The organism is Shewanella sp. KT0246 (genome assembly GCF_019654955.1).
GTDB lineage: Bacteria > Pseudomonadota > Gammaproteobacteria > Enterobacterales > Shewanellaceae > Shewanella > Shewanella goraebulensis.
This window is the reverse complement of record NZ_BPEV01000027.1, coordinates 1-57671: the sequence shown is the minus strand read 5'-3', so window position 1 is coordinate 57671 and position 57671 is coordinate 1. Positions and strand designations below refer to the sequence as shown.

At 39.4% G+C, this 57671-nt stretch carries 49 protein-coding genes (1 of these 49 running past the window's edge); 22 read left to right on the top strand and 27 right to left on the bottom strand.

Annotated features, from left to right (window positions below):
- Positions 1 to 470, top strand: the 3' end of a protein-coding gene (locus K5Q58_RS14265) for an MATE family efflux transporter (protein ID WP_220754590.1). The gene continues 1039 nt to the left of window position 1, outside the view; the window shows 470 of its 1509 coding nt (coding positions 1040-1509); its start codon lies off the left edge, out of view; its stop codon occupies positions 468 to 470.
- Between the two features lie 179 nt (positions 471 to 649).
- Here the strand turns inward: K5Q58_RS14265 and K5Q58_RS14260 are convergent, their stop codons facing one another.
- The 4 genes from K5Q58_RS14260 to K5Q58_RS14245 form a co-directional block, all read right to left on the bottom strand.
- Positions 650 to 862, bottom strand: coding sequence for a DUF2986 domain-containing protein (locus tag K5Q58_RS14260; protein WP_220754589.1), 213 nt, complete (start codon positions 860 to 862; stop codon positions 650 to 652).
- A gap of 220 nt (positions 863 to 1082) precedes the next feature.
- Complete coding sequence (locus K5Q58_RS14255; protein ID WP_259651346.1) at positions 1083 to 1580, bottom strand: hypothetical protein; 498 nt, start codon at positions 1578 to 1580, stop codon at positions 1083 to 1085.
- A gap of 209 nt (positions 1581 to 1789) precedes the next feature.
- Positions 1790 to 2146: a glutathione S-transferase N-terminal domain-containing protein gene (locus K5Q58_RS14250; RefSeq protein WP_220754588.1), complete on the bottom strand. Its 357-nt coding sequence runs from the start codon at positions 2144 to 2146 to the stop codon at positions 1790 to 1792.
- A 218-nt stretch (positions 2147 to 2364) separates the two neighbouring features.
- Positions 2365 to 5607: a DUF748 domain-containing protein gene (locus K5Q58_RS14245; RefSeq protein WP_220754587.1), complete on the bottom strand. Its 3243-nt coding sequence runs from the start codon at positions 5605 to 5607 to the stop codon at positions 2365 to 2367.
- A gap of 338 nt (positions 5608 to 5945) precedes the next feature.
- Here K5Q58_RS14245 and K5Q58_RS14240 point away from each other — a divergent pair, with 338 nt between their 5' ends.
- From K5Q58_RS14240 to K5Q58_RS14225, 4 genes are all read left to right on the top strand, one after another.
- Positions 5946 to 6377 (top strand): GNAT family N-acetyltransferase, encoded by a 432-nt coding sequence (locus K5Q58_RS14240; RefSeq protein ID WP_220754586.1) that lies wholly within the window; start codon positions 5946 to 5948, stop codon positions 6375 to 6377.
- A gap of 84 nt (positions 6378 to 6461) precedes the next feature.
- On the top strand, positions 6462 to 7163 hold the full coding sequence (locus tag K5Q58_RS14235; protein WP_220754602.1) for a DUF445 domain-containing protein: 702 nt from the start codon (positions 6462 to 6464) through the stop codon (positions 7161 to 7163).
- 371 nt (positions 7164 to 7534) lie between these two features.
- Positions 7535 to 7885 (top strand): VOC family protein, encoded by a 351-nt coding sequence (locus K5Q58_RS14230; RefSeq protein ID WP_220754585.1) that lies wholly within the window; start codon positions 7535 to 7537, stop codon positions 7883 to 7885.
- On the top strand, positions 7860 to 8069 hold the full coding sequence (locus K5Q58_RS14225; protein ID WP_220754601.1) for a DUF1289 domain-containing protein: 210 nt from the start codon (positions 7860 to 7862) through the stop codon (positions 8067 to 8069). The genes K5Q58_RS14230 and K5Q58_RS14225 overlap by 26 nt, the downstream gene beginning before the upstream one ends.
- A 68-nt stretch (positions 8070 to 8137) precedes the next feature.
- On the opposite strand, the gene K5Q58_RS14220 is transcribed toward K5Q58_RS14225, so the two are convergent.
- The 12 genes from K5Q58_RS14220 to K5Q58_RS14165 form a co-directional block, all read right to left on the bottom strand.
- Complete coding sequence (locus tag K5Q58_RS14220; protein WP_220754584.1) at positions 8138 to 8632, bottom strand: GNAT family N-acetyltransferase; 495 nt, start codon at positions 8630 to 8632, stop codon at positions 8138 to 8140.
- Positions 8633 to 8794: 162 nt separating this feature from the next.
- Positions 8795 to 10459, bottom strand: coding sequence for an asparagine synthase B (gene asnB / locus K5Q58_RS14215; protein ID WP_220754583.1), 1665 nt, complete (start codon positions 10457 to 10459; stop codon positions 8795 to 8797).
- 359 nt (positions 10460 to 10818) lie between these two features.
- Complete coding sequence (locus K5Q58_RS14210) at positions 10819 to 12492, bottom strand: M28 family metallopeptidase (RefSeq protein ID WP_220754582.1); 1674 nt, start codon at positions 12490 to 12492, stop codon at positions 10819 to 10821.
- 326 nt (positions 12493 to 12818) lie between these two features.
- On the bottom strand, positions 12819 to 13565 hold the full coding sequence (locus K5Q58_RS14205) for an HAD-IIA family hydrolase (RefSeq protein ID WP_220754581.1): 747 nt from the start codon (positions 13563 to 13565) through the stop codon (positions 12819 to 12821).
- A 274-nt stretch (positions 13566 to 13839) separates the two neighbouring features.
- Positions 13840 to 14634 (bottom strand): OmpG porin family protein, encoded by a 795-nt coding sequence (locus K5Q58_RS14200; RefSeq protein ID WP_220754580.1) that lies wholly within the window; start codon positions 14632 to 14634, stop codon positions 13840 to 13842.
- Between the two features lie 196 nt (positions 14635 to 14830).
- Positions 14831 to 16147: a serine hydrolase gene (locus K5Q58_RS14195; protein ID WP_220754579.1), complete on the bottom strand. Its 1317-nt coding sequence runs from the start codon at positions 16145 to 16147 to the stop codon at positions 14831 to 14833.
- Between the two features lie 400 nt (positions 16148 to 16547).
- Positions 16548 to 17186: a hypothetical protein gene (locus K5Q58_RS14190; protein WP_220754578.1), complete on the bottom strand. Its 639-nt coding sequence runs from the start codon at positions 17184 to 17186 to the stop codon at positions 16548 to 16550.
- 220 nt (positions 17187 to 17406) lie between these two features.
- Entirely contained in the window at positions 17407 to 17943 is a 537-nt protein-coding gene (locus K5Q58_RS14185; protein ID WP_220754577.1) for a phosphatase PAP2 family protein, read from the bottom strand.
- Positions 17944 to 17985: 42 nt separating this feature from the next.
- A complete protein-coding gene (locus K5Q58_RS14180) occupies positions 17986 to 18810 on the bottom strand; it encodes a hypothetical protein (RefSeq protein ID WP_220754576.1) in 825 nt (274 codons plus the stop codon).
- 50 nt (positions 18811 to 18860) lie between these two features.
- Positions 18861 to 19250 (bottom strand): hypothetical protein, encoded by a 390-nt coding sequence (locus K5Q58_RS14175; protein ID WP_220754575.1) that lies wholly within the window; start codon positions 19248 to 19250, stop codon positions 18861 to 18863.
- Positions 19251 to 19582: 332 nt separating this feature from the next.
- Positions 19583 to 19831, bottom strand: coding sequence for a hypothetical protein (locus K5Q58_RS14170; RefSeq protein WP_220754574.1), 249 nt, complete (start codon positions 19829 to 19831; stop codon positions 19583 to 19585).
- Positions 19832 to 20304: 473 nt separating this feature from the next.
- On the bottom strand, positions 20305 to 21681 hold the full coding sequence (locus K5Q58_RS14165; protein ID WP_220754573.1) for an L-serine ammonia-lyase: 1377 nt from the start codon (positions 21679 to 21681) through the stop codon (positions 20305 to 20307).
- A gap of 360 nt (positions 21682 to 22041) precedes the next feature.
- Between K5Q58_RS14165 and nagZ the strand changes: the two genes are divergently transcribed.
- Positions 22042 to 23055, top strand: coding sequence for a beta-N-acetylhexosaminidase (nagZ, locus tag K5Q58_RS14160; RefSeq protein WP_220754572.1), 1014 nt, complete (start codon positions 22042 to 22044; stop codon positions 23053 to 23055).
- A gap of 293 nt (positions 23056 to 23348) precedes the next feature.
- On the opposite strand, the gene K5Q58_RS14155 is transcribed toward nagZ, so the two are convergent.
- The 3 genes from K5Q58_RS14155 to K5Q58_RS14145 form a co-directional block, all read right to left on the bottom strand.
- Positions 23349 to 24383: a peptidoglycan binding protein CsiV gene (locus tag K5Q58_RS14155; RefSeq protein WP_220754571.1), complete on the bottom strand. Its 1035-nt coding sequence runs from the start codon at positions 24381 to 24383 to the stop codon at positions 23349 to 23351.
- Positions 24383 to 27874 (bottom strand): transcription-repair coupling factor, encoded by a 3492-nt coding sequence (mfd, locus tag K5Q58_RS14150; protein WP_220754570.1) that lies wholly within the window; start codon positions 27872 to 27874, stop codon positions 24383 to 24385. The genes K5Q58_RS14155 and mfd overlap by 1 nt, the downstream gene beginning before the upstream one ends.
- A gap of 169 nt (positions 27875 to 28043) precedes the next feature.
- Positions 28044 to 28661: a hypothetical protein gene (locus K5Q58_RS14145; RefSeq protein ID WP_220754569.1), complete on the bottom strand. Its 618-nt coding sequence runs from the start codon at positions 28659 to 28661 to the stop codon at positions 28044 to 28046.
- 154 nt (positions 28662 to 28815) lie between these two features.
- Between K5Q58_RS14145 and K5Q58_RS14140 the strand changes: the two genes are divergently transcribed.
- The 4 genes from K5Q58_RS14140 to cyaB all read left to right on the top strand — a co-directional run bounded on the left by K5Q58_RS14140 (position 28816) and on the right by cyaB (position 33173).
- Positions 28816 to 30048, top strand: coding sequence for a lipoprotein-releasing ABC transporter permease subunit (locus K5Q58_RS14140; RefSeq protein WP_220754568.1), 1233 nt, complete (start codon positions 28816 to 28818; stop codon positions 30046 to 30048).
- Positions 30048 to 30779 (top strand): lipoprotein-releasing ABC transporter ATP-binding protein LolD, encoded by a 732-nt coding sequence (gene lolD, locus K5Q58_RS14135; protein ID WP_220754567.1) that lies wholly within the window; start codon positions 30048 to 30050, stop codon positions 30777 to 30779. The genes K5Q58_RS14140 and lolD overlap by 1 nt, the downstream gene beginning before the upstream one ends.
- Positions 30779 to 32026, top strand: coding sequence for a lipoprotein-releasing ABC transporter permease subunit LolE (gene lolE / locus K5Q58_RS14130; RefSeq protein WP_220754566.1), 1248 nt, complete (start codon positions 30779 to 30781; stop codon positions 32024 to 32026). Before lolD ends, lolE begins: the two co-directional genes overlap by 1 nt.
- A 595-nt stretch (positions 32027 to 32621) precedes the next feature.
- Positions 32622 to 33173: a class IV adenylate cyclase gene (gene cyaB / locus K5Q58_RS14125; protein WP_220754565.1), complete on the top strand. Its 552-nt coding sequence runs from the start codon at positions 32622 to 32624 to the stop codon at positions 33171 to 33173.
- 144 nt (positions 33174 to 33317) lie between these two features.
- Here cyaB and K5Q58_RS14120 read toward each other — a convergent pair whose 3' ends face one another.
- Positions 33318 to 33746, bottom strand: coding sequence for a hypothetical protein (locus tag K5Q58_RS14120; RefSeq protein WP_220754564.1), 429 nt, complete (start codon positions 33744 to 33746; stop codon positions 33318 to 33320).
- A 94-nt stretch (positions 33747 to 33840) separates the two neighbouring features.
- Between K5Q58_RS14120 and K5Q58_RS14115 the strand changes: the two genes are divergently transcribed.
- Complete coding sequence (locus tag K5Q58_RS14115; RefSeq protein WP_220754563.1) at positions 33841 to 34383, top strand: DUF924 family protein; 543 nt, start codon at positions 33841 to 33843, stop codon at positions 34381 to 34383.
- A gap of 148 nt (positions 34384 to 34531) precedes the next feature.
- Here the strand turns inward: K5Q58_RS14115 and K5Q58_RS14110 are convergent, their stop codons facing one another.
- On the bottom strand, positions 34532 to 35347 hold the full coding sequence (locus tag K5Q58_RS14110) for a helix-turn-helix domain-containing protein (RefSeq protein WP_220754562.1): 816 nt from the start codon (positions 35345 to 35347) through the stop codon (positions 34532 to 34534).
- A 144-nt stretch (positions 35348 to 35491) separates the two neighbouring features.
- On the opposite strand from K5Q58_RS14110, the gene K5Q58_RS14105 reads away from it, so the two are divergent.
- Positions 35492 to 36451 (top strand): LysR family transcriptional regulator, encoded by a 960-nt coding sequence (locus K5Q58_RS14105; RefSeq protein ID WP_259651345.1) that lies wholly within the window; start codon positions 35492 to 35494, stop codon positions 36449 to 36451.
- 125 nt (positions 36452 to 36576) lie between these two features.
- Here K5Q58_RS14105 and K5Q58_RS14100 read toward each other — a convergent pair whose 3' ends face one another.
- Positions 36577 to 37575, bottom strand: coding sequence for an NADP-dependent oxidoreductase (locus tag K5Q58_RS14100; RefSeq protein WP_220754560.1), 999 nt, complete (start codon positions 37573 to 37575; stop codon positions 36577 to 36579).
- A 121-nt stretch (positions 37576 to 37696) separates the two neighbouring features.
- Between K5Q58_RS14100 and K5Q58_RS14095 the strand changes: the two genes are divergently transcribed.
- Genes K5Q58_RS14095 through K5Q58_RS14085 form a run of 3 tightly spaced genes read left to right on the top strand, consistent with a single transcriptional unit; the run spans position 37697 to position 39459 of the window.
- Positions 37697 to 38602, top strand: coding sequence for a LysR family transcriptional regulator (locus K5Q58_RS14095; RefSeq protein WP_220754559.1), 906 nt, complete (start codon positions 37697 to 37699; stop codon positions 38600 to 38602).
- 49 nt (positions 38603 to 38651) lie between these two features.
- A complete protein-coding gene (locus K5Q58_RS14090; RefSeq protein ID WP_220754558.1) occupies positions 38652 to 39200 on the top strand; it encodes a GNAT family N-acetyltransferase in 549 nt (182 codons plus the stop codon).
- Between the two features lie 16 nt (positions 39201 to 39216).
- Positions 39217 to 39459 (top strand): DUF3624 domain-containing protein, encoded by a 243-nt coding sequence (locus K5Q58_RS14085; RefSeq protein ID WP_220754557.1) that lies wholly within the window; start codon positions 39217 to 39219, stop codon positions 39457 to 39459.
- Between the two features lie 89 nt (positions 39460 to 39548).
- On the opposite strand, the gene K5Q58_RS14080 is transcribed toward K5Q58_RS14085, so the two are convergent.
- On the bottom strand, positions 39549 to 40052 hold the full coding sequence (locus K5Q58_RS14080; protein ID WP_220754556.1) for a DUF2062 domain-containing protein: 504 nt from the start codon (positions 40050 to 40052) through the stop codon (positions 39549 to 39551).
- 64 nt (positions 40053 to 40116) lie between these two features.
- Here K5Q58_RS14080 and K5Q58_RS14075 point away from each other — a divergent pair, with 64 nt between their 5' ends.
- The 5 genes from K5Q58_RS14075 to K5Q58_RS14055 all read left to right on the top strand — a co-directional run bounded on the left by K5Q58_RS14075 (position 40117) and on the right by K5Q58_RS14055 (position 46584).
- Positions 40117 to 42570 carry a DNA internalization-related competence protein ComEC/Rec2 gene (locus K5Q58_RS14075; protein WP_220754555.1) on the top strand — a complete coding sequence of 818 codons (2454 nt, stop codon included), beginning with the start codon at positions 40117 to 40119 and terminating at the stop codon, positions 42568 to 42570.
- 39 nt (positions 42571 to 42609) lie between these two features.
- Complete coding sequence (gene msbA, locus K5Q58_RS14070; protein ID WP_220754554.1) at positions 42610 to 44415, top strand: lipid A export permease/ATP-binding protein MsbA; 1806 nt, start codon at positions 42610 to 42612, stop codon at positions 44413 to 44415.
- The gene (lpxK, locus tag K5Q58_RS14065; RefSeq protein WP_220754553.1) at positions 44416 to 45426 is read left to right on the top strand and encodes a tetraacyldisaccharide 4'-kinase; all 1011 of its coding nucleotides are present in this window, start codon (positions 44416 to 44418) and stop codon (positions 45424 to 45426) included.
- Complete coding sequence (locus K5Q58_RS14060) at positions 45413 to 45586, top strand: Trm112 family protein (protein WP_220754552.1); 174 nt, start codon at positions 45413 to 45415, stop codon at positions 45584 to 45586. The genes lpxK and K5Q58_RS14060 overlap by 14 nt, the downstream gene beginning before the upstream one ends.
- Positions 45587 to 45861: 275 nt before the next feature.
- Positions 45862 to 46584: a phosphotransferase gene (locus tag K5Q58_RS14055; protein ID WP_220754551.1), complete on the top strand. Its 723-nt coding sequence runs from the start codon at positions 45862 to 45864 to the stop codon at positions 46582 to 46584.
- Positions 46585 to 46661: 77 nt separating this feature from the next.
- On the opposite strand, the gene K5Q58_RS14050 is transcribed toward K5Q58_RS14055, so the two are convergent.
- The 4 genes from K5Q58_RS14050 to K5Q58_RS14035 all read right to left on the bottom strand — a co-directional run bounded on the left by K5Q58_RS14050 (position 46662) and on the right by K5Q58_RS14035 (position 55148).
- Positions 46662 to 47537, bottom strand: a complete 876-nt coding sequence (locus K5Q58_RS14050; RefSeq protein ID WP_220754550.1) for an MBL fold metallo-hydrolase — start codon at positions 47535 to 47537, stop codon at positions 46662 to 46664.
- Positions 47538 to 47633: 96 nt separating this feature from the next.
- Positions 47634 to 50768 (bottom strand): efflux RND transporter permease subunit, encoded by a 3135-nt coding sequence (locus K5Q58_RS14045; protein WP_220754549.1) that lies wholly within the window; start codon positions 50766 to 50768, stop codon positions 47634 to 47636.
- The gene (locus K5Q58_RS14040; RefSeq protein ID WP_220754548.1) at positions 50765 to 54046 is read right to left on the bottom strand and encodes an efflux RND transporter permease subunit; all 3282 of its coding nucleotides are present in this window, start codon (positions 54044 to 54046) and stop codon (positions 50765 to 50767) included. The genes K5Q58_RS14045 and K5Q58_RS14040 overlap by 4 nt, the downstream gene beginning before the upstream one ends.
- Before the next feature lie 10 nt (positions 54047 to 54056).
- On the bottom strand, positions 54057 to 55148 hold the full coding sequence (locus K5Q58_RS14035) for an efflux RND transporter periplasmic adaptor subunit (protein ID WP_374758508.1): 1092 nt from the start codon (positions 55146 to 55148) through the stop codon (positions 54057 to 54059).
- A gap of 460 nt (positions 55149 to 55608) precedes the next feature.
- On the opposite strand from K5Q58_RS14035, the gene K5Q58_RS14030 reads away from it, so the two are divergent.
- Positions 55609 to 56052 carry an N-acetyltransferase gene (locus K5Q58_RS14030; RefSeq protein WP_220754546.1) on the top strand — a complete coding sequence of 148 codons (444 nt, stop codon included), beginning with the start codon at positions 55609 to 55611 and terminating at the stop codon, positions 56050 to 56052.
- A 137-nt stretch (positions 56053 to 56189) separates the two neighbouring features.
- The gene (locus tag K5Q58_RS14025; protein WP_220754545.1) at positions 56190 to 57089 is read left to right on the top strand and encodes an aspartate/glutamate racemase family protein; all 900 of its coding nucleotides are present in this window, start codon (positions 56190 to 56192) and stop codon (positions 57087 to 57089) included.
- Positions 57090 to 57671: the final 582 nt, after the last annotated feature.

Below are 57671 nucleotides of genomic sequence, written 5' to 3'. Positions count from 1 at the left end.
CGGCTGAGCTCATTGTATTTTTCTGTCAATATATTGCTATATTTTTTATTTTTAACGGTATTTTGTTTGTTGCTAACGCATCGTTTAATAACTTAGGTAAAGCCAAATATTCCACCTTTTTTAATGTAGGTAAAGCTACCATTGGCACAATACCTTTTGTGTATTTTGGGGCTCAAATTGGTGGAGTATATGGGGTGTTGATTGGTCAAGCCCTTGGTTCGATTTTGTTTGGCCTGGGTGGTGTGTGGGTTGGTTATCGATTAATAGATAAAATTACTGCGAAATCGCATCAGCAACCAGCAATTGAGCCGGTATCAGAAGATGATGAAATAGAACTTGAAATGAGCCCAACGTCATCGCCACAGTCTTCTTCATACATTCAGTTAGCTCAGCTTAACGAAGAGCCTTTATGTGAAGAAATCATTAGAGATGGTGACTTAGACAATCCGTTATCTTCAAAAGATAAATGATCTAACACTCATTAAATTTATTGCTAGTATTTTAAACTAAAACTTCAGATTAGCGCTTTAGGCTACAGATTATTTGATTTAAAACTTAATTGTTTATGACAAAAAGCCCCACAATCCTATTCAGGTTTGCGGGGCTTTTTATATTCTGTTTAAGCACAAGAGCTTTATACTTAAGAGCTTTATGCTTCAGAAGCTGGCGCTTCAGTATTTTCAGTGCTTGCTTCTGTTTCAGCAGCTAATTTTTGCTGCTCTTCAAGTTCCATCTGAGCGCGCACGGCTTTAGAGATGTAACCCACCTTTGGATTTTTTTGCGGGTTATCTTTTACTATCTTGTTTTGCTTAGCTTTAGCCCGCTTGGCGGTCTTTTTGATCATCAGCTGTTTTCTGTTCATGGTCTATCTAACTCGCTTAAATGTGCCGCTGGCACTTGTATAACTTAAAACAGGTAGCCAGTACTATCGCTCTGTATGATTGGTAAGTGCTGGTCACATGTTTTTGAAAATGATTTAAGGTAAGTTTAGCTCAAACTGGCAGGAGGTTATAGTTAAACCCTTTATTTATCGTAGTTCACGGGCTTTTTATTCAATTACCACCGTCCTTGTAAACCTTTAGTTAATAATTACGGCTAAACTTTTCAATGTCTTCAGGTGTCGCACCATCATTGCATTCGCCACGAACTTCGCCGCGACCTTCACTGATACTTTTATTGAGAACAATGAACCCCTCTTTGCAGTAACCCGTCATATCAATTGTTTTCTGTAAGCCTAAATCCACTTGTCGGCCCCACAAGTCCAACAGATCCTGACGACGCTCTTGTCCGATGGCATAACTGCGGGCATCTTGTCGACGGCGATCAACACGTTGCTGGTGCGGCAATGGATCTTCAATACCACGATCTGTTGCTGTCGCGACTTTAGCTTGGTAAGTGAAAAGTTTAATACCTTCGCCTTTGATGGAAGTAGTGAATCTATCTTTAAATTTTCCAGCGTAAGCTTCAGGTTCTATAGGTGCAGAAGAGCAAGCAGATAACAGTAGCAAACTAATAAATAACGTAGGGTACTTTGGCACCAGTAATAATCCTTTATAAAACTTAAAATAGAAACGATTCATATTAAAACGAAAGTGGCAGTCATTGATAGTTTTTACAGATATTTACTATGTTAAAGAGGATATTAGTGTCTTTAGAGTGTGGTAGTAAATGATTAAACGTGTGCTTTTGAGTCAACGTCAACTGTGTGAATGTTTGTAGCCATCATTTTTAAACTTAAGTGTACTGGGCTTAACATAAAACTCAGTACACAAAATCTATCTAAAGTAGTTTAAGCGTATTGCTTTGATAAATAAGCAATGATGTCATTTGACTCGTACATCCATTGAGTCTGACCATCTTTTTCAATTTTTAAACAAGGAACTTTTAACTGACCACCTTGTTGAACAAGTTCTTGCTTATTGGTTTCTTGTTTAGCATCGACAGTGACAATATTCAGTCCTTGACGACGAATTGCGCGACGAACTTTTACGCAGAACGGGCAAGCCGCATATTGATATAAGGCTAATGCTTTAGTCTGCTCATCTATTTTTGCTTGCTCTGAAACAGGGCGTTGGAATTTTTTGCCTGGGAATAAAAAGTTTACTAACAGGATAATGCGGCCAAGTAGCCAACGAATTACAAACATACCACTTCCTTTAATAATCGAATTTAACAAAACAGTTAAAAACAGACGTCTAAATATTATCTAAGTTAATTTTCAGCGATAGTTTACGTGATGTTGTTCACAGATAATAGTCATCTGTGAATAGAACCCAAGTTAATGCTGATTAAACCGCCAAAGACGTTTGTTTCAGGGTTGAGCGAGTGAAATCTCAGCCCTATGTTTTATGGTTCTAGCTATGTTTAGTTCGCGTCTAAAGTCAGTAAGGCTTGTGCATCTGTTTGGTCCATATGCACTCGACTTTCTAATATAAACACACGACTAGGGTCAATATTTGCTTGGTCAACTAAGTAGGTTTTGACGACTTTAGCTCTTTGCTGAGCTAATGTGCCTAGTTTGGACTCATTTATATCTTGTTGGTTTAAGCTGAAGTTATACAAAGCAATAAGCCAGCGCGCATTAAGCTCGGTAGCTTCAATATCAGAATTTTTTTCAGTGAGTTCTTGTTTTATCAGTTGCGGGTCTAATTGTGTTTCTGATTGATATACCGATATCAACGCATCAGTTATAGCACCTTGTTGAGGGAACTGGCTGGCAGATAAATCAGCAGGCAATGCTGAAACTTCAACTCCTGCTTGAGTGGCTAATTTTTGATGCAGTTGTTGCTGTTGTAAGGCAAATTGGTCATTGGCTAAATCTACGCCACCTTTAATATTAAGCATTAATAACGGGCGATCGTTAAGAGCCTTAGCTAGTGAGGTTAAAGTAGCTTGTTGGTCTTCACTAATGTCAGCAAGTCCATATTGAAATCCAATTTTGTCCATTTCATCTTCATCACCGCCAACAAGTCCTGCTAACAATGAAAAGGGGGCTGTAATAGCTTTAGTGATGACATTAGTTATCGCGGTCATCACAATGCTACCAAAGCTAAAACTTGGCGAATCTAAGTCGCCGTCTACATTGACCCCTAAATCTATGACGCCATGTCTGTCTTGTAATAGCGCAATGGCTAAGGTGATAGGTAATGATGTTGCAAGAGAGCTATTACTCGGTTTTCCTAGTTCTAACTGGTCTATGACTAGATGGTTACTGCCTACCAGTTGATTATTTTCTAGTTGGTATTTAAGTGCCAAAGATAGTTGGCCTTTATCAATGTAGTAACCTGCATACGTACCTGAGTATGGGTTAATAGAAGTTAGTTCGACTTTGTTGAAGGCAAAATTTAAATCCAAATATGGGTTTTTCAATAGTGGATTTACATCGCCCTTTAAAGTGACTGGAGCATATTTATCGATTTTTCCAGCTAAATTAACCGAGGCTCGAGTTTGCGGATTAGTTGATATATGGGCTATTTCTCCATTTAGTTGCTCAATGCCTGAAGCGAAGTTGGGGGTTAAAGAGTTATCTGCAAAGAATGCAGAACTATCTTTAATACCAATACGTTTTATATCGATAGCAAAGGCTGAGGTTAGATCGTCATGTGGCTTTTCAGTTTCGCCTTGTTTAGCGTTTGTGGTTACCTCGAGTTGAATATCGTCTGAGTTATCAGCTCTTTCGCCATTTACAGTGCTGTTATCTGAATCTGCAGGTTTAGCCACTAAGTCAGCAATATTGGTCGTTCTGTCTTCAGAAATGATCAAGCGGCTAAATAGGCCATCAAATAGTATTTCATCTATCGCTAATGACCGACCTAAGTTATCGAAGGTGAGGGCAGTTATGTCCATTAACTCCCAATTCAGCAAAGGTTGCTTTAACAAGTTATCACTTATCTTAAGCTGATTAACTGAAGCTTGGCCTTGATAAATAAACTTCTGATCTGCATTAGCACTAATGTGACCTTTAGTATTAAAGAGCCCCGACTCTAGTGTCACGTTCATAAATGGCGCAATATAGGGTTGGAATTTGGTTAAATTGACCTTTTGGTAATCAATATCAGCCTCTAAGCTTAAGAGGTTGGCATCAAATTGACCTTGCGAAATGAACTCACTTTGATCGTTTATTGAAAGTGATAATTGATATTCAATGGGTAACGACAAGTCAGACTTGATTGTTTGAGTTGAAAAATTAATATCAGCAATTTTCCAAAAGTTAGCGGTTTTATTGGCCACACTTTCAGTTAATTCAAATTGATAATCTTTAAGCTCTAACGCATGCAAGGTGACAAGCCAAGTTGGTGTATTTTCAGCTTCATTTTCAACAACTTCATTTTCGCCAGCTTTGCTTTCTACTATAGAGCTTGATGCTTCTTCATTTGTAGCCGTATCAACAGGCGTGTCAGAATTTGCATTTTCATCGACAAAAATTGGGGTGAATAAATCAACTAAGTTAACTTTATCTGGGTCTATCGTAATCCAAAAATCGCCATTAGTTGTTTGCAACTCTTGTATATCAACGGTTTGATTTTTCGTAGAAACAGCTATGTCATTTAAGGCAAATAAATCAATGGTCGTTACCTGGCGTTTTGCATCTTTTGCCACGATGCTATCGACTTTGATATCTGTATTTAAAATATTGATATTAAGCGGCGAACTATGTTGTTTCGCTTTTTCTGGTGCGTTGGGTACACTAACTGCTGCATATTGCATATCTTCTGTGATATCAAAAGTCGATGAAACATTGAGGTTGGCAGATTGCAATGACACCTTAAATAACGATTCAACAAAGGACCAATATTGAGTTAAGTCCATGGAATCTATTGATACTTCCCCTTTGGCATCAAGTGGTGCTAATTGGGTTTGAGTTTTGAGTGTTATCTGACCATTTTTATCATCGGCTATCATCAGCTTGAGTTTATTGGCATCTGGAAATTCAGCTAATAAAGCATCGGTTTTAAAGTCGGTCGCAGATAGGGTAATGTCGGGATAAAGTAACTGAGTGTCAGTGAGCTTATCGTTTATCTGTAAACTTGCGTTATTAAAGGCAAATTGATTGATATGAATCGCTATAGGCTCTGAGGGTTCGTCTATTTCGCTATTGTTGTCTTGTTCTGGGGTGGCTTTTACGAGTTCAGCGGCTCGATTATCAAACGTTTTAATAATGTCGGTAAAATTAAATTGATATCCTAACTTTGCACTCGTTTCTGCCGATTGGGTGAGTGCAGTTAAGCGTTCAATAGAAAGCGCTGTACCATCAATCATTAAATAATCTAAGCTGACATTAAGATTAAACAAGGAACGCCAAAACATGATATCGACATCCAAGCTATCAAGGTGAAAAAATGCCTGCTTGTTGTCATCTTCATTAATCGTAAACTGACTTAAGCTCGCCTCGAAAGTAAAAGGGTTCACTTTTATGGCTTCAATACTGACTTGCCTTCCAAGTAACTCTGATAAAGATTTAGGTGCCTGCTTAGTAGCAATAAACGGAATGAGTAGCCCTAAAGTCAACACGAAAAGTAAATAAATGAATGATCCAATTATCGCGATTTTTTGATAACGGGGACGATTAATATAGGCTTGTTTTAGAGTAATTATCGACGGCATCATAGGGACGACTGCTTCTTGTTGGTTTAAGTCAGTAATTGTTTAGACATTTTAGCGAATTTAAGGTTCAGTTGTCCGCATGTTTTAGAATATTTCACAATTTTTATTCATTAGTTATTTTTAATGGACAAAAGTAGTATTTATAATTAAGCTTATGTATTAATGAACTTTTTAAGCCGTTTGTTGATTGGTATGGCTTGACTCTCTCGATTGTATAAACTAGTAAGTAAATACTTTGTTGTATGATTGTCACAAAGAGCATGTTGATATTGAATTAATATTCAAGGATGACCATCACACAGGCATATTGCTTTAAAACTACCATTTTCAAGGATGAAAGCATGCAGATTCGACTAGCTTCAGAGTTAGATACCATCGTTTTAGTTAATTTATTTGATGACTATAGGCAATCTATGGGATTTAAATCTGAACCTAAGAAGTGCCTTCAGTTTATTAAAACTCGTTTAGTTGAAAATGACTCAATGATTTTTATGGCATTGGAGCAGCAAAAGTGCCTCGGTTTTGTGCAACTTTATCCTTCTTATTCTTCATTGTTACTTAAGCCTGTTTGGTATTTTGATGATGTATTTGTTGAGGCATCTCGTCGTGGTGAAGGTATTGCTGCTCAGTTAATCGACAAAGCCAAAATGTTAGCTGCTGGAACCGAAGTCATGTTAGTTAAGCGGACTAAAGTGCTTGATAACGAACTCGAAGGAAGTTTATCGAATATGACCGGAACTGAAGGGATGTACTTGTACCATTCTGGTTTGTAGTTAAATTTATTAAATAGTCAGTAGCACATAGCCTTTGGAAATTGATAAAATGCCAGAGGTTTTTTTATGTCCGAGGATTTAAGGTTGAACAAGAGTTTAGTGACGAATGTCATTGCAGCAGCATTAGTGTTGATTGGCTATTTTGCAGAAATCACCATGGTATTTACTATAGGATTATTTGCCTTATCTGGCGCGGTAACCAATTGGCTAGCTGTGCACATGCTATTTGAAAAAATTCCTGGGTTATATGGTTCAGGCGTTATTCCTTCAAGATTTGAAGAGTTTAAAGCGGGTATTAAACATCTGATGATGGAACAGTTTTTTACTCAAGAGAATATAGATCGTTTACTGACTGAAAATAGCGCAAGCGCTATCGATTTAACCCCCGTAATAGATAAAGTGGATCTTGAACCGTCTTTTGACGCACTAGTGACGACAGTTGAAAACTCTTCGTTCGGCGGGATGTTATCTATGTTCGGTGGTACTGAAGCACTAATACCGCTGAAAGAGCCTTTTATTGATAAGATGAAACAATCACTGACAGAGTTGACTCAAAGCGAAGAGTTTAACCAAATTTTAATCAATGAGCTTGAGCAGCCTAATGTTATGGCTGATTTGCAAGATAAAGTGTCTAATATTGTTGATCAGCGTCTTGATGAATTAACTCCTGAAATGGTCAAAGATATTATTCAAGAAATGATCCGCAAGCATTTAGGTTGGTTAGTGGTTTGGGGTGGAGTTTTCGGTGGTTTGATTGGTGCAGTAGCGGCATTTTTGCAGTCGTAATTTATTATTCTGCACTTTTGAGTCTGCACTTTTGAATTAGTACTTTTAAATCAGAGCTTTTGCATTTAAGTTTTGCAACAGAAAGTTTGTACTTAAAGTTATAAATACTTCATTTTTCTGATAAAACCATGGTCTTAGATATTCTGGCCATGGTTTAGTCATTTATGTACAGCAATGCATGAGTTACTGCTGTTACATTCAAGTTCGACATCCTCTGATAATTATTCTATTTTGAACTAAGATCTAGACACTTTCAAAGTCTGAACAGAACGTAGAGCGAATTAGGGTGTGTTAGATATCACCGATATTTCGAAAAAACTCTTTATATCTTCAAACTTTCAAAAATATTCATCTTACTTAAGGGGTTACTTATGTCTCAACATCATAAAATTAACTACTTAGAAATTCCTGTCCTCGATTTAGTCAAAACAAAAGTATTTTTTACTGAAGTATTTGGTTGGCATTTTAAGGATTATGGACCCGAATATAGCTGCTTTTTGGATGTGGGTATAGATGGTGGCTTTTACCAAGCAGAGCAGGGCTTTAGCCTAAACACGGGCTGTCCATTAATTGTGCTTTATAGCCAATGCCTTGAAACCAGCGAGCGTAAAATTTTAGCGGCTGGTGGCGCAATTCTTAAACCTGTATTCAGTTTCCCAGGTGGTAAGCGATTTCATTTTGCAGATATTAATGGGAATGAATATGCCGTCTGGTCTGAATGATGTTCGCTCGCCATGTGTGGCTAATTGCTGTTTAAATGAAAATGATGTTTGTCTAGGCTGTAACCGCACTCATCAGGAGATTTTAGCCTGGCATAAGATGAATGACAGGGATAAAACAGCGCACTTAGCTGATTTGGCAGAGCGTGCGCGTTTGGTGAAGAAACCAGTATTTTTAGATGAATAACAGTTTGAAAGAATTAGGCTTAGCGTAATCGACTATTCAGAAGGTTACACTTTAAACATTACCTTTTCTTAAGCTTCAATTTCTGTTTTGAACAAGGTAAACCCTCGAGCTTGATAGTTTTTAAGCGCACTAGGGTGATCAAGCGAGCAAGTGTGCACCCAAACTCTTTGGGTGTTATCAAGAGCCCATGCTTGTTCAATGGCTTGGCTTAGTAAGTATCCGCCCATGCCTTTGCCGATAAATCGAACTCCAAGTCCAAAATACATAATCTCAACAGTGCCATTATCTTGTTGCTGAAGCTCAAAGTAACCGGCAGGGGAACCCTCAAAGTAGGCCACATACAAATGAAGCTTGCTATCTTGACTGTAATCTTGCCACTGCTTATCTGTCCAAGCCAGTTTGTCAGTCCATTCCCAAGCTGCGCCGACAAACTGATATAGAAAACGGTTAAATTCATATTGAGCAACTTCAGCTTTTGTCACTGTTAACCCTTTCGCATCAGTTTTAGCTTTTAGTTGATCGGCTGAATTCATTTCTAAATGAAAAATGGTCACATCAGACATAAGTTACCTATTGAAGAATAAAGCAGTATTGCTATTGAAAATGTGTGGTGAATTATCTGTAATCTGCATTAAAACAGCAACATAAATTAGCAAGTGAAAATTCTAAAGATCGATACAAAAAAGCCACCTTTATAGGTGGCTTTACTGAAATTAACTTAATAATTAATAAGCGCTGTCATGAACGTTTTTAACAGCTCGACCTGATGGGTCGTTAATTCCTTGTAAGCTTTCATCCCAAAGTAATGCTTCAGGTGTTGAACACGCCACTGTTTTGCCACCCGGTACCGTTTGCGCTGCAGACTCTAGTGGGAAAAACTCTTCAAAGAAACTGCGGTAGTAATAAGCTTCTTTAGATTCTGGTGTGTTATACGGGAATCTAAATTTAGCGTTGGCCAGTTGTAAGTCATCGACTTGCTCTGCAGCAATGTCCTTAAGACCATCAATCCAAGAGTAACCAACACCGTCACTGAATTGCTCTTTTTGACGCCATACCACTTCATGTGGCAATGCATGTTCAAAGGCTTCACGTAAAATGTTTTTCTCAATACGGCCATCTTTAGACATTTTTGCTTCAGGGTTGATGCGCATGGCAACATCCATAAATTCTTTGTCTAAGAAAGGTACTCGGGCTTCAAGTCCCCATGCTGCCATAGCTTTGTTTGCACGTAAGCAGTCGAACAAATGAAGTTTATCTAATTTACGTACTAACTCTTCATGGAATGCTTGTGCATTTGGCGCTTTATGGAAGTATAAGTAACCACCAAACAGTTCGTCAGCACCTTCACCTGATAACACCATTTTGATACCCATGGCTTTAATTTTACGGGCCATTAAGTACATTGGAGTCGCAGCACGAATAGTCGTAACGTCATAGGTTTCAAGGTGATAAATCACTTCTTTAATCGCATCTAAACCTTCTTGGAAAGTGAAATGGATTTCGTGGTGAATCGTACCAATATCGTCAGCGACTTTTTTCGCTGCAATTAAATCTGGTGCGCCTTCTAAACCAACAGCAAATGAATGCAGTTGCGGCCACCAAGCATCGGTTTCACTGTCGTTTTCAATACGACGCTTTGCAAACGTTTGAGTAATTGCCGAAATAACGGATGAATCTAGACCACCTGATAATAAAACGCCATAAGGTACATCAGACATAAGTTGACGTTTTACTGCAGCTTCTAGTGCATCTCGCAGCTCATCTTTACTTGCAGGGTTGTCTTTAACTGCATCATAGTCACGCCAATCACGTTGGTAGTACTCGGTTAAATCAGTATCTTCAGAATAGTGGTAATGACCTGGTTTAAACTCTTCTACAGTCTTACATACAGGCATTAGTGCTTTCATTTCAGAGGCAATGTAGTAGTTACCTAAGCTATCGCGGCCAGAGTAAAGTGGGATAATGCCCATGTGATCACGGCCAATTAAAAAGGCATCTTTTGTTTTATCGTAAAGAACGAAAGCAAAAATACCGTTTAGCTTGTCTAAAAAGTCTACACCGTATTCTTGGTATAAAGCTAAGATGACTTCACAGTCTGAGTTAGTTTTGTATCGGTACTTTTCACCTAACTCTTCTTTAAGTTGTTTATGGTTATAAATTTCACCATTTACTGCTAAAACGATACTGTCATCTTCGCTGATTAATGGCTGAGCTCCGTGGTCAACGTCAACAATGGCAAGGCGTTCATGGGCAAGAATCGCTTTATCATCAGCATAGATGCCAGACCAATCTGGTCCACGGTGACGTAATAGCTTTGACATTTCTAAAGCCACTTGACGCAGTTCTTTAGCGTCTGATTGAATATCTAAAATCGAAAAAATTGAACACATAATGTGGCTCCAGAAAACGTAAAACTAACTAAATAATCTTTATCTGAGATTTACTTTGACAGCATTTTAGGTAAGGTTCAATAGTGTTTTTTGAGCAATCCTCATTATTTTAGTGTTTTTGGTGGTGTTAATTTGTTTATATGTGGGGTGATTTTGAGGATCGATTAAGAATTGGGTTGGATTATTGTTGAATATTTATTTTTAGCCAATTAATCCATAAGCCTATTTGAGATTATGGAATCATGACGAGCTAAATTAAAATAGTGAGAAAAGTGATTTATTTGCTGCTAATTTAAACAAAAATCCCTTGGGAAGTTTCACCAAGGGATATTGCTGTAAAGTAAGTGAGGCTAGCTGAGTTAGTCTTTAGCTGGTCGTAAGCTGTTAAACTCCGAACCCTTGTAATATCCCGGCCAATCTTGATTGTTAGCCAGTGCTTGCGCAGCTTGATAGTAAACAGCTAAGTCTTGTAATGCGCCAGATAAATCCCAGTCAGCTCGATAATGGTCGCAGACATTGTGATAACAACCTTTCATTTGTGCCTGCATAGCTTCTTTATATTGTGCAGTCGCTTCATCTAGCGGAACACTGCCGCCACCGGCAAATACTGCAGGTACGCCGAGTTTCGCAAAGCTAAAATGATCTGAGCGGAAGAACCCGCCTGATGCCGGGTTACGTTCACGGGTCGCAGTTCTGTTTTGCCCTTTGGCTGCTTCTATTAAGTATGCTTCAAGTTCTGACTGACCTTTACCAACGATGGTGTAATCTTGGGTTTTACCGTAAACATTTGTGCTGTCTAAGTTAAACACCGCAACGGTTTTATCAATCGGGTAAATTGGATTTGCTGCGTAATAACGCGAACCCAGTAAGCCTTGCTCTTCACCTGTTGTTGCAATAAAAGTCAGCGAGCGTTTTAGCCCATTACCTTGTTTTGCTTGCGCAGCAAACTGACGAGCGATTTCTAATATACCTGCGGTACCCGATGCATTATCAAGGGCGCCATTATAGATATTATCGCCATCTTTTGTTTCATCAATACCAATATGATCCCAGTGAGCAGTAAACAAAATATGCTCTTGGCTGGCGTCACTTCCTGGAAGTGTTGCAACAACATTATAGCTGTCTGCGTATTCAGCTTTGCTGGAAAAACTAATGTCGGCGGTTTGGTTTAAATCTAAGTTAATTGCGCTATCAGCTGCGCGTGCCATTAAGGGGTCAAGTTCAAAACCTGCTTTTTTGAATAGGGCTTTAGCGCTGTCCATTGTTATCCAACCTTCAACATCAATACGTGCATCTTGCATTTCTTGACTGAAGACCAAATCTTGTTGAGCACCTGTCCAACTGTTTTCAACGACTGCCCAAGGGTAAGATGCTGGCGCAGTATCATGGATGATAATGGCACCTAATGCGCCTTGGCGACTAGCTTCTTCAAATTTATAACTCCAGCGGCCGTAGTAAGTCATGGCTTTACCGTTGAACTTATCGGACTCTGGATGGGCAAACCCTGGGTCATTAACTAAGATAACAGCGATTTTTCCTTTCATATCGAGATCTTGATAATCGTTCCACTGATACTCAGGTGCATTAACGCCGTAACCAACAAAAACGAGTGGGGCATCTTTAATATCAACGCCACCTTTGTCATGACGGGTGCTTAAAACAATATCTTTTCGGTAGTTCATGCTAATGCCAGCCAAGCTAATTTTTTGCGCTTCGCTTGCGGTATAACTCACCATAGGCACTGGTTGTAGGTAGGTATCTTGGTATGTTGTGTCTAGCCCCATTTCTTTAAAAGCAGCTGACAAATAGTCTAATGTGAGCTTTTCACCCTTAGTCGTTGGCGCGCGGCCTTCAAATTCATCAGAAGAAAGGGTTTTAATATCGCTACGAAAACGCGCTTCATCAAAACTTATCGCTGAGGTCGTTTCAGATTTTGTTGCTGTCGGAGTAGGTACTGATTCGGATTTATCCGAATTTTGTGGGCTACATGCACTTAATAAGGCAAGCGCACATAAAGAGAGTAATTGCTTCATAGGTAATCCTATTGTTATTTTTAGATGATATAGGGGCCAGAATTTAGAAAATAACGTAACGATTTCATAGGTGAACTTCTTTCAGTGAATTCACGGTTCAGGCACACAAGGGTTATTACTATGAAGGCATAATGAATCAAGCAAATATCTCAAACAAGTGTCCAAGCCTGAAATTATGTTACCTAATGTTAACCGAATGGATGTGTAGCAGATTAATCTAAATTATAGTGGTTTGACAGAGCATTACAGTGAGACTGTTATCACCGAATGCTCTGTAAACTTAAATAAGACAAGATTGAGTCTTTAGCATGGTTAAGGATTTAAACTTATACGACATCGATATCGCCAGCACATTTAAATACATGATTAGGTCTGAACGGTTCTTTATCGATATCAGCCATTTGGCTGACACCACTGGTGACTAGAATCGTTTCAAGACCCGCTTGAAAACCTGCCAATATATCGGTGCGCATGTTATCGCCAATAATGACGGTATTTTCTGAATGGCCTTTAATGTGGTTTAGCGCCGAGCGTATTATCCATGAGCTTGGTTTGCCCACATAAAATGGCTTTTTACCGGTAATGCGTTCGATAGGTGAGCATAAGGCGCCACAAGCAGGACTGTACGCTGGACCATGAGTATCGGGGTTTGTAGCAATAAAGCGAGCACCATCAGCGATAAAACGGGAGGCTTTGTGGATCATGTCCCAGTTAAATGAGCGAGTCTCACCAACAATCACAAAGTCAGGATTAATATCAGTAATCGTAAAGCCAGCGTTGTAAAGCTCGTGAGTCAGGGCGCCTTCACCAATAACGTATGCTTTACTGCCTTTTTGGTGCTTTAAAAAGTCCGCTGTAGCCATTGCTGATGTGTAAAAACAGGTTTCAGGAACATTAATGCCTGCAGCACCAAGGCGGTTTTGTAAATCTTTGCCAGTTTGAACAGGGTAGTTGGTCAGAATCACCAGAGGATTGCCTTGCTCGAGCACTCTGTGGATAAATTTATCACTTCCAGGGATCAGTTTATTGTCGTGCAGTAAAACGCCATCGATATCGCAGATAATATTTTTCATTGATTGCTCTTTATTGATGAATGCTGTCATCATCTAAAGGCATTTTTATGTAAAAAACAATCAATATGCTCGTGAATTAACCAAAAACAGGCTAATTAATTTTGCGGTATTATAATTGCTGGCGAATTGGTGTTGATTTGTCTCTTTACAAGCTGATTGCCGCTAAAAATGGGTGATAACTTATGTAAGTCCTAAAGAGAGTATTTATACTTATTTTGTTCGCTGCAAATGCGTTAGCATTTACCATCCTTGGCATAATAATTAGAACTCGTGTTCAGAAATAGTATGAAACTATGACATCAAAAAAATGATCTTTATTTATGCCAGTTATTTTTTGGTCAACATACTTTATTGCAGCATTATTTTCAGTGTAGGTATGGGAAACTTCCAGCCACCATTTTCCAATTTCATCCATAGAAGTGCCAAAGCCCGTTTTTATCTTAAAAGTGTTAACGTCAGCTGATGTACTTTGTGTATTTGACGATAATTTAACCTGCTGAAATTGAGGTTGCAGCAGTATATAGCTTGAATCGTTGATGGCATAACTTGCAAATAAGTTAGTCTGGAATCCTTTAACATCACTTTGTTGACCTGTGCTCCCCTTAGCTTTACCGATGACATAAGCAACGTTAGGGTATACTGATAATGAGTCGGTTAGTGTATATTTGCTTATTACCCCCAATGCTAGGGTGTCTGATCCAACAGCTTCTGTGTCCATTTTCCAAGATTTCATGTAATCAACGCTGTAACCAATCTGCTCAGTGGACATGAAGTTAGTATCGAACACTTGAAAATATCGGACTCGAGTATCTTGAGCTAAACGATTATTCTCATGGGTGGTCGCTGATTTGTGTTCAACTAAGCTCAAGAAGCCATTGCCAGCAGAATATTGACCCGCAACACCACCCATTAAAGTTATTTCTTTGTTATTGTTCAATGATCCACTCACAAACGAATTAACTTGAGTTAAATCACTGGGTGAAACCTTTTCTTTAGTGGGCAGCTCGGTGGCTGCAACACACCCAGTAAACAGGGAAGCGATTGATAAGGTAAGCAATGTCTTTTTCATGACTTTCTCTCTAAATTTTGTTGTAAATTAAATGTTTATCGTAAGGTTCGCCTAGATCGCCAATATGGTTTACAAGGGGGGGTATACGTTGTGGTTATAGTAGTACGATGGGGTTTACTAGGCTTTTGTGGAATGTTTAGTGAAATCTAGAGATAAAAAAGGCTACCAAGTTGGTAGCCTTTAGTTTGAGGATAAATTAATTGCTTTCACCAACAATAACGACTTCACCGTTTTCATCTAAATAAGTACCAATAGGTTGCTCAGTTAATGCTTCGATGATGGCTGGAATTGTTTTGTAGAAAATTGAAATCGCCATTCTTGGTGTTTCTGAGATTGGATAGCCACCATTCATTGCAATCACAGTATCAGTATCAAAATCCATTGCGAGAACTTGTCCATGAATACCTACCATCGCTAAGATTTTGTGTTCGCCGATATTAAGAACTCGGAACTGATCTTTATACCATCCGTCAGCCAACGCACTTTCTTTGCTTAACTTCCAAGCAGCACGAACTTCATCATTACCACTCATTAAACTATCAATAAATGCTTTAGGTAAAACTTGTTCACCACTATAGTTTTTACCATCATTGATAATCATCTTGCCAATTCGTGCTAAATCTTTTGTTGATGCATTCATACCGCCTGAAGCCATTGCATCACCAGCATGTCCAGCCATCAAATAAACATCGTTTTTAGCTCCTACTTTTTGCCACAGTCTTTCTAAGTTACTGGCAAGGTTTTCACCAGTCGCTACCTCAACAACTTTACCGAGGACTTCTGTGTTGACACACTGGTAAGTGTATTTTTCACCCATAGAACCTTTAAATTTAGTTACTAACTGAAAGTAATCATTAATGCCATTTGGATAAGTTTTTACACCTTCAAGAGAATTATAACTCTGCGCCGTTGTCATTCTTGGGTCCCATGAAAAGTGAGGCGGTGTATTGATGACGACTGAAGTTCTCATATCTGAAACTTCTTGAACTGTTGCAGTTTCCCAAGCTGTGCCTTTTAGTTCAGGTAGATATTCGATAACCCGTTTTGACATGTCCAATTGACCATTCGCAACAGCAATTTGAGCCGCCATCGAAGTGAATGACTTTGTAACTGACATATCAAGGTGGATCGTATTTTCATTCATATTGTTCCAGTAGTGTTCGTGTACTAGTTGACCATTTTTAAGCACTACCATTGAGTGATTTTTAACGCGATCACGTAAAAATGTATTGAGGCTAATTTGTCCATCAACATCATCCACAAATATGTTGTCGAAGTTCATCTGACCCGTACCTAAATCTTCATGGTTGCCCTGAGTGTTCAATTTATAAGAGTGAGTAAACTTATACGCATTAGTGAAAGTAGATGCCGCATTTTCACCTTGATCCCAATTCTCAACCGTAATCGCATGGTGAGCGGCATTATCAACAAATGCTTCGTCACGGCTTTGAAATTCTGCCGCATTAACATTCAGAGCCACAAGCATTGGTAAAGCCATTAGTGTTTTTGTCATAGTAACCTCAGTAGTAAACCGTCTTTGGCAATGCCATCAAACTTAGTTAAGTTTTCTGTAATTTGCTTCAAAGGATGATGTTGGTAGTCAATATTTCGTCTTGGGTTCATATTGCCAATTTGCTCGTTACTAAGCATCACTGTTAGCTATAGTGATTATTAAAATGAAGTGAGTAGTGAAATGAAGTAATAAATGAATGGAAGTGATAAAAAGCTTAAATGTTTTAAACGTCAGCTAACGCTCACCAATAAATTGAATTGGTATTTTGATATTTGGTTCGACATTCAAGTTTTATCGCGCTGTATAACGTTTCATTCTACTGAACAAGAAAAAGGCGACTTAATTCGTCGCCACTTTAGGATAAGTTTATAGATGAATAGGGTTTTGTTTGAGTGTTAATTTATCGGGTTGATTTCCACTCTAGCCATTCTTTGATCTCGGATGGATTACCATGTTCTTTGAAAAACTTTATGCACGATTGTGGTGCTCTAGTCCCAATATTACTTTCGCACCACATATTGAGTTTGTAATGTGAAGTAAAGCCATCAACCCATGCAGCATAAACTTTATCCAGCTGTGCGTAAAATCCGAAATCAATTCTACCTTTCTCAGCTAACCAAGGGTATTTGATGACCTTAACCTTAGTTGTATCAATGACACTGTTTGCCATCTTAATCAAAATTTCTGAAAGTACTTCTGAGCCAATATCTTGGATGGACAAGGTTTCTATTGAATGGATATCAGCGCCCACCAAGTGAATAACACGATTAGACAAAATCGTCGTATCAATGGTCTGAACCATCTCATACCCTAAGTTGTCTAGCAAACGGTATAAAGATAAGTTCCACTCTTGTTCGGTGAAATCACCATTTTTAATTGCTCGTTGTAATTCTTTATTACGTTCTGATTGGATGACGAGGTATTTTTGTAAAGCTGGATATTGTTTTAGGGCTTGATGAGGGACTTGTGCAATTAACTCTAGTAGTTTCGTTTGATCTGTTATTAGGCTTGCAAACTCTAATTTAGCTGAATCATCCATATTATTAGCTCGTATAAAAGTTGGTTAATTAAAGGATTGCTGTAAATTGATATTACCTGAGTAATACAGGCTTTGCGATAAATACGCATTCTTTAATAAAAACAATCTACTTAAAACAGTTCAAGAGCTAATTTCCTCTGCGTTAACAGGTAATGTGTAATAAACGTCAATACTTTTTGGGATGTAAGATATCTGACTTCAGTGATAGGTGTTAAAGGCATTAAAAGGTATAACTGATTTTTATGCCCTGGGCATCTTTGCCTATTAACACCGGTGCAATGGTCAAGTTAGGGTCTCGATATCGACTTGTCACAAAATAACTCACTGTATAGGCTAAACACGCACCAGCAATGACGTCAGTGTTCCAGTGTTTATTCGCTTTGACTCTTGAATAGGCTACTCCAGTCGCTGCAATGTATGCGGGTAAGCCGTATTTAAATCCATATCTGTGATCCAAAAAAGCAGCGCCACTGAAGGCGGCAGATGTATGACCACTTGGAAAACTACGTTCACCACCACAAGGACGAGTAACATCAGTAACATATTTAGTTGCTTCAGTGATTGCTTGTGTATAAACAACCGTTTTACCTAATTGCCACATTCCTTCAGTATCGTCTTTCATCCAAGCAACGAAAAAGCCTGTTAGTGGAATAGCAACTTGAGCTACATCACCATAAGTTCTTAAATCACTATGGATGCTTTCTGCATTTGCGTTAACTGAAAATAAAAGTGGTAAAGCTAATAGTAGTTTTTTCATCATTACCTCAAGAAGGATTTGCCGTCCTTGGCAAGAGAGAACTTAGAATGTTGCGGTAATACCTACACGAATAGCTTCGTCATTAAGGCCGCTATATAGCTTTTTACCTGTGTATTGAACATATGGCTTAACAATATCTAAGCCATTGAATGTTGCTCGAACTTCAGAGGACCAATCAGAAGATTTAGCACCGATGCCTTTGTAAAGGTTTGCCAAATCTTTGTTCTTTTCACTTTCGTGAATAGCAGTTGCTTTTAGTGAAACCAATTCAAAGTTATAACCAACTGTTAAATCAGTTCGAGCAATTTTGCTTTGAGATGACAATTCAAACTGGTCAACTACATTTGAACCACCATCCATTGTTTCAACGATTTGAACTTTGAAACCTGTGTTTTCTTGTGCATATTCCATGCGGTAGCGAGCACTTGCAAATAAGCCGAAATCAAAGCTATAACCAGCTTCAAGTCCAAACATTGCTACATCTGAGCCTTCACCCATAGTATCGAAAGTTTGATAACCAGTGACTTCACGTGTCCCACTACCACCTGGAATTACATCATCAATAGTGAATGTTCCATCACGTTCTGCATGGAAGTTGTCTGATTTGTTGTACAGATATTTAGCGCTTGGAGTGACGTAGAAACCGTCAGTGATAAAGAACTGATGCTCAAGACCAAGTTCAAATGATTTATCAGTTTTTGCTTCAATCGATAATCCAGTTCCAAAATCAAATTGATGACCTAATTTAAGGCTTTGAACGTGGTTCTTTGAGTCAGCATGTTCTGTATATACATCAACCGTTGTTGAAGCTATTGCAGAACCAGCAAATAAAGAGGCGATTGATAAAGCGATTACAGATGTTTTCATTGTATTTCTCTCTCGAGTTAGTGAGGGCTTGGCCCATTAGTTGTTTAATGTTATTTAGTTTCGACGTTGAATGCGTAGCCGTAAGAGCCGTTGTGGTGGTACTCCTCAGGGTTACTTAGCTGAACATCGATGCTTTTTGTGTTTGCATATTCCATTGCAGCTTCTTTAGCGTTTGTTTCAGTAATACCACTGGTAAGGTAAGCAAAAGGAGACCAGCTTGAATCCATCACCAACACTCGGTTGTCGTCGCTTTTTGAAGCGTGGATTTTGATTTCAAGACCATTTGAAGCCTTAAAGTTTTCGGTATGCGTCATATCAAAATTCAATGAAGCTTTAACGTGACCATATGTACTAGAAATAGGAGCCAGTACATCAGCTTGAATTGTTGGCGCTACTGTTAGGGTTAAGGTGAATGCGATAGTCGCTATTAATTTTTTCATGATGTTTCCTTAGTAAGTTAAAGTCGGTATTGATAAGGAGTTTTCCACTTGGATTGATTTTTTCTACCAGTAGGTGGTGACTCGATGTGGGTATGTTATTAAACGAAGGTTCACTAAGCTTTACTGGCGTTTATAGTGAGCATTAGTGATGTATTTACGCTGTAGTTACTAAATTGCAGACATAAAAAAAGCTACCGAAGTAGCCTAGATTGAGTGTTTTTGAGGGAGGTTAATGCTTGTAGCTATTTACGCTGTTTGTATAAGTTTTAGGTTGAAGTAGTTCCTTAGTTAGAAAAACAGGCATATTAATTAGTCTGTATTTGAGGCGGATTTCAATCTTTTTTTAACATCAGCGGTTTATTGTCTTTTAGGTGTGCTAAGTATTCAACCATAAAGTCATCGTAAGCAGTAAAATCATCAGCAAACCAATGCTTGATTAAGAACCGTTTAATCGTTTCTTGCGAGCCACTTATTTCTACATGAGTCGGTTTAAATGTAACGGTAAGCTTGTAGATAAAATGAACATGGCCGTAGCGAATGACATCTTCTTCAGTGAGCACAGCTTCTGTTCTTATTTTCATTAAATGTTCCTGTAAATTCCTTAGAAAGGTAATCGTTTAAGGATTTTTTGTTTTGTTGTTTGCTTTTATTAAGCCTTATGGTTGAAATATGGGAGGTGTGTATAAATTGCGGCTTGAACTCTATACACATTAGTTACTTCATTTCCAATGAGACAATATTAAGGTGACTTGACGTTACTAGTAATTAAAAAGACATTTAGTAATGGTTAACTCAGTATCTAATTCCTAAAATAGCGAGTTATCGAAGTGCGAGTTATGATTTTGCGATTGATAACCTTTACCAAGAGTGTAGTGCTTTGAGTATTTGATAACACTGGAATCTGAACGCTACTATAGTTTTGTAGGTAAGCTGTCTTGATAGTGCTTTAATGATGCTTTTAGGTACGTTACTGATTAAAACAAACAAAGAGGCTAAAAAGCCTCTTTGGAAGATGTCATTGATTCATGCATGATTGGTTAGGGTTAAATTATGGTTAACACTCTACGATATTGACTGCTAAGCCACCTTTGGCAGTTTCTTTGTACTTACTGCGCATGTCTTTACCGGTATCCATCATGGTTTTAATGACTTTATCTAAACTCACTTTATGATTGCCGTCACCGCGAAGTGCCATACGTGAAGCGTTAATGGCTTTTACTGCCCCCATTGCATTTCGTTCAATACAAGGTACTTGTACTAAGCCGCCAACAGGGTCGCAAGTTAATCCTAAATTGTGCTCCATACCAATTTCAGCGGCATTTTCTACATGTTCGACTGTGCCGCCCATGATTTCGGTTAACGCAGCAGCAGCCATTGAGCAAGCTACGCCCACTTCACCTTGGCAACCGACTTCAGCACCAGAAATAGAGGCATTTTTCTTATATAAAATACCAATGGCAGCAGCAGTCAATAAGTAGCGGCAACATACATCAATGTCTACTTCTTGCACAAAGGTGTGGTAATAACACAGTACAGCAGGAATGATGCCAGCTGCGCCATTAGTCGGAGCGGTGACGACGCGATCGCCCGCGGCATTTTGTTCATTAACTGATAACGCAAATAAATCGACCCAATCCATTGCTGTTAATGGATCCATGTTATTACGGCCTTCGGCTTGCAGACGACGATAAAGCGCAGGGGCGCGGCGACGAAGTTTAAGGCCGCCAGGTAACATACCTTCTTTTTGATAACCACGTTCGATGCAGTTTTTCATGGTTTGCCAGATATTCCACAAACCTTGTTTAACGTCTTCTTCTGAGGCGATGCTGAGTTCGTTAGCCATCATGAGCGATGAAATACTTAACCCATTATCACAACATACATCCAATAATTGGCTAGCAGAATCAAAATCATAAGGAGCTGATTTGATTGGAGTAGCTGGGGATGCGTTAGTTTGGGTTATTTCATCTTCATCAAGAATGAAACCGCCTCCGACAGAGTAATAAGTTCGTTCATATATACAATCGCCTTGGCTAAATGCATATAAGGTCATCGCGTTAGCATGGGCGGGTAAACTTTTGCGGCGATGATAGGTAATGCCGTTATCACGGGTAAATTTAACGGAGCGGCCATCAGCGAGTATCAGTATTTGATTAGCGGAAACTTGCTCAAGAATGTTATCAATGGCATCAGTATCAACGGTATCAGGATCTTCACCCATTAGGCCTAAAATAACCGCTTTACCCGTACCATGACCTTTACCTGTCTGGCCTAACGAACCAAACAGTTCTGAACGTAATTCATCGGTTTTTTCTAACAAACCTTGGTTTGCTAAATGCTGCATAAACAGCTTACCGGCTTTCATCGGTCCGACAGTATGGGAGCTCGATGGCCCAATACCGATTTTGAACATATCAAATACGCTAATCATTGTTATCAACCTATATACTCAGTCGTTTATTATTATAGTCGTTTATTATTTTACCGTGGTGGCTGAGAAAGCTAAAAATCAGCTTAACAATTCTTGGTTAACTGTATCTCTAGCCTTTGTTTCTCTGCATAATAGTCGTTATTAAAAACAAACTTTTTTAGCAGTATTTGCCTAACGGTTTTTCAAACTTTGCTTGTTATTTTACTGAGTATCCCATATTTTTTATTAGATCGCGCATTAGATTTATTTATGCGATTAGCTTCAGATTAGTTGAAGTTATTGTAACCAAGATCACAGTGGCGACTATTTTGTAATATGGACAATCAAGGGCTTAGCGTTACGGTATCAATAGGAGTACGCGTGAGTTATTTAATGATGGATTTAGCTGGACTCAGTGTCAGCGAAGAAGAAGCCGTTTTATTACAGCACCCTCAAGTGGGTGGAATTATTTTATTTACCCGTAATTTTTCTAATAAAAGCCAGTTGATTGATTTAGTTAAGTCGGTTCGTACTATTCGCGCAGATCTTTTAATCGCGGTAGATCACGAAGGTGGTCGAGTGCAGCGCTTTAGAGATGAGTTTTCCCTTATCCCTGCTATGGGAGATATTCTACCCGCTGCAAATGGAGATATGAGCTTAGCGCAGCGCTGGAGCAAAGAGCTGGGTTTCTTGATGGCGATAGAATTAGTGGCTTGTGATATTGATTTAAGTTTTGCCCCCGTGCTTGATGTAAACGGCATTAGTGATGTTATTGGTAAGCGCAGTTTTAGTCCAAACCCACAGGAAGTCAGCTTGTTAGCTGCAAGTTTTATTGAAGGAATGAATCAAGCGGGTATGGCCGCAGTGGGTAAGCATTTCCCCGGTCATGGCAGTGTCAAAGCAGATACCCATGTGGCAATGGCTGAAGATAACCGCCTTAAAGAAGACATCTTTAATCACGATATTAAGCCATTCCAACAGCTGATGGCTCAACAACAACTGAATGGGGTAATGCCTGCACATGTGGTTTATACACAAGTGGATGCAAACCCTGCGGGCTTTTCATCTTATTGGCTACAAGATGTGTTGCGCCAAGATTTAGCATTTGATGGCGTTATTTTTTCAGATGATTTAGGTATGAAAGGGGCTTCATTTGCCGGTGATTATTTAGGTCGCGCTCAAGCTGCATTATCAGCAGGCTGCGATATGATTTTGGTCTGTAATGACCCAGAAGGGGTGAAAACCTTATTGTCAGAGTTTACTTGGCCTGCACAGGCACCCAAATCAAATGCTCAGCAGCTTAAAGCAGATATGACGCAAGTAATGATCAGTCTTGGCTCAACTGAACGTTGGGAAAAAGCGCAGATGTTAGCCAAGCAAATTTTAGCTAAGTAACCTATAGCTAAGTAACGTTATTGCCATTTTTAAAGATAAACTGACTCTTTGGTTAATTGCTGAGCAGTTAAACTTTAATAGTTAGCATAAATGTTGTGATTGTGTTACAAAATGATACAAGTGAGTTTAACATGCGACTTAAACTCATTTATATCAATGTCATATTATTTGCAAATTTTTGCTTAATACAGCTAGCCGAATGGTTAGCTGTTTTTTTATGTAAAAAACCGAACGTAATATTAATAATACCCATTCGGTTTTCATTTTGCTAAAGCTAGTCTAGTAACTGGCGTTTAATTAAGTTGCCTTTGAGTCGAATTGATACCAGAAGCCATCGATTCAGTTACAGGTTCAGCATTTAATTCAATCAGTGAATCATCTTCAATTACTAAATCTGCAGGTTTTGTCGTCGTGGGTTGTTCCATTTTTCTGATTTGCATAATAATCCCCATATTTGGATGATCAAAATAATGCACTTCACCAGATCTTACCCGGCGGTTTTGAACCATAGGTATAGATTGTAGGAATGGACTCATGACTGTTTCGTCATTGCCTTCTGTACTGTATTGATAGTAATCGTTAGTGTTAGTTTGTTTTTGAATTGGCTTACGCAGGGCAAGGTTGGTTTCAATAAACAAGTAGTGGCTAAGATATATATTTATATTTCCGTCGAGTTCCCACACTGGTTTAGTTTGTGGCTCATCAACAAAACTGCCAAACGATGAAGAGAAATCAAATGTAGTGAATTCGTCTTCTATCTCTTCGGCAACGGGGTTTCCTGCATAATCATATTCTTCAGAGAAGTCTTTACCTGCAAAAATTCGGATAGGCTTAGCTCGGTTACGTGACTGCATATCTTGCTGCCAAGTTAAGTGTAGTAAACTGCGTACATCTTTCTCACGACGAACCGTTTTAATAATGTCTGCAAATTCACTTTGAGACTCTGCTAATAGCAACGGTCCTTCTTCTAAATAAGCTACTTGGGGCTCATCAGCTGCAATTGATAATGGTACTTGGCTTGGGAACGTCGTTTTATTTGCACTGACTAATGGGTCTTGGCAATCGACTTCACTGCTGGTCCAGTCTGTAGAAGTGCAACCTGTTAAGCCTAGCGCAACACCTGTTATGTCATTACTGATCATTGGCGTGATTAAGTCGATATTTTTGCGGTTAGCAGGCATTGCAGTGTTTTCTTGCCACTGCTCCAAGCTGTTTGACTGTCTTTCGAATACGAATACTTCAACCTCAAACCAAGTTTTTGCTTGAGCTTGAATTGATACAGTTATCGCTGTTAAAGCGGCAATGGAAATAGCAAAGTTACGCAGCACTATTTAGTTTCTCCAATACGGTGTTTAGCTAATTGCTCTAACAATGTCTTAATTAAGTCTAGACGTTGTTTGCTTGTTTCTGCAGGCATAGTGAACTTTAACTTATTTGAGCCTTCCATTCGATAAATTTGTGGCTGACTTTGTAATAAACCAATGATAAACATAGGGTCAATTTTATGGTCATCAGTAAACTCGATACTGCCGCCTTTAGCATGCATCTCAATTTTACTGGCGCCTAGTGCAGTCGCTTGGTGCTTATAAAGTGTAAGCTCCATTAAATTTCGAGTCGCATCTGGCAGTAAGCCAAAGCGGTCAATAAACTCAACTTTAAGCTCATCAAGCATCTTTTCGGTTTCACAGTTGGCGATACGTTTATACAATGATAAACGCATATTAACGTCGGATACATAATCGTCAGGCAATAGTGCTGGAATACGTAAATCTACTTCACATTGCGAATTGAGCATGTAAGCGAGTGATGGCTCTTTGCCTTCTTTTAATGCTTTTACTGCTGATTCAAGCATTTCCATATAAAGACTGAAGCCAATTTTTGAAATATGACCACTTTGCTCATCACCGAGCAGTTCGCCAGCACCGCGGATTTCTAAATCTTGAGTAGCAAGCATAAATCCTGCACCTAAATCTTCTAATGCATCAATTGCTGCTAGACGTTTACGGGCATCTGCACTCATAAGCTTAGGATGTGGTGTCATCAAATAAGCATAAGCTTGGTGGTGCGAGCGACCGACACGACCACGTAATTGATGTAACTGAGCTAAACCAAACTTATCAGCACGATCAATAATAATGGTGTTGGCACTAGGAACATCAATACCGGTTTCAATAATCGTGGTACACACTAAAACATTAAAGCGCTGGTGGTAGAACTCTGACATCACTTTTTCAAGTTCTCGTTCTCGCATTTGCCCATGGGCTGTAACGACTCGAGATTCTGGCAGTAATTCACGAATGTCTTGGGCACATTTTTCAATGGTTTCAACATTATTATGTAAAAAGTAAACCTGACCACCACGAAGGATCTCACGTAAAATGGCTTCTCTTACCGTCGCGATATCGTATTCACGCACAAAAGTTTTAACAGCTAAACGTTTCGCTGGTGGCGTGGCAATAATAGATAAATCGCGCATGCCAGACATCGCCATGTTTAAAGTACGCGGGATTGGTGTTGCTGTTAATGTGAGGATATCGACATTGGCACGTAATGCTTTGATTTTCTCTTTTTGACGCACACCAAAACGGTGCTCTTCGTCAATCACTAATAAACCTAAATTATCAAAGTTGGCTTCAGCCTGAAGCAGTTTGTGGGTACCAATAACGATATCCACTTTACCTTCCGATAGCTGTTGTAATACTTGGTTTTGCTCTTTTGCTGAGCGAAAGCGTGACATCACTTCAATCACCACAGGCCAGTCGGCAAAACGGTCTTTGAAGTTTTCGTAATGCTGCTGGGCAAGTAGGGTAGTTGGCACGAGCACGACCACTTGTTTGCCAGCATTGACGGCGACAAATGCGGCGCGCATGGCCACTTCGGTTTTACCAAAACCAACATCACCACAGACTAATCTGTCCATTGCCATTGGGGTTTGCATGTCAGTTAAAACAGCTTCAATAGCTGTTTCTTGATCGACGGTTTCTTCAAATGGGAAACCTTGGGCAAACTGGGCATACTCCTCTGCTTCAATTTTCATTGCATCGCCAGGGCGAGCTTGTCTACGTGCATAAACATCGAGTAATTCAGCCGCCACATCGCGAATTTTTTCAATGGCTTTTTTCTTGGCTTTCGCCCAAGTTTCATTGCCAAGTTTATTTAAACTAGGCGTTTCATCGGCGCCGACACTGTAACGGCTGATTAAATGCAAAGAAGATACTGGGACGTAAAGTTTATCGCCGCCAGTGTATTCAAGCTGTAAATATTCAGCGACAAGACCGCCTGTATCGAGTGTCACTAAGCCTTTATAAAGAGCCACACCGTGCTCAAGGTGGACAATTGGCTCACCGACTTTTAGTTCTGCAAGGTTTTTAACTAATACATCAGAACTAACTTGCTTTTGTTTTTCTCGGCGGCGTTGCTGTGAAATTCGTTGACCAAATAACTCGGTCTCACAAATAATACTGACTTCACCTTTAGGCGAGTCATGGATGACACAACCACGAGACAGCGGTGACACCACAAGGCCAATACTGTCTTTTGCCGTTTTGGCATTGAGGTATTCATCAAGATGAGTAAATAGCTTGGGCTTAATGTCTATTTTGGCTAATAGTTCGATTAATGCTTCGCGCCGGCCTTCTGATTCTGCACAAAACACCAGCTGCTTATTGTTTTCGCTGTATTGTTGCAGGTTAATCAACGGGTGTTTTAATTTATGATTGGCATTAATGTCGGGCAATGCAGAGACATTAGCAGGCTGCGCTTTAGTATTTTCTTCAGTGCTTAACGCAAACTGTGAACGCTGATAATTTTTAAACAGCGCGAATAGCTCATCAATCAGTAAATAAAGCTCTTGCGGGGCTAAAAGGGGTCTTAGTGGATCTACGCGCCTGTCTTCATAACGAGCATTAATCTCAGTTAAGTGATTTTTACTGGCTTGTTCTATATCGCCCAAAGTGATCAGCTGAGTGTTCTCTGGCAGGTAGTCAAATAAGTTGGCGGAATCATCAAAAAATAGCGGCAAGTAATTCTCAATACCCGCTGGCATTAGGTTGCGACTGACTAATTGGTATACGGATTCTGCTTCTTTTGAGATGACTTCAAAGCGGCGACGATAACGTTGTCTAAAGCCCTCAATGCCTGCTGCGTCAGTAGGAAACTCTTTAGCTGGCAGCATGCGCACCGCATCGACTTCTTGTTTCGAGCGTTGGGTATCTACATCAAAATAGCGAATTGATTCAACTTCATCATCAAACAGTTCTATGCGTAAGGGTTCATCAGAACCTGTTAGGAAGATATCCATGATAGAGCCGCGAATAGCAAATTCACCGTGCTCATAGACTTGGTCTACTAAGTAGTAACCTGTGTCAGTCAGGTGCTGTCTAACTTGTTGCAAGCTGTAGGTGTCACCTTTTTTAAGCAACATCACATTAGCGGTTAAAAAAGACTTAGGTGGCAATTTCACCATTAACGTGTTCACCGGCACAATAATGACATTGTGCTGGCTTTGGCTCATTTGAGCTAAGGTTTCTAACCGTTGAGAAATCAAATCCTGATGAGGGGAGAAACTGTCATAAGGCAAGGTTTCTCTATCGGGAAATAAACACACATTGACATCAGATTGAGACAATAAATAGGCAAGTTCAACTTCCAGTTGTAATGCACTGGGTGTATCGCTGGTGACGATTAAACTGGTACCAGAATGCTGGGTGATTAAACTCGCAAGCGTTATGGCTTGAGAAACGCCCCCTAGAGTTGATAAGGTCTGAAATTGTTGGCCTTTTTTGACACTAGGCGGTGTTAACACGCTAAAATTCTTCATTGAATTACTAAGTTGGCTTCTATAAATGTGTGATTTATCCCGTTTTGATTATTACATACCAGTGGTAATAAATAGTTTAAACGGGTCATAACCAAGGCAAGCTTCCTCGCTGCCTTTATTGCTGGCAGCTATTATAAGCGAGCAAAAGCTAAGTTGCAGGAAATATTCGTTAGTCAGCAGCTTGTTGGCGGTTTTGTTTACGCATCTTAAGCATTTTTTGTTGCACATTTAAGCTGGCTTTTACTAATTGTTCGACGTCAGCATCTAATACTTGGCTAAATTCAAGGCTAATGTTGTAGCTTTCAGTATTAGCTGCTTCGTTATCCGTACTAGGGTTTTGAGGATCAATGCTTTGGCATTGAGTCACCTGACATAAACATAAAATCGCCACCAGTTCACTGTTGATATAGATGGAGGTTTTAAAGTAATCACCGACATTTAATGGTGTGTCTGACTTTAAGCTAATTCCGCTGCCACCAAAATGAGAACCATGGAATTGCTCACCAGACTGAACTTCTTTTTCTAACACATGATGTAACACTAAATCGACTTTACGGGATTGGAGCTTTAAAAAGTCCACTACAGCTTTTGCATCGTTATCTAAGCTGCGAAGTTGTAGAAGGCAGCTTGCTTCAAGCTCTTTCACTTCAGAAAGTAGCTTTAAGCCAACTGATTGCATTGAACGCAAGTCTTCTTCGGTTGGGATCCCTTTCGATTCAGGCCAAGTTTCAAGGTAGACATTAAATTGATGAGGCACAGTAAAATATGCATTGGATTCAGTGAACAAGGTTTGCCTCTTTATTTATCAAACTAATACCCCTATTATCATGCTCATCTTTATCATTTAGCAAGTTTTAGCCCGCTTGCTTAATTAAATGGTTGTTTTTTATTCCAATAAACGCCTTTTTAATTCAAATTACGTCTGGGATGCATTTTTCTTTATGAATTTTAGGTTTTCATTATTTATTGGTTACCGCTATTGGCGCACAAGAAAAGCCAATGCTTTTGCATCTTTCATTACGCTATTTGCCGTTTCAGGAATTTTTTTAGGTGTGGCTGCGCTGATTATTGTCAGCTCAGTTATGAATGGCCTAGAAGGACAGCTTAAAGAGCGGATCCTTGGTGCTGTCCCGCAACTAACCTTAGTTAATGAGGCTGGTTTCAGTGACTGGCAGCAACAAACTCAATCATTAACTGCCCAATCACAAATTCATGGACTTGCGCCTACAGTCACCACGCAAGCTATGGTGCAATCCAGTCAAAACATTAGCGCTGTGCAAGTGTATGGCGTATTTCCTGAGTTTGAACAAAACCTATCAGCGATTATTGCCAATACCTATTCTAGCGCGTTCGAGCAGCTCACGCCTGGCAGTTATAACATTGTATTAGGCAGCGAACTCGCCCGTAAATTATCGATTAATATCGGTGATAAAGTCAGGTTGCTCAGTGGCGATGGTGTGGTGTATTCACCGCTTGGGCCTGTACCCAGTCAGCGTAAGTTTACTGTGGCGGGTGTGTTTGAAATGGGCTCGCAAGTCGACTCGGCATTAGCTTACATTCACTATAAAGATGCAAGACGTTTAATGCGCTTAAAGCCAAGTGAAATCAACGAGCTTCGCGTGTATTTGGCTGACCCTTTTTCGGCCCCGCAAATGGGCGAAAGCTTAGTTGCTGAATTTAAACAGCAAGACATTACTATCACGACTCGAGATTGGCGTGATGATTTCGGCCATTTATTCGCTGCTGTGAAGATGGAAAAGAACATGATGTCGCTGATGCTCTCACTGATTGTGGCAGTCGCCGCGTTTAATATCGTATCTGCATTAGTGATGATGGTAATAGATAAAACCACGGATGTGGCAGTATTAAAAACTCAAGGTCTGACAACTAAAGCTGTCATGAATATTTTTATTGTTCAAGGATCACTCAATGCTGTCATTGGTCTCGCTCTGGGGACGCTCGCAGGTGTAACTGTTACCCTGAATTTGAACATGATACTGAATGTGCTGGGTATTTCAGTGCTTGGCTCTGGTCAAATGTTACCTGTTGCTATATCAGTTCCCCAAATTGCTATCATCGTTGTAGGCACCTTGGCGATGACGCTTATTGCCACAATTTATCCTGCATTAACCGCTGCTCGAGTTCAGCCTGCAACCGCATTGAGATATGAATAATGAATAATGAACGCCCTGTGATTTTGCAAGTGAGCAACGTTAGTAAACAATTCCATGATGGTGAAAACACCACCAAAGTACTGACGAATGTTGACTTAAACGTATTCAAAGGTGAGCAACTTGCCATCGTCGGTAGCTCGGGATCGGGTAAAAGCACCTTGCTGCATATTATGGGAACACTCGATATTCCAACATCAGGTGAAGTGTTACTCGATGGCGAAAATTTATACCAGCTTAATGCATCTCGTCAGGCTGAAATCCGTAACCAAGATTTAGGCTTTATTTATCAATTTCATCATTTATTACCTGAATTTTCGGCACTTGAAAACGTTGCGATGCCAGCTTTCATACAAGGTCGAGATAAAAAGCAAACTTTAAAAGAAGCGACAGAATTACTTGAACGAGTGGGGCTAGGGCACCGTTTACAACATATTCCAGCACAGCTTTCTGGCGGAGAACGCCAGCGTGTGGCTATTGCTCGAGCACTCATCAATAAACCAAAATTGGTGCTTGCTGATGAACCTACAGGTAACTTAGATGCTAACAGTGGTGACAGTGTTTATTTACTTATTCGTGAACTTGCTCAGCAACTAGGGACTGCGTTTGTGGTGGTCACTCATGACTATAAACTAGCTGCCAAAATGGACAGACAGCTGACAATGAAAGATGGCGTATTGCAAACGTTGCATGACTCACCAATACACGAAGCCAATACCATGGAAAATAACTAATGAAGTCACTATTGCCGCTGACAATAGGTTGGCGTTTTTATCGCGCTAGGCAGTCAAATGGATTTATTGGATTTATTTCATTTGCCTCGACAGCGGGCATTGCGCTTGGTGTTGCAGTACTTATTTTGTTGTTATCCGCCATGAATGGATTTGAGCGTGAATTAGAACAACGCTTATTAGGCGTGGTTTCTCACGGTGAGTTACTTAGTGTCAACGAGCCATTACATGATTGGAAAGGGATTGCTGAAACGGCCAAGCAAATGCCAGAAATTGTGGCGACAGCGCCGTTTATTCGGCTGCAAGGTTTAGTGCAAAAGCCGGGCGGCTTTCAAGGCATACAGCTAACAGGAATAGAGCCTGAATTTGAACAGCATGTGTCTACGCTTGCTGAATTTATGTCAACTGATAGCTGGAATGCATTAGATGAACCCGTTAATAATATTGTCTTAGGCCGCAGTTTATTAGATAAGTTAGGTTTAAGTGTCGGTGATACATTATCTATGTATACCCCAGATATGAGTCAATCGAACAAATTGTCTGCCGCTAAAAGTCACCGATTTATTGTGGCGGGAGTTTATGATTTGGGCGGTGAAATTGAATCGACTCAAGCTTATGTGTCGATGTCGTATCTTGCAAAGGTGTTAAAAATCCCTCAAGGCTCAGCTACAGGGCTTAGGATCACGGTTAATAATGTTTTTAGCGCACCAAGAATAACCCGTGACTTAGGTTATGCTCAAAACCAGTATTTACATCTCAATAATTGGACTCGCTCTCAAGGCCACCTATATCAAGATATTCAATTGGTTAGAATGGTGATGTACCTAGTATTAGCGCTGGTTATTGCAGTGGCGTGCTTTAATATCGTCTCGACATTAGTGATGGCCGTTAGAGATAAAAGCGCCGAAATAGCGATTTTAATGACAATGGGCTTAAAGCGCGGCGCAGTTATGGCGATTTTTATCATGCAAGGTGGCTTAAATGGATTATTAGGCTGTTCCATTGGCGCAATCATCGGGGTCATATTGGCAACTAACTTAAGTACCTTTGCCAGTTTCATAGAACAGACATTTGGCATTCAGCTGTTGGCTTCTGATATCTATTTTATCGACTTTTTACCATCTGAATTACAACAACAAGATGTGATTGTTGTGGTGGGAATGGGAATGGTAATGAGTTTACTAGCAACGATTTACCCTGCATATAAAGCCACTAAAATAGCCCCTGCATCAGCGCTTGCAGGTCGTTAAAGCTTAATCTCTATATAAAATACACATACGATAAATAAAAAAAGTTATCGTATGTGTACGCTAATGAACCCTTACCCTTAAAAACATAGTTATGGTGAATTGCATATTTCATCTCAATAACAGGTAAACCGATCTTTTTTGACACATCTTTCTTAAGTCCCTGTGATTTTTGATGAGATGTGAAATATTTCCAACGCAGGAGCACTCAGCTTTTTACTTTGCTTGTTGCTAATTGAGTTATTGTTTTAAGTCTGATTTTAAAATAGTTCTAGGCCTATTAAAGCTTATAAACTTTAAGTTAAAAACTTAACTATTGGCTTATTTGATAGCTTGAACCTCAAACCTAACACTTTTAAAAAAATCCACCTTTTACACTATCAATATCTGATAAACGATCGAATGGACTTATTGTTCCTTGCTCTATTTTAACCAAGAACATGAGTGTAAATTTCTGTCGTTCGCAGATCTTTATGGCCTTGTTCTTCGCAAGATTTAGTAGACACATACTCATTACTTTGAGGAGGCGTTATGCGTATGATCATGTTTAGCTACTTACTCCTATGGTAAAATTCTCATTTTGAGAGTGGATTACAAGATGAGCGATGAGCATTTTCAAGGTAAATATGAGGTAGAGCTTAAGTACCGCCTTGAGTCAAAGACTAATTTTTTGAATATTTTGAAAAATACACCCCATGAAATAATGCTTGAAGACAATCTAGAATCCGACTGTTATTTTGATACTCCAGATAAATCATTGCACCAGCAGAATAAGAGCGTCTGTATTCGTACTATGAAACCATCAGGTATCAAGCTTTGGATAGTTAAAGGCCCAGAGGTAGACCGATGTGAAGCGACTAATATCACAGATGCAAAAAGTGCTAAAAGTATGCTGGAAACGATGGGTTACGAAATTACATTAAAAGCGACCAAAACTCGAAGTATCTATTTTGTGGGCAAGTTTCATATTACGGTTGACTCTTTAGATGGTATTGGTGACTTTGCTGAGTTCGCCATCATGACAGACGATGAACTAATGTTAACTGCTTATAAGTCGGAACTTGAAACTCTAGCGAGTAAGTTTGGGTTAACAGATTCAGCATTGCAGACTAAATCCTATAAACAGATGTTCGCGGAAAAATACGTATAATAAAGCATTTAAGAGTGATTTGCGACGTTTGCAGTTTTCTTCAAGTATAGGCAAGTGCTGCTTACGCATTAATGCGGCGTTAAGTACCATTTCATTCTCAAGTCATTGAGATAAAATAATCCACTTGAAATAAAAACAATCATCTTAATCAAAGTAACTTTTGAAATTGTCCCAAATACCTAGTGATGTATCAGGAAATAAGTCGATACCCAGTGCTGATTTTAAAAGATAGAGCATCAGTAGTCCAAGTATCATACTCATGACTATAAAACCGCTGACGGTGGCAAACATCATCAACAACGACATGTTCTTTTCTCGCCTTGTGTAAGCGCGTTTATTTTTACCCAGTAAAAATACGTAATAAAAGCGCCATTTAATAAATGGAAACTTAAAGGTGCCACGTTTATCAATAAAATGACCGCCCCATGTGTTGGGGCCCAATGACATTTTTATTGCATTAAGTTGTTCATCAGTAAAACTGGCGGCAATATTTGAGGGTGAGCGTTTAAGCACTTTTTCAATAAGTGGATCTCGTCTTATGGCGTCGTTAGAAGCTTGAGGTTTTTCTGCCATAGATGTCCTAAATTGTGTCTAGATAAAAGTCTATTTTAAATCTAGCATACAATTGTTAAGTTACTGCAATGGATGTAAAAATTGAGGAAGCGCTATGAATGATTTTCAGCAGGTGATTTCATTTTGGTTTGACGAGATAGACCACGCTTTGTGGTTTAAAAAAGATAGTGAGTTTGACAGGATTATTATGTCAAAATTCGCAACTCTGCATGCTCAAGCTATGGCTGGCGAACTCTATGAGTGGCGAGTAAGTCCTCTAGGCAGGCTAGCAGAGATTATTGTGCTCGATCAGTTTTCTCGAAATATGTATCGTGAATCGCCTAAAGCGTTTCTATCTGACCCTCTTGCTTTAGTGTTAGCACAAGAAGCGGTAGCGCAGGGGCAAGATAAGCTGTTAACACAGACCGAGCGTAGCTTTTTATACATGCCTTATATGCATAGTGAGTCAATGATGGTACATCAGCAAGCACTGACACTGTTTAATCAAGCAGGTTTAGAGTCAAATTATGCATTTGAAAAGAAGCATCTCGAGATTATCGAACGCTTCGGTCGTTACCCGCACCGTAACAGTATATTAGGCCGAGAATCGACAGCTGAAGAAATTGCCTTTTTGATGCAACCAGGTTCTTCATTTTAGCCAAGTAATCTGAAAGTAAGATTGGAAGTATGTTCAGCGAACAATTAGGTTTTCGTTGTTAAAACAAAACGCCTATTACAGGAGTAATAGGCGTCATCATGACTTATCTAGAGCAGATTAACCTTTAGAGCTTTATCTGAAAACCAGTTTATGCGTCGAAATTTTGCTGTTCGTAACGCAGTAAAACTAAATCATCGTTACCATTCAAAACGTGTTTAACAAACGGATTATTAAACAAACTTTCACTTTTAGCTGAATGCAGAGTGATAGGGCCGTTTGTTGGTATTTTTTCAAGATAAATATCATTTAATAAGTTACTGTAGTAACTGATAAAACTTGGCAGAATAAGGATGATGTCAGATGACAAGGTGTGAATAAACTTAATAATATTCATTCGAATGTTTTTATCAATTGCAACGATACTGGCTAGTTTGATGAAGCCATTTTGGGCAACACAAAAAGCTAAATGTCCGATGATTGAGTTGTTAAAATAAAAACAAACAACTTTCACACGCTTACACTCAATGTGCTCAAGGGTTTCGTTAAAGTCATAACCGCTTTGCACTTTATGAGCGTGATAGATACCTTCCTTCTCATCTTCAGTCATTTCATCAAACCAAAACTCTTTGATTTGGTTAATGCTGTAGTTGTAGATGTTTGGCATTTGACCATCGTTAATACGATTTTTACGCGCTTTTTTAATCACTTTTAATTCATGCTCGTCATATTGATAACATTGATTAAAGAAATTAGCTAAGCCAACTCTTCTGTTTAAAGAAGGTAGGATGGTACCTTTTTCCCACAGACTAACCATTGATTGGTTAATGTTCTTAAATAGACTGTGATTATTCGCTAAGTCATCAGCTAAAGACTGTTGTGATAAACGATAAGATTTACGGTATTGTCTTAGTACTGTTGCGAAGGTTTCTTTACAAAACTCTGGCTCTGTTACCTGATTTGTCACTATCTTCCCCTAGATACATATGTGAACTTGATGGCTTTTTAACGTAAGCAATGCAAATCCTAGTTAACATATGTGACGAGTGCTACTGATAACAGTTATAAGCTAAGCTAATATAACAGCTGGTTTGAGACTTGGTTATTAAGTATGTATAGAAAGTACCCCGAACAAATTAATTTAAATTATTTAAGAGTTTTCAATGAGTTGTATAGAACTAGAAGTACTACGCTTGCGGCGGCTAAATTAGGGATATCTCAATCCGCAGTTAGCCAAGTATTGTCTAAACTGAGACATGCGACAGGTGATCCTTTATTTATTAAGGGTCAAGGACAGTTAGTACCGACCGTACGAGCAACAGAAATTGGCGAAGGTCTCGCAAATGAATTGATACAATTAGATAAACGGTTTTATCCAGATGACTTTTTAAACCAAGGCGACTTTGATGGCGAGATCAATTTTGCTATTGCAAGCCCGCTTATAGATGTTATCGCTGAAGAATTAATGGCCACTAGCGCTAAAGTCATACCAAAAGGGAAAATTAATTTTAACCATTGGAATGACCATACGCTCGATCAAATTATCAATGGTGATATTCACATTGGCTTAAACCTATTTCCTATTAATGCCCCTAAAGAGATAAGGCAAATACCACTATTAGAGAATGAAGCCGTTTTCATTAGCAAGACGCCGAACAAATGGATTGAAGAAGGGATGGAGCAAAGTGGTTTTGCTGAACATGTTTTTGGTGGAATTATTTTTTCTGGCATCAATCGATTACAGCCAGTATTAGAAAATAACTCTCTTACTGAGGGGTTTAAATTTAAATACCGCAGCGAATCCCATTCGCTGCTGGCGCAGCACTTAATGACAGAAAAGAGTGTGGTGTTAACGGATAAATTTTCTTGTCATTATTATCCCGGTCATTACTGCTATGAAGCACCTGAACGCTTAGCAAACTTACTGCCTTCAAGGTTAAGTTATGCTCTGTATTATTTACAAGCAAATCATCAACATCAAATCTATTCAGATTCAGAGAGAGTGGTAAAAAAATTACTCGAGCAATTTGATTCAAGTGTTCAACTGATCCCCAATCGCAATAAGTTCTAACCACTTGAGAACAGAAATTAAATAAAGCGCCTAAGAATAAGGCGCATTATTATTCGCTGATTTAAACGATGCTAAGTTAAACATAGCACTAGCTCCAATCTTAGCGCTTAACCTGAGATTGAGCGTTAAAGTTTTACCATCAACTTGCCTTTATTTTCACCAGTAAAAAATAGGTTTAATCCCTCAATTGATGACTCCAAACCTTCTAATACATGTGAGCGATGTTTGATTTGACCTTTTAATACATAAGGAGTTAATTTTTCTAATAGACTAGGCACTTCGCCAAAGTGATCTGGCATGGTAAAACCTTGAACAGTAATACGTCTTTTAAGGATATTCATCCAGCTTGGGCCTGGTGCTGGGGTTTGTTTGCTGTAATCGGCAATTAATCCGCAAACCATTACGCGGCCATGGGGATTCATTCTATCGACAATTAAGCTTTGGATAGGGCCTGCGGTATTTTCAAAGAACAAGTCGATGCCTTGAGGGGCTAATTTATCTAACTCAGCTGCTAAATCTGCCGTTTTATAATTTATTGCTGAATCAAAACCAAGTTCATTTACAATCCAATCTGCTTTTTCATCGCTGCCGACAACGCCAATTACGTGTAATCCGTCTGCTTTAGCTAATTGACCCACGATTGAGCCTACAGAGCCAGCTGCACCAGTAACAATAATCGTTTCGCCTGACTTTGGTTTACCGACATTGAATAAGCCTTGTGTGGCTGTTAAGCCCGGTAGGGCGAATATTGATAATATGGCTTCGTCAGGAAGGGGGGCGTCGACTTTATTTATCCCTTTACCATCAGTTAAAAAATACTCCTGCCAACCCATCATACCCATAACCCGATCGCCTGCTTTAAAGTCTGGATGATTGCTTTCGACCACTTCACCTACACCGCTGCTTCGCATGACATCGCCTAAATTAACTGGTGGGATGTAGCTGTCAGTGTCTGGTTGCATCCAACCAAACATGGCTGGATCTAGTGACATATGATTTTGTTTAATCAGTAGCTCTCCAGGTTTAACAACGGGTATAGGCTTTTGGACAACTTCAAAAATATCAGAAGTGATTGGGCCGCCTTGAGGGCGTTTGACAAGATTAATGGCGGTATAAGTGTTCATGAAATTATCCTTAATACTGTTTGTTCTTTAATAATGGAATCTATTATTCCTTTTCTTTTTTATAAGATATAGTGGCTAAAAAGCGATTCTTTATTGCTTTTAAGACAATAATGGTTGGGTTATGGATCAATTAAGAGCGCTGAAATACTTTGTTAAAGTGGTGGAACTGGGCAGTTTTACACAAGCTGCGAAAGCCTTTTCTGTTCCTGCTTCGTCTTTATCGCGGCGGGTTGCTGATTTAGAAAAAAGTCTTGGGGCGACCTTATTAAAACGCTCAACCAGAGCCGTTAATTTAACTGAAATTGGCGCAGATTATTATCAGCAAGTATCACTATTATTAACTCAGCTAGAGCAAAGTAATGAAGCTGTGCGCAGTTACCAAACCGAGCCCATGGGAAAGTTACGGATAAGTGCTATGGTGGGTATTGGACGCGAGGTGTTAATTCCGCTTATGGAAGAGTTTTCCAAGCTGTACCCTAAGGTTATTTTAGATATTGAGCTGAGTGATGAGCTGTCTTCAGTTGGCCGTGATGATGTCGATATAGCCATTAGAGGCGGATATGCCCCCAACGATCGAGTCGTGGCGATTAGATTAATGGATAATCAATTTATTCCAGCAGCGAGTAAGCAATACCTTGAACATATGGGAACCCCAACCCATCCCTGTGAATTATCACAACATAAAGGTTTGTATTATCGCTCCCCTAACGGCAGAGTGCCTTGGTTAAGCCTTATTGAGGGACAATGGCAAGATGTGTCTGCTCCCGCTACTGCCATCAGTAATGTTGGCGAGTGGCTAATTGAAAAAGCGAAAAAAGGTGAGGGGATTGTAATGATGCCAAGGTGGGTTCTATCACCATTTCTGGAAAGAGATGAGTTATTAGAGCTTGATTTTGAACCGCGGTTATCAGCGACACAGAGTGCTGATTTTGGAGTGTATTTGATATATCAAAAACAACGATATCATGTACCTAAAGTTAAAGCCGCTGTGGATTTTTTAGTGGCAAGAATTAAAAGTAATCAATAAATTATTATATAACATACTGTTTAAAATAAATTTGTAGGTTTAAAAGTATATGAAATTTAAGATAATGACTCAACGGACTTGTATTCGAGCTTTTGAGTATGATGATCTAGTTTTATTCACTGAATATAGAGCAGATCCATTTATAGCTAAATATCAAAGTTGGACAGATTACAATTTTGAGCAAGCACAATCTTTGTTTGCTGCGATGGACTATAACGCATTTGGTATGCCAGGTTTATGGTTTCAATTGGCTATCGCTGATAAGCAAACTCAGCTCATTATGGGTGATATAGCGCTGCATTTTATTGATAATGAGCAAATGGAAATAGGATTTACCTTAGCTCAGCAATATCAGCAGCAAGGCATTGCCTTTGAGGCACTATCCGCAGTGATAGACTATTTATTTATTGAACTTAACAAGCATCGAATTATAGCGACGACTGATGCTGAAAATATCCCATCGATGGCATTACTGAACAAGTTAGGTTTTAGAAAAGAAGGTCACTTCTATAAAAATATCTTTTTTAAAGGACAATGGTGCGATGAATGTGTTTTTGCTATGTTAAAGGATGAGTACAGTTCAAATGCGAATAGTTAAGTTGAAGGATAAATGAATGGCATGTAATGATTGCCAAGAGTCTCTATTCAAACAAAAAATAGGCAGGTGTAAATCGTGTATGTTACAACTGAGCTTTCTATCGTTGGTGGGATGGCCGTTATGGTGGTGGCTTTATGCTGATGATATGTCGTCGGTTGAATCGATAGCGATGATGTTTTTCTGTGGTGCTTTTAGTGGCTTATTGTGCGTTCATTTAATGGTGTTGGCTTATCGAAAGGTAAATAATTCAGCCGAATAGACCTGTTTTTAAATCTAAAAAGTCAGCAACACGGCTGACTTTTCTGTTATATATTTTGATTTGTATTGAGTGGAGTTTTTAGTTAAAGATTAGTTTCTGCGATTCCACTTGAATAATACTGAATACTTCCAAAGACTCTTAATCACAAAATAGCTAATTAGAGCAAAAATACAACCTAGCACGACACACCCCAAAAGGAATGGTGGGCCAATGGTGCCAATAGAACTTTCTACCCATTGCCAGCTGGCTTCAAAAGCAAAGTCAGTGGTATCCAAGCCTAAAATTTTAGAGCCCAACAAATATGCTGCATAAAACATAAATGGCATTGTGATTGGATTTGTTAGCCAAACAAGGGCAACTGCGAGTGGAATATTGACGTTAAAAAATATCGCCATGCCAGCAGCTATGACCATTTGGAACGGTACTGGAAGCCAAGCTACAAATAAGCCCACCGCAAATGAGCCAGGAGCAGATTTGCGATTCAAACTCCAAAGGTTGGGTTTATCCAACAAATTTCCGAAAACCCGCAAATATTTGTGATTACGCAAGGTTTCAGGCTTCGGCATAAATTTTTGTAATAATTTTTTTGGCATATACGCGATTACTGTCTTTAATTAATCAATGATAAATCGATTCATTTATGGTTTTTGCGCCAGTATGCTTTTTAGCAATTTATTGCCAAGCTTACTTCCTATATGGATGGCGTCATTCATTCTGATTGTCGTTTTATCCACCTTCATAAAGTGGCCTTTCATCAGCGGGGCACTTTGTGGAGTGATGTTAGTTTCTTTTTGTTTTAATTCATTATTTTCTTCACATGAATCAGAAATCCCTGTTCAAAAACAATTTAAGGCAGAGATAGTATCACTAGTTAGCACAAACAGCGACTGGATAAGTTTCGACATTAGGGTGATTTCTGAGCAATACGAATTTTATCACTCTAACTATAGACTCACATGGCAACAACCGCCTGAAGTAAAAGTGGGTCAGGTTTGGATTTTTACTGCGCGAATGAAGCCAATCACTAGTCCGTTGAATCAAGGTGGGTTTAACCAACAAAAATACTTCTTAAGTCGTCATATCGTTGCTAAAGGCCGAGTCAAACAGGCTGAACTACTCGATTATAATACCCCATTGCGACAGCTTATCATTAATAAAATGGACCCTATATTACAAACACGCTCAAATGGGGCAATATTGAAAGCGCTGCTGTTTGGCGATAAATCTAATCTCACTCCAACTCAATGGCAGCAACTAAGACAAACTGGCACCGGACATTTAGTGGCCATTTCAGGCTTACATTTATCGGTTGTATTTGGTTTGTTCTGGTTTATTTTTCGCAGTGGCTTGCAGATTTTTCCTTCATTTAGTAGACGAAACTTACTCATCGCTATGGTGTTGGCTGCTTTAATGGCGACGGGTTACGGATACTTAGCAGGTTTTGCCATCGCCACTCAGCGAGCGCTGATAATGCTCCTCATCTTAATTGTCTTAACTATGGTGAATCAATATTCATCGCCTTGGCAACGATTAATTTGGGCATTGTTTGCCGTATTAGTTATCGATCCGTTTGCCAGTTTAAGTGCAGGTTTTTGGTTATCTTTCAGTGCGCTTGCCATCATATTATTTACGCTAGAGTATTCAGTTGCTAAAGCAAAGATAAACAGATCTGATAGCGAAAGTACGTTTAATAATTCAAAAAATGAGCTTGAAATTAGTCATAATGAGATTGAGTTTACAGGCACTCAAGTAATTGAACCTAATGTACAAAATCTTCCATTTCTTGAACGCCTCGTAAGCAAGTACCAAGATTATAAAAATAAACTTATTGGCTTCTGGGTTGGGTTTTGGTCGATTCAATGGCGACTGGCTATAGGGCTAGGATTAATGCAAGCCATATTGTTTGGCACTATTTCAATTAACAGCATTTGGGTCAATTTACTTATGGTTCCTTGGTTCAGTATTGTGGTCATTCCGCTAAGTATTATTGCCTTGGTGTTGAATCTCTGTTTAATGTTTATTCCAGTGACAGATGAATTGAGAGTCTTTTTTGGCGAAAAATTGATGAGTTTTGCCGATGTTGCTTTAACGCCGTTTCAGTTACTTATTAGTGGGAGCGATCATTGGCCTATGTCTCTGATACATCTATCAGACAAGTTAGTTATCAGCATAATGCTATTCATATTGGGCATATTTTTAATGATGTGGGCAGTCAATACATTATGGCGACTGGCGGTCGGCGTATTATGCATCCCTTTAATTCTGTATTCATGGGGCGCTTTTTATTCTTCACCTTCGCAACTTGTACCTTCTTGGCAAGTACATGTGCTGGATGTTGGCCAAGGTATGGCTGTACTTGTTCAGCAAGGTAATCGAGGTTTGTTGTATGACACTGGCGCCGCATATGGTGATAACTTCAGTTATGCCGATAGAGTGATAATCCCTGCACTCAATGCGAAGGGGATAAGTAAACTTGATTACATCATAATTAGCCATGATGATAACGATCATGCTGGTGGCCTAGATGCTTTAATGAGGCAATATCCTAATACTCAAATTATTAGCGATTCTGCTGCACACCACTTCAGTTCCCCTTTAGAAGAACGAAGTCAAAACCCTTGTACTAATCGTCAATTTGATTGGCACGGAGTAACGCTGAGATTAGCGATCAACCCTACGGCTAAAAATGACAATAATCGTTCATGTATTGCGTTTATTACTGATGGTCAGCATCAAGTTTTGCTCGCAGGGGATATTGAGAAAAATTCAGAGAGATACTTTACCAATAACAATATGTTATCTAGGTCAGATATATTACTTGCGCCGCATCATGGCAGTCGTACATCTTCCACACTGGCATTTATAGATGCGGTATCACCACAACATGTTATTTTTACTGCAGGGTTTGCCAATCAATATGGATTCCCTAAAAATGATGTTGTCGAGAGGTATAAAATGAAAGGAGTTGAAACACTCGTTAGCGGAAACTCAGGCCAAATTAGTATAGATTTTGAACCATCAACTTATACAATTCGTCAATATCGTTCAGATATTGCGCCATTTTGGTATAACAAGGTGTTTAGATTTGGTGAGAAAGTTAAAGCAGAGTAGAATGTGCCTTTGTTTGCTATTCAAGTGTTAATGTAATCAATGACAACAACTAATAACGAAATGTCGAGCGTGTTTAAACGCCTTCTTACTTATCTCGTTCCAATGAAAGGAATGTTCCTATTAGCCATTGCTGGCCTATTAACTTATGGCCTTGTCGATGCAGCTTTCATTGCATTCATTAAACCTTTTATTGACGAAGGTTTTGGTCAAGCTCCTGCTGTAGTCGGTGGCGTCGAAGTTGATGTTCCAACTCACGGTGGCTTTAATGCCAATAAAGATATAATGCTGATGGCACCTCTAGTGGTGATAGGCATGTTTACGTTGCGCGGTATTGCTAACTTTGTATCGACTTACTGTGTCTCGTATATGAGTGCGAAGTTGATCATGGATATGCGTCAACAAGTTTTTGAGCATTATCTGCGTTTACCTGTGAGCTACATTGACCGTGAAAATAGCGGCAATTTAATTTCCCGTGTGACATTTGATACAGAGCAAATTGCTCGTGCATCAGGCAGTGCGTTGATTTCTATTGTTCGTGACTCTATAACTGTTATCGCGATGCTCGCTATTATGTTCTTTTATTCGTGGAAGTTATCACTGTGTATTTTAGTGATAGGTCCATTGATGGGCGTTGTTATCAGTGTAGTCAGTAAGCGCTTTCGGAAAGTATCTAAACAAATTCAGTCTGCCATGGGGGGGGTAACCGCTACCACTGAGCAAATGATTAAAGGCCACAAAAATGTGTTAGCTTTTGGCGGACAGCAAACGGAAGTGGATCGCTTCTTTAAAGTGAATGATTCTAATCGCCATCAGAATATGAAACTGGCTGTAGCCCAAGCAATCAGCCAACCGGTTATTATGGTTATTGGCTCATTCGCACTGGCATTTGTATTGTATGCAGCAACATTCCCAGGTTTAAAAGATGATATAACCGCGGGTACTTTTGCTGCAATTCTAGGCGCAATGATGGCCATGCTTCAGCCAATCAAAAACTTAACCCGTGTGAACGCTGAATTTCAACGGGGTATTGCAGCTTGTACTACTGTGTTTGAATTATTAGATACCGCACCAGAATCAGATACTGGTGAGTTTGAAACTCAGCGCGTTAAAGGCAACTTGAAGTTTAACAACGTCACTTTTAGTTACCCTGATACTGAAAAGCCTGCATTAACCAATATAGATTTTGAAGTTAAGCAAGGTAAAACCATTGCGTTAGTGGGCCGAAGTGGCTCAGGTAAATCAACCATTGCTAGCCTTATGACCCGATTCTATACCGGCGTGTCCGAAGGGGATATTACCCTCGATGACGTCAGTATTTATGATTACAAGTTAAAGTCGCTTCGTAACCAAGTAGCATTGGTATCTCAGCAAGTCACATTATTCAATGACACGATTGCCAATAACATTGCTTATGCTTATCCAGGAGAAGTGTCCCGTGAGCAAATCATTAAAGCTGCTGAACTTGCTTATGCGATGGAGTTTATTGAAACCTTGCCTGACGGACTAGATACCGAGGTCGGTGAAAATGGGGTGTTGTTGTCAGGTGGACAACGTCAACGTATCGCTATTGCGCGAGCTATGTTACGTGATGCACCTGTATTAATTTTAGATGAGGCAACATCGGCATTAGATACAGAGTCTGAAAAAGCAATTCAGCATGGTTTAGACAATTTACGCCATAACCGCACGTCAATTGTGATAGCTCATCGTTTATCAACGATTGAATCTGCAGATGAAATCTTAGTGATTGACCAAGGTTCAGTGGTTGAACGGGGCACTCACACAGATTTGATTGCCAAAGAAGGCATTTATTCCAACCTGTACCAAATGCAATTTGGTAATTAAATGCAATCGTTAGTGAATAAAATTTGGTACCAAGGACATCCAGCTAAATGGTTATTACTGCCATTGAGCTGGTTGTTTGCTTTAGTGTCTTTGCTAAGGCGTTTAGGATATAAATTTGGTTTTAGCACTGCAGAAACCCTACCAGCACCGGTTATTATTGTGGGTAACATCACCGCTGGTGGCAGTGGTAAAACCCCAACGGTTATCTATTTAATTGACTTATTGCGCGAGCATGGTTATAAGCCTGGGGTGATAAGTCGTGGCTATGGAGTTAATATTGACGGTGTGAAAGCCGTGAGTGTTGCTGATAAAGCCACTGATGTGGGTGACGAGCCAGCGATGATAGTGGCTCGAACGCAGGTTCCTATGGTTGTTGGTGCTAAGCGAATTGACGCTGCTAAAGCCCTTTTAGCTCAATTTGATGTTGATGTGATTATTAGTGATGATGGCTTGCAGCATTATGCATTAGCTCGAGATATTGAGCTGGCAATTGTCGACGGTCAGCGCCGATATGGTAATCAGTGTTTGATCCCTGCTGGGCCTTTACGTGAAGGTTTGTGGCGATTAAATACGATTGATTGGGCAATTAATAATGGTGGTAGCCCTCAAGCAAATGAAATTGCGATGAGTCTAGAACCTTCTGCTCTAAAAGCGGTAAAACCTTCTTTGAATGATGAGAAGTGGCAACAGCAAGAAGCTATAGCGATGGCAGGTATCGGTAATCCACAGCGATTTTTTGATAGTTTAGACCATTTAGGTTACCAAATTAAGCAAACCAAAGCGTTTGAAGACCATCAAGCGTTTGATGAAGCTGAGCTACAGCAGCTCTCACAACATACTCCATTGATAATGACCGAGAAAGATGCGGTTAAATGTCGCGATTTTGCACAACAAAACTGGTGGTATCTACCAGTTAATGCGAAGCTTAATGAAAGTTTTGACCAAGCATTTTTGAATAGACTTAACGAAGTCGTCAAAGTTAAACAAGGAAACCTCCATGGCGTTCGATAAAAAATTACTTGAGATTGTGGCTTGTCCAGTATGTAAAGGTAAGTTGGAATTTGATAAAGAAGCAGATCAATTAATCTGTAAAGCTGATAAGTTAGCGTATCCAATCACTGAAGGTATTCCTGTTTTACTTGAAAATAGAGCGGTACCACTAGAGTCGTAAAGGGTTATCACTTGTAGAAAGTGAATAAGAACTCAATTATAACTTGTAAAAAGCGCCAGTAATGGCGCTTTTTTTGTGCGCGTTTTTCAATGTACATTTGATTTCTTTGGTTAAATGTTGTGCGAGTCTTGTTATTTGTATGTGGATTTCGTTTGTAGAGTAATTGCACTAAATATAATAAAAGGTAAAAGTTAGCAATTTAGTGCTAGCTAAATTTGCGGTTATTGTCTGTATATCGGGATACTGAATATTCAAAACGATAACGGACAGCCCATATGACTCAAATGCAATCCTTTAAAGATAAAGTCTCCCAAATGCTGGTATTAAACCAAGGGCAGAGGATCAGCCATTTTCAATATGGTGGAAAACGTTATTGGTTAAAGCAAGTAGAACACCTCGAAGGTGCGATGCGCTTTTTAAAAACGGATTCAGCCAAAGCACTGACCAAAGAAACTCAAGTATTGAAGCAATTAGACAATGAGGGGGCGCCTGTACCTAAAGTTGTTGCCAATGGTGACGGTTACTTGGTTGTGGAAGATGCAGGTAGAACAATCCGTGATTGGTTAGATAGGGATGATGTTGGGGCTGCGAAACAACAAAATATCCTTGATGATGCAAGCCAAGCATTAGCAAACTTACATTCAATGCAGTTAGCTCATGGTCGCCCCGCACTTAGAGACATTAGCTGGCGTGCAGGTAAAGTTAAATTTATCGATTTTGAAGCAAACCAACAAAAGGGTTCGGTAGCTGAGAAACAGATCCGTGACTTATTGGTGTATGTTCATAGCTTATACCGCTATTTAGGTGAAGATAGTGAACGGATCTCGAAGGCTATTTCTGTTTATAGAGAGGCTGGTGGAGAAATTATTTGGCAGAAAGCCAAGCAGTTTTTGTCATCATGGCAATGGTTGTATTATTTTTCTCGCCCTTTTAAAAATATTGGTGGCAAAGATTTAAAGCCAGTATATTGGGTTCTGTGGCACTTTAGAAACAACTAGTAAATCAATCGAAATCAATAAAAAAGCTTGTGATATTCACAAGCTTTTTTATTTTTAAAATCAAATCGATTTGAATGTTACTTTTTCAAATCTTGATATAGCGTATCAATCCATTTTTTTTCAGTGATGAAATTCCAGCTCCAATCTTTCCATTTTTCAGGAAAGCCTTCTGCATGAAGCTGTTCAAGCGTTTTGCCTTGAGTTATCTTTTCATTCATCCAATTTATAGAATGATCAAGCATATGCTTAAACTTCATTAAATCATCTTTATTTGCAAGCTCACCATGACCCGGAATAATCTGGGTTTGACTGTCAATCTGGGCAATCACTGTTGCTACATTATTCCTGTAACCTATAACCGAACCGCCTCCGTTTAAATCAACGTAGGGAAACCGATCTTTAAAGAATAGGTCCCCCATATGTACGACATTATCTTTAGTCCAAAATACCACGCTGTCACCGTCAGTATGGCCTGGCCCCATATGTTTTAAGGTCATAGTATCGTTATTAAAACGAATCGAAACATCTTCAGAGTAGGTCACGACAGGGAGCGCTGCTTTGGGTGTACCTTCTTTAGCACTGAGCCGCTTTAAAACATTGTGATGGGCAAAGATAATTCCTTGTTCGCCAAAGTGTGCGTTACCACCAGTATGATCGCCATGATAGTGTGTGTTGATGACGTACTTTGGATTCCCAGGTTGGATTTGATTGAGTGAAGCGCTAATTTTATCGGCTAAAGGTGCAAATTGGTCATCGATAATTAATAGGCCGTCACTGCCTGCTGAAACGCCAATGTTGCCACCGGAACCTGTAAACATATAAGTGTTTTCAGTGAGTTTCTGAGAAACGATTTCTACATCTTTAAAGCGGTCATCGTCAGCAGAAACACTGGTATTAACAAGGGATAGTTGAATTATCGATAGGGTGAGTAAACTAAGACGTTTCAGCGTCATTGTGGGCTCCTGTGTCGTGTAACCATTGAGCAAGCACATTATTTTAATTATGTAATGTGCTGGCTAAAATGGCTTAGTTTCCGTATTACTAATTACTTACAGTGTCCAAGGTAGCAGCTTTTTAGCTCTTTTGTCAGCTAAACCTAATTTTACCGATGACTGATAGCGAATACGGTATAGGGCTTGATAACACAAAGGCACTAAATACAAACTGGTGACAGTTGAAAAACTCAAACCACCAATGATTGCTATGGCCATTGGTGAATAGGGTGGACCACCACCACCAATTTGAGTGTCACCCATTGCTAATGGCACAAGCCCTAGCACAGTCGTCGCCACTGTCATCAATACTGGACGTAATCGAGTAATACAAATAGATTTTATCGTAGTTGAAAGATCGGTTAACTTTGGCGTCATTTGGTTTATTTGGTCGACCAAAACTATGCCATTGTTTACTACGATCCCCATCAAGATAAGGATCCCTATCATCGCCATTACCGACATTGCGGTGCCCGATATCCATAATGCCCAAAATACCCCTGTGATTGAAAACAGAATCGAACTAATAATCGCAGTGGGTAAAAGCAGTGATTCAAATAGGGCTGCCATGACAATATAAATCATTGCTAGCGCCAGAATCATATTTACCGCCATGATGGATTGATCTTCATCTTGACGCTGAAAACCACCACGCAAACTATAGTCATAACCGTATGGGAAATTAACATTTTGCATGACCTTTTCGATTTGCTCTTGGGCTTCTTCTGTGGTGATTTCATTAACATTTGCGCCAATCGATAGCGCGGTTTGACGGTTGTAATGTCTAATTGTGTCAAAACGTGGTTGAATTTTAATTTCAGCTAAATTATCTAAGTTGTAAACACGCTCACCTTTACGAATAATCGGCAGTTGTTTAAGTTGCTCCAGCGAACGTTGCCAGCTTTTATCATAGGCAAGCTCGATACGTAATTCGCCATTGGGATCATGTCTATATGAACGCAGTGGTGTGCCACGCAGTGCCATTGAAATGTGTGAAGCAACTTCATTGAGTTTTAAATCTAAACGAGCTGCCATTTCACGGTTGATGGTCACAATTACTTCTTGCTGAGCGGCATTTACCTCAGAGCGCACATCCTCTAGGCCTTCAATCGCACTTAATAGCGGTACCACTTGCTGACTTAAGGTAATTAATTCAGAAGTCGACCGGCCTGTTAAGGTGATCCTTAATCCAGAGTTTTCATTTCCCCAACCAAACTGAGGTGTAGCTGCGGCGTACTTAGGGAAACCTTCTCGGATGGTTTGCTTAAGTTCTGACATCGGTGTTTCTATATCTTTTTCGAGTAAAATAGTGGTTTGGATACTGTCAGCTGAATAATAGCTATACACAGAGTCAATCATGAAAGCTTCTTTATTACCGTAAAGGTAGTCTTCCATTTGATTAATCATCGCTTCAGTGACCTTTAGATTATGACGGCCTTCTAATTGATAATTAATGTATAAGCGGTCATTGCCTTCGCCATCAGATTGATCTTGTTTAACTAAACTTAAAGGCAAGGCTGTTGATACAAGTATTAATACTGCAAGTACACCTGATATTTTTGAGTGTTCTAATACCCAAGTTAAACTGCGCTGATAATAACGCTGCAATCTAGACTCTTTTTCTTCAGTATCAATCTCAAAATGTAGTTTGGTTAGCAGCAATGGGATTAAGGTTTTCGCTACCAATAATGATGCAGCAAGAGATATACAAATCGAAATAGCTACATGTTCAAGGAAAATAGTTAACTCAACCTTTACCCCAACGATATTAGGCAAGAACACAATTGCGGTGGTTAAAGTGCCAGCGAGGACTGCTAAGGCAACCTTTTCAACTCCTGTCAGTACTGCAGATTCATTAGCCTTTTGGCTATGAGGCTTAGTATCTTCATTACCCGTTAAACCACTGCGCTGTTTTTCTTGCAGAACACTTTCAGTGACCACAACCGCGTTGTCAATTAGCATACCGACGGCTAACAATAGTCCCATCATTGATAAGATATTTAAGCTGTAACCCAGTAAATACATGCCTGCAAGGGTCATACATATCGAAATAGGCACAGATGAAACCACGACCAAGGTCATCTTTAAATTGCGTAAAAATAGATATAAAACACCAAAAGATAAGAATGCACCGATTAATCCTGAAATCAGTAAGTCTTGTAGTGATGATTTAACCCCATAGGCTTGATCTTCCATGACAAACAACTTAATGCCTTGGAATTGTTGATCTTGTTTAGTTTGTTCAATCACTTTAAGTACACGTTCAGAAACATGGACTAAGTTGGCACCCGATTCTTTAAATACATCTAAACCTACTGCGTATTTTTGATCTAAATGGCGGCCTTCGAAGGGTTCTGGCAAGGTAAATTTAACAGAGGCAATATCACCAAGGGTTGTGGTTGTATTCAGTTTAACCGCTTTAATATCTTCAAGAGATAAAAACTCTCCCTTAGGTGAAACCTGAAATACCTGATTGTTATTCCGCACTGTACCTGCGCTAATAACAAAATTTTCTTGTTGCAGACGCTGTCTAAGTTCTGATGGGTTAATACCAGAAGCTGCTAGCTTATCGGCATCAAGTCGAATTTCAATTTGCTTTTGATCAACACCATATAAGGTAACTTTAGACACCCCCTCAATACGTTCAAGTGGTTTACGCAATTGTTTATCAAGCAAATCAAATGCGTTTGATAGTTCTCGCTCGCTTGATATACGAATGGTCAGGACTGGCATATCAGCAGTGGAGAACTGCTGAATGAATACTCGTTCAACATCCTTTGGCAGTAGATGCCTGACTGAATCAATTTTCTCGCGGGCTTCTAAACTTTTAGTGGCGACGTCTTGTCCCCATTTCATATTAAGCTGAATATTAGCGCCGTCTTGCGATGAATTTGATCGAACTTCTTCAATCCCACTCATGGTTGCCAACGACTCTTCCAGCACGCGAGTGATATCGCGTTCTACTTCGGCAGGAGTCGAGCCTTTATAAGGAACGTTAACCTGGATTTGTGGAATGTCGATACCAGGAAACATTTCTAGTGGTAACAAGCGACTCGATGCCATGCCAAATAGCAGTATAGCGAGAAAGAACATGCTGGTGGTCACAGGCCTTTTAATCGCAAGACGTGTGATACTAAAACCTTTTTCAGATGATTGAGAATCACGGGCTGAAGCTTGATTGCTCTTATTCATGATTGTCCCTCCACCGAAGCGTCAGTTGGCATGTTTGTAGAGAGTACCGCTTGTTCTTTTTCCGCTTGTTGATAGTTCTTTTTATCAAAAATACCGTATAGGGCAGGGATCACTAACAGAGTTAGCATCGTTGACATACTTAAGCCGAATATAACCGTAATTGCCATTGGGGCCCGGATTTCACTGCCATCACCCACACCAATAGCCATAGGTAATAGGCCTAATGTCGTGGTTAAAGTAGTCATCATTATTGGGCGAAGACGTGATTTAGCAGCAGTGCTGATGGCTTGGTCTTTCTCAATGCCTTCTTTACGCAACTGGTTGATTCTATCGACCAGTACAATGGCATTATTCACGACGATACCGGCGAGCATAATCAGTCCGATAAATACCACCACGCTTATATGTGTGCCTGTGATAAATAAGCCGATGATACTGCCACCTACTGCCATAGGAACGGCAAACAGAATTAACAGTGGATGTAATAGAGACTCAAATTGACTGGCCATCACTAAGTAAACTAAAAATACAGCAAGAATAAGCGCAATTTTTAATGACTCAAAAGAGTGTTCCATTTCTTCATTTTGACCACCAAATCGTGCCTGTATCGAAGAGGGAAACTGCTGCTTGTTCAGTATCTGCTGTGCCTGATTAACGGCTTCACTTAAATCGCCATAACTTAAGTTTGCAGAAACGATAGCAACGCGCTGTTGGCTAACACGGTTAATGGCTGAAGGGCCGACTTGCAGAGACACATCAGCTACCGCGCTAAGTGGTATAGCGTGTTGACTATTTGGGTTAATGATTAGTGCATTTACGTCTTCAATATTATTACGCTCTGCGAGTTCGCTGCGTACTAAGATATCCACTTTACGATCGCGCACGGTATATTGGCTTGCGATAGTGCCGCCAACACGATGTGCAATTCGACTCGCAACGGTTGGTGCGTCCATGTCTAATGCTGCTAAGCGAGCATGATCAAAGCGAATACTAATTTCAGGCTGACCGTCACGCAGCGAGGTATTGATATCGCTGAATCGACTAGACTGAGATAGCGCAGATACCAACTGATCGCCACTTTGTTTTAATTGAGCTAAATCATATCCAGATAGTTCAATTTCAAGCGGCGTTTTAAAACTAAATAACTCAGGGTGTTCAATTTTGGCATCAAGCGCAGGAATGCGTCTTGCTGTTTCACGTAATGTTGTAGCAACGCTATCAAAGGCATGAGTGTTGGCCAGAACAACCTGTAAACGTCCCCAGTTTTCGCCGCCACGAGCGGTGTCTGATGTCATTAAGCCCCCACTACCTGCTTGGCTGAATGTGTGCTTTACATCTTCACTGTCACTGATTGAGTAGGCGAGTTGCTCAAGTACAGAATCGGTTTTTTGAACCGCTGTTCCTGGTGGTAATAAAATTTCGACATAAAACTCGCCTTGATTCATCGGTGGGATTAACTCGACACCTAATCGTGGGAATAAACTACCTGCGCCAACAGTAAGGATGATGGCAATAACAACTGTAATCACTTTGTGTGCCATTGCATGCTTTAAGACTCGGTGATATATCCTTTCAATAAAGCGATAAAACACATTAAACCCTGCGCTTAAAGGACGCATTATTAAACTGAACAACCACGAGATAAACCGAGTTAAAATAATGACTAAGTTCAATAAAGCATTAGGAAGATAACTCAGTAGCACTTTGAAAGGAAATCCAAGCACTAAACCGCAATAATGACCAATTTTTCCTTTAGTGGTGGATGGTTTTACTTTTGGCTCTGCTATGATTTCTTCAGGTAATTGTTTAAAGCCTTGACGAGAGGCCAGCATTGGAATGGCAGTTAACGCAACAAATAAAGAAGCTAATAACGCGAAGGTCACCGTTAGGGCTTGGTCAGAAAATAAAGCACCTGCAATACCATCAACAAACACTAATGGTACAAAAACTGCCAGTGTCGTTAAGGTTGAGGCGAAAATAGCCCCTGCAACTTCTTTACTGCCTTTTACTGCAGCATCTAATCTTGCTAAACCTTTTGCTTTATAACGGTCGATGTTTTCCAGCACCACGATGGCGTTATCGACTAATAAACCAATGGCTAGAGCGATACCGCCAAGTGACATAATGTTTAAGCTGATTTCAGCGAAATACATCATATTAAATGTGGCAATAACTGAAAATGGAATTGAAATTGAAATAATTAAGGTGGCAATAATGTCACGTAGGAATAGGTAAATCACCAGCATGGCTAATAAACTGCCGAATAGTGCTGCGGATGTTACTTCGCTGACGGCGCTTTGGATAAATTCAGATTGGTCATAAATAACTTTTAACTGGTTTTCTTCTGATTCAGCATTAATGTTATCAAGTTCTGCTTGGATCTTTTTCGCCACAGAAACCGTATTCGCGTCACCTTCTTTATAAATCGCCAACTCGATGGATTCAACATCACCAATACGAGTGACATCGCTTCGCTCTTTGTATCCATCAACGATGTCAGCAACTTCACGTAAGCGTATTAGAGTCTGGCCGTTACGGTATACGATAACATCACGTAATTCTTCTAAAGAGTTAAACTGGTTTAAGGTTCTGACCAAATACTCTTTGTCACCTTGAATCACTTTACCTGCTGATAAATTGATATTTTCTTCATTAATTCGACGTTTTATGTCGTCCGCATTTAAGTTTAATTGTTGAAGCTTTTGCTGATTTAATAGAATATGAACTTCCTGTTCTAATCCCCCTGATAAACGAACAGCTGCTACACCTGATAATGCTTCTAAACGGCGCTTTAGTTCTTCTTCTGCAAAAGTTCTCATGCTTTTTAATTGAGACTCACTTGCATCAGGCACTGATAATGCTAAGCGCATGATGGGATCTAAATTTGGATTAAAGCGAAGCAATAGTGGTTTATTAATATCTAAGGGCAGCTCGATAGTATCGATTTTTTCTCGAACTTCCAGGCTTGCCATATCCATATTCGTGCCCCATTCAAATTCAAGTACCACATCTGACATACCTGAGCGTGAAATAGAACTAATTTTACGTAAGCCTTTTACCACACCAACGGCTTCTTCAATTGGTTTAGAAATCAGCTGCTCTACTTCAACTGGTGCAGCGCCATCGTAAGCTGTGCGAACTGTGACACTGGGATAACTTAAATCTGGCAGTAATTTTACTGCTAAACGGGTAAATCCGACCATTCCGAACAGCATAATGGCAAGCATAAACATCCATACTGTTACAGGACGTTTAACCGAAGTATTAATCAATGACATAGTAACTCCCTTACTTAGCGTTTAAGCTGTTTTTGGCATAAGAAAGAGGTGTAATGATTTCAACTAATGATTGATCTTTAAGGTTTTGTTGCCCGCGTATTACGATTTGCTCGCCTTGCTTAACACCCGAAATTACTTCCACTTTATCTTTTTCGCGATAACCCAAGCGTACTTCACGGCGGGTGGCAGTGTTATCTTCAATCACATATAAGGCTTGAGTATCATCTTGATTAATAACGGCATTGAAAGGCACAGTCACCACATCTTCATGGGTGTCGTATTTAAGCTCGACTCGGGTGAACATACCGGCTTTTAGGTTTGCTTTGGTGTTATCAATTGCAATTGTGACTTTAAAGGTACCGCTTTGAGCATCGACGATAGGACTGATACGTAACACATTGGCAATTATTTCATTTGCTTTGGAAGCATTCGTGCTATTTGAGTATTGGTTACTGATTCTAGCTTGTTGACCTAAACGCAAGCTTGTCAATTGCTGCTCTGGTAAATGAACAATACCGTGTAGTTCATCTTGGTTAACGATATAAAATAGCTCTTCAAACTCCTTGGCCATATTACCTTTTTTAACATGTCTCATCGCAACTATGCCATCAATTGGTGATACGATTTGGCTTTCGATAACATGTAATTCAGCTAAGTCGCGTTGTGCGATAGCTGCTTGTAAGTTGAACTCTAATTTGGCCATCACATCCTGACTAACAAATTCTCTATTTTTCATTTGCTTCAGGCGATTCAGTTCTTGCTCAATGATTTGAACTTCAGCTTGTGAACGTTTGTAATCATAGTGCTGACGTTTGGCGTCGATTGTCGCTAAAGCTTGACCTTTAGTCACTCGGTCGCCTTCTTCAACGTTAATCTCTTCAATTAAACCTGCAATACGCGTGACTACATGGGCTTCTTCTGGTGCTTCGAGTGTTGCTGTGGTGCTATAAAATGAAGATACATTACCTTGAGTAACATGAGATACTTCAACAGGGACTGCGTATTTTTCTTCTTCTTTTGACTCTTCCTGCTCACCAGTACAACCAGTCAATCCAGTTGTCAGTGCTGCGATACAAAGTAGTGGGATTGTCATTTTTTTCATGTTGATTAACCTATCCATGGGGTACCTGCCAGTTCAATATTTTGAATTAATGACGCTCAATAAAGCTAAGTGTGAAACCTTAACTTGTAAACGTCACGTTATCATTTGTAACTAATGTTAACTTTCTTATATCTAAGCAGTAACCGTGCCAAAGTTAATTGTTGTTTAATATCAGTAGTTTACCTGTTTGATGGTCATTCTTTAGCTATGGGTAATATTAATATGTAGTGAAAATGTTTATTTTTTAGTGTTAATGGTTAATTTAACCTTGAGCATAAATTATTCAATTTGGGCTGACGTTGTTTATTTTTTGAGGTAAGTTAACTATCTAAAGGAAATCAGATAGATGTTAAGGGTTACAGCCATTTATTAAGCAAGTTTTAAGTTATACCTTGTGTAAAGAGTTTTAGTTACAAGCCCAAACCAAAATAATATGGCTGCAGATATAAAGGAGACTGTTTTGAAAATCATCCAAGCAACAATTGAACAATTAAATTTGGTTACAGCCTTATTCGATGAATATCGTCAATTTTATGGGCAATCTGCAAATACAGAACAATGTAAAAAGTTTATTAAAGAGCGTTTAATCGAGAGTGATTCGGTGATTTTTATTGCGACTAATGATGAAGGAGACGGTTTTGGATTTGTTCAGCTTTACCCAACATTTTCGTCTGTAGCGATGAAGAGAATGTGGATATTGAACGATATGTTCGTAGCAACCGCTGCAAGACAGCAAGGAGTTGCCAATAAACTCCTTAAGCAAGTTGATCTGTTTGCGCAATATACAGATGCTAGTACTGTGAAATTAGCAACTGCAGTAGATAATGATGTGGCTAAAGCTTTATATGAGTCACTTGGCTATACTAAAACCACCGCTTTTGACCATTACACCAAGCTATTTTAGTTACCAATTACAATATAGTTGTAGCGACTAAATATACCACTAATACGAGGACCTGATCCTTCAATTGTGATTAACCCGTTTTTTACTCGAGTTTTACCATATTCATAAATTCACGTGTTTATGTAGTCGGGTATAAAATGAAAGATTTAATTTTCGGTGTTGTCGGTAATATGGGACCTGAAGCAGATATCTTATTTCAAGATATTATTTTCAAAGAAGAGGTTGCCCATGGAGCTGTGAAAGATCAAGATCATATGGGAATGGTGGTAATTAAAAATCCTGATATTCCAGATCGTTCAGAAGCAATCAACGAAGGTGGTAGCGATCCTATTCCTGAAATGCTTGAATCAGTAAAGTTCTTGGAAAGAAATCAAGTACATTTTGCTGTGATGACATGTAATACCGCACATTATTTTAGAAATGATTTGCAAGCTCAAACAGATGTATATCTTTTGGATATGATAAAAGCAACCACTCATAAAATTCAGCAAGAAAACCCTCAAGCTACTGTCGGTATTTTATCTACTAATGGTACTTATAATTCTGCCATTTATGATAAATACCTCGAAGAAGCGCAAATAGCGTTTTTCAAACCCACTGTTGAAATCCAGGAGCGCTACGTGCACAGTGCGATATATGGCGCTAAAACGGGTGAAAAAACTCAATGTGGCCAAGATATTCGTACACCTTTTGGCATTAAGTCTGGCGAGTTTGTCAACAATGCTAAATTGCTTTGCAAGGCTATTGAAACGTTAACAGAGCAAGGTGCTGACACGATTATTTTAGGTTGTACTGAACTGCCATTAGTCCGCTCAATTCTGGAAGCTGAGTTCATAGATGTTGAATTCATCGATCCGATGGAAACGGTTGCTGAAAAAGTAGTGGAAGTATATGAAGCAGCAAAACACTTATATTTTAATACACAATCAATTGCCGAAATTGAACAGGTGAATTTAGTTGAAATCCACTCTGTTGATGATGTAGCTCACTATATTGTCTCAAAAGCGAAAGCACATCAGTTGCATATAAATAGCTAAGAGGCATTAACCAACGATATTTATTTCGACCCATTCATTTTGAGTATTGAACTATAAATACACATGTAATGAACTTGCTGTTACTGCACGAACTAGGGCTTGTTTCGCTTTATTAATCACAGCTAGGAGATTGATCAAGTGGGATAGGGCGTTGAGCCTACAGTAACAGCCGATTTATTGGTTCATAATGTTGCTTTGCTCATTTTACTATTTTTGTATTAGCAGAAAATTAGCAGTGCTTTGAAGTGCAGATTTTGAGTTTACTGAAGGTGTTCGTATATTTAGATTTTTATTCGGTAATTTATTTATTTTCAGGTTCTTGTTTTGAAATTGAATTGAATGGTTCTTACCAATATCTAATCAGATTAAGTGAATATTCTAATGTTCTTTTGTAGCATGCATTGGCGTAATCCAGTCTTTTATTGGAACAGATTTTGTCATTTATTTACATAATATCAATATTCCGTCTCCTCAAATCATCGCGTTTTTACGTGAAATCAATGATTTTTAAATTCTTAAAATAGTAATCATACTATGTGAGCTTTGTGATTATGGCTTACAAAATTGCAATTTAGGTGTGTT

Bases quoted from the DNA above. Each gene is read 5' to 3' on its own strand.
- K5Q58_RS14100 (WP_220754560.1), bottom strand. From the start codon at position 37,575: ATGAACACTTATACCGCCATTAATCTTGTCAAACGCCCTCAAGGCGGC.
- cyaB (WP_220754565.1), top strand. From the start codon at position 32,622: ATGAGCGATGAGCATTTTCAAGGTAAATATGAGGTAGAGCTTAAGTAC.
- K5Q58_RS14175 (WP_220754575.1), bottom strand. From the start codon at position 19,250: ATGAAAAAATTAATAGCGACTATCGCATTCACCTTAACCCTAACAGTA.
- K5Q58_RS14260 (WP_220754589.1), bottom strand. From the start codon at position 862: ATGAACAGAAAACAGCTGATGATCAAAAAGACCGCCAAGCGGGCTAAA.
- K5Q58_RS14165 (WP_220754573.1), bottom strand. From the start codon at position 21,681: ATGATTAGCGTATTTGATATGTTCAAAATCGGTATTGGGCCATCGAGC.
- K5Q58_RS14170 (WP_220754574.1), bottom strand. From the start codon at position 19,831: ATGAAAATAAGAACAGAAGCTGTGCTCACTGAAGAAGATGTCATTCGC.
- K5Q58_RS14195 (WP_220754579.1), bottom strand. From the start codon at position 16,147: ATGACAAAAACACTAATGGCTTTACCAATGCTTGTGGCTCTGAATGTT.
- K5Q58_RS14140 (WP_220754568.1), top strand. From the start codon at position 28,816: ATGAATTTTAGGTTTTCATTATTTATTGGTTACCGCTATTGGCGCACA.
- K5Q58_RS14105 (WP_259651345.1), top strand. From the start codon at position 35,492: ATGTATAGAAAGTACCCCGAACAAATTAATTTAAATTATTTAAGAGTT.
- K5Q58_RS14080 (WP_220754556.1), bottom strand. From the start codon at position 40,052: ATGCCAAAAAAATTATTACAAAAATTTATGCCGAAGCCTGAAACCTTG.
- K5Q58_RS14230 (WP_220754585.1), top strand. From the start codon at position 7,535: ATGTCTCAACATCATAAAATTAACTACTTAGAAATTCCTGTCCTCGAT.
- K5Q58_RS14115 (WP_220754563.1), top strand. From the start codon at position 33,841: ATGAATGATTTTCAGCAGGTGATTTCATTTTGGTTTGACGAGATAGAC.
- K5Q58_RS14095 (WP_220754559.1), top strand. From the start codon at position 37,697: ATGGATCAATTAAGAGCGCTGAAATACTTTGTTAAAGTGGTGGAACTG.
- asnB (WP_220754583.1), bottom strand. From the start codon at position 10,459: ATGTGTTCAATTTTTTCGATTTTAGATATTCAATCAGACGCTAAAGAA.
- K5Q58_RS14210 (WP_220754582.1), bottom strand. From the start codon at position 12,492: ATGAAGCAATTACTCTCTTTATGTGCGCTTGCCTTATTAAGTGCATGT.
- K5Q58_RS14120 (WP_220754564.1), bottom strand. From the start codon at position 33,746: ATGGCAGAAAAACCTCAAGCTTCTAACGACGCCATAAGACGAGATCCA.
- K5Q58_RS14055 (WP_220754551.1), top strand. From the start codon at position 45,862: ATGACTCAAATGCAATCCTTTAAAGATAAAGTCTCCCAAATGCTGGTA.
- K5Q58_RS14040 (WP_220754548.1), bottom strand. From the start codon at position 54,046: ATGTCATTGATTAATACTTCGGTTAAACGTCCTGTAACAGTATGGATG.
- K5Q58_RS14190 (WP_220754578.1), bottom strand. From the start codon at position 17,186: ATGGATGATTCAGCTAAATTAGAGTTTGCAAGCCTAATAACAGATCAA.
- K5Q58_RS14205 (WP_220754581.1), bottom strand. From the start codon at position 13,565: ATGAAAAATATTATCTGCGATATCGATGGCGTTTTACTGCACGACAAT.
- K5Q58_RS14085 (WP_220754557.1), top strand. From the start codon at position 39,217: ATGGCATGTAATGATTGCCAAGAGTCTCTATTCAAACAAAAAATAGGC.
- K5Q58_RS14240 (WP_220754586.1), top strand. From the start codon at position 5,946: ATGCAGATTCGACTAGCTTCAGAGTTAGATACCATCGTTTTAGTTAAT.
- K5Q58_RS14220 (WP_220754584.1), bottom strand. From the start codon at position 8,632: ATGTCTGATGTGACCATTTTTCATTTAGAAATGAATTCAGCCGATCAA.
- K5Q58_RS14185 (WP_220754577.1), bottom strand. From the start codon at position 17,943: ATGAAAAAACTACTATTAGCTTTACCACTTTTATTTTCAGTTAACGCA.
- K5Q58_RS14245 (WP_220754587.1), bottom strand. From the start codon at position 5,607: ATGATGCCGTCGATAATTACTCTAAAACAAGCCTATATTAATCGTCCC.
- K5Q58_RS14045 (WP_220754549.1), bottom strand. From the start codon at position 50,768: ATGAATAAGAGCAATCAAGCTTCAGCCCGTGATTCTCAATCATCTGAA.
- K5Q58_RS14050 (WP_220754550.1), bottom strand. From the start codon at position 47,537: ATGACGCTGAAACGTCTTAGTTTACTCACCCTATCGATAATTCAACTA.
- lpxK (WP_220754553.1), top strand. From the start codon at position 44,416: ATGCAATCGTTAGTGAATAAAATTTGGTACCAAGGACATCCAGCTAAA.
- K5Q58_RS14225 (WP_220754601.1), top strand. From the start codon at position 7,860: ATGAATATGCCGTCTGGTCTGAATGATGTTCGCTCGCCATGTGTGGCT.
- K5Q58_RS14250 (WP_220754588.1), bottom strand. From the start codon at position 2,146: ATGTTTGTAATTCGTTGGCTACTTGGCCGCATTATCCTGTTAGTAAAC.
- K5Q58_RS14255 (WP_259651346.1), bottom strand. From the start codon at position 1,580: ATGAATCGTTTCTATTTTAAGTTTTATAAAGGATTATTACTGGTGCCA.
- lolE (WP_220754566.1), top strand. From the start codon at position 30,779: ATGAAGTCACTATTGCCGCTGACAATAGGTTGGCGTTTTTATCGCGCT.
- K5Q58_RS14060 (WP_220754552.1), top strand. From the start codon at position 45,413: ATGGCGTTCGATAAAAAATTACTTGAGATTGTGGCTTGTCCAGTATGT.
- K5Q58_RS14075 (WP_220754555.1), top strand. From the start codon at position 40,117: ATGCTTTTTAGCAATTTATTGCCAAGCTTACTTCCTATATGGATGGCG.
- lolD (WP_220754567.1), top strand. From the start codon at position 30,048: ATGAATAATGAACGCCCTGTGATTTTGCAAGTGAGCAACGTTAGTAAA.
- K5Q58_RS14200 (WP_220754580.1), bottom strand. From the start codon at position 14,634: ATGAAAAAGACATTGCTTACCTTATCAATCGCTTCCCTGTTTACTGGG.
- K5Q58_RS14025 (WP_220754545.1), top strand. From the start codon at position 56,190: ATGAAAGATTTAATTTTCGGTGTTGTCGGTAATATGGGACCTGAAGCA.
- K5Q58_RS14180 (WP_220754576.1), bottom strand. From the start codon at position 18,810: ATGAAAACATCTGTAATCGCTTTATCAATCGCCTCTTTATTTGCTGGT.
- K5Q58_RS14035 (WP_374758508.1), bottom strand. From the start codon at position 55,148: ATGAAAAAAATGACAATCCCACTACTTTGTATCGCAGCACTGACAACT.
- mfd (WP_220754570.1), bottom strand. From the start codon at position 27,874: ATGAAGAATTTTAGCGTGTTAACACCGCCTAGTGTCAAAAAAGGCCAA.
- K5Q58_RS14090 (WP_220754558.1), top strand. From the start codon at position 38,652: ATGAAATTTAAGATAATGACTCAACGGACTTGTATTCGAGCTTTTGAG.
- msbA (WP_220754554.1), top strand. From the start codon at position 42,610: ATGACAACAACTAATAACGAAATGTCGAGCGTGTTTAAACGCCTTCTT.